Genomic DNA, 55,514 nt, shown 5'->3' with positions numbered 1-55,514 from the left:
GAGCTTGAAATCGGTTGGTTTTCACCTGCTGAAAAAATAGGCCTTAAAGGCCTGTGGGTGCATTGGCACCAGATGGCTTTCTATGGGTTTGATGATGGGGTGCCATTCTGATGAATAAACCAATCTGGATGGCAGTAGATCCTGCCGAAAAATCAGGGGATTCGATGCTACATGCAGTGATCTATCGCATCAATGATCGCTGGAAGCTGCACGATTTTTGGGTTGTTAATTTTAAAGCGTTCATCCTTGATGCGCATGTCCGTATCAGCGATTCGGTTATATGTGGCAGTGCCAAAGAGGCATGTAACATCAAGCCGGGAGCAATCATCCAGGTACGTCAGATTACTGACGAACAAGGCGGGGAGCTTCCATTCTGATGACCGCCTACTACAACGAAATCGACCCCTTCGCCGCGCAATGGCTGCGCAACCTGATCGATGCCGGACACATTGCCCCCGGCGTTGTTGACACTCGCTCAATTGAGGAAGTAACCGCAAATGACCTTAAAGGATTCACGCAATGCCACTTCTTTGCCGGGATCGGTGTCTGGTCTTACGCTCTGCGCCGTGCCGGATGGCCAGATGATCGCCCCGTCTGGACAGGTTCATGCCCCTGCCAGCCTTTCAGCGCCTGCGGAAAGCGGCAAGGAAAAGACGATGAGCGCCACCTCTTCCCCACATGGTTTCGTCTTATATCGGAGTGCCGCCCTGACGTTATCTTTGGCGAACAGGTTGCAAGCAAAGACGGCCTCGGTTGGCTCGACGATGTACGCGATCAAATGGAAAGATCGGAGTATGCCTTCGCAGGCTTCGATCTCTGCGCTGCGGGCTTCGGTGCTCCGCACATCCGGCAACGCCTCTTCTGGGTGGCCGACGCCGAACGCGAGCAATGTCAAAAACGCTTATCAGGATCCCCAGAAGGTCATAGCCAGAATGCTGGCGGGGCGGCAATCGAACCTTCAGGACTTTGCCTGCCTGGCGGGCTGGAACACTCCGACAGCAACGGATGGGAAGGGCGGATATGTGGGCGGAAGGATCAGGAACGGGAAGATTTCAACGGATCGGTTGGATGTGACGGCACAGCTTGCGGGTTGGGCGACTCCAACGGCAGCAATGAAAATTCGTTCACCGGATCGGTTGCAGGGACGAACGCCAGCACCACACGAAGTGGAGATACTGCCAGCGCGGTTAACGGTTTCTGGCGAGATGCTGACTGGCTCTTTTGCCGCGATGGAAAGTGGAGGCCAGTTAAACCCGGACTTAAGCCGCTGGTTAATGGGCTTGCCGGACGCGTGGGCCAGTTGCGTGCCTACGGAAACGCCATCGTTGCGCCGGTCGCAGAAGCGTTCATAGCTGCATATCTGGAAAGTTTGCAATGACCACGGCAACCCGTGGCCGTCGCGCCCCTTCTCCACCTCCACCGTATCCGGGTAGCACTGACAATGCTATCCCTTACGCTTATGGCGGGAACAAACCATACCAGCCGATTGGCGTTGATGTAGCACCGGGGCTGGATGGTTTCGACTATCTCACGCCGGACGGCGCGCGTAAGCATATTGCGTTTAGTGAACTGGTAGCGGAAGACGAAAAACCGGATCGCAGCAAGTGGCTTCGCCGCCGCCTGGCTTCTCTTCCACAGTATGTCCGCCGCTACTTCGCCGCGAAGCTGGATGAAATGGACGTGGAAGACCGTAAAGCGGCAGATCACTGGCTGGTTAATACCTTTGAGCGCCACGTATTAACTCGTATTGATAACGTAAACAGCATTTACCAGCCTGACAGCGTGATGCCCGGTATTCTGCTGCCTATCCGCGATCAGCTTTTCCGTATTCTCTGGGCGGGAAAAAAAGAGTTAAAAAGACTGGCTTATACGCTTGCCGATATCTTTACGAGCGAGTTTATACGCGAGTCCGATCACCAGTTGGCGCACACCGGCGATCCAGAGTTTGCGGCGCTTTCTGGCTATGGTCGTATTGCGTCGCTGGCGGTGCATCTGAAAACGCCGATTCCCGGCTGGACAGCGTATTGCAATGAAGAACTTGAAGCGGAGGACGCGTTACGCGCGGTTCTTCGTCTTGAGTCACCGCAGTGGTGGTTAAACCGCCTGCGTCGTATCCATGCCCGCTGGCGCGAGCATTTGATGATCGCTACGGGATACGTACAGGTGAAAGCCTCTCCGTACAGTAGTGCACCGTGTCTTACGGAATGGCTTGCCCAGAAAAAAGCTAACCGTGAATACCTCAAGGCTATGGAACTGGAAGATCAGGACACGGGCGAACGCATTTCACTGATCGATAAAGTCGCCGGCAGTGTTGCCAATCCGGCCAATCGCCGCCGCGAACTCATGACGAGAATGCGCGGATTTGAAGAACTGGCGAAGCTGGAAGGGCTGGCCGGTGACTTCTACACGCTGACAGCGCCTTCCCGTTATCACTCTATGCAGCACAATGGCCTTCGCAATGATAAATACCGTGGTGCGTCGCCGCGCGAAACGCAGCAGTATCTTTGCAAAGTCTGGGCGAGAACCCGCGCCGCGTGGAAGAGAAAAGGTATCCGGGTCTTTGGCTTTCGTGTGGTGGAACCGCACCACGATGCAACGCCGCACTGGCATTTGCTTCTTTTTATGCGCCCGGAATGCGTTGAGCAGGCGCGTGAAATCTTCCGTAAACATGCCCTGAAAGAAGACGGCAACGAACCGGGAGCGCAGGAAAACCGCTTTCAGGTTGTGCCGATCGATGAAGCCCACGGCAGCGCTACCGGCTATATAGCCAAATACATTTCGAAGAATATCGACGGCTTCGCGCTGGATGGCGAGAAGGACGACGAAACTGGGGAAGATCTGAAAGAAATGTCTCTCCGCGTTAGCGCGTGGGCGTCGCGCTGGTCTATTCGCCAATTTCAGCAGATCGGCGGTGCGCCGGTCACGGTATATCGCGAGCTTCGCCGCCTGGGCGATCGTGAACTGGTGTTACACCCTGAACTGGAAACCGCCCGGCAGGCTGCTAATGAGGGTGAGTGGGATAACTACGTGTTAGCCCAGGGTGGCCCGTTGGTTGAGCGCGATAAGCTGCGCATTCGTCTGAACTATGAAACCACCGAAAACGGCAACGCTTACGGCGATGACGTCCAGCGCATCACCGGTATCTATTGCCCGATAACGGGCAATGATTCTTTGATCTTTACTCGCACCACTCAATACAAAATCGTGCCGAAGCGCCAGAGCGCTGACGGTGTGGCCGTTGACGTTGGTTTTTCTGGCGGCAACGCCGCCCCTCGGAGTTCTGTCAATAACTGTACGCGGGATCCCGCGGCAGGTGCTGACGGTGTTGAACATGCCGCCAGCGAAGCTGCAGGACAGTCGGAAATGACTGTGCCAGCTGAGGGCGTGACGGTGAATTTTGATGCGCTTTCACGGCAGGAAAAGCGAGAACTGGCGCAGCGGCTTAGTGACGATGTGCGGAGTAAGCGTAAAAAACGGCCACCAGAACGGGAAGAAGGGGCAGGGCTATCTCTGAAAGAGCAGCAGATCAGTGAACTGCTGGCGCTGCGTGGGATTGATGCCAGCGCCGGAATGGTCAGATCGCTGATGGCCGGTGCGTCAGTGGCGTGCGGCGATCTTGTTATGACCGTGCAGGACGGGCGGTTGGTATCCCGCAGCCGTGCCGCATCGGAAAAAATGCCGTCGCAGGTGATGGCGGCGAAGAAAAAGACAAGCGACCTCGTGAGCAGGATGAAGGCTGCGTTTTCGGGGCGGAAGTAGGATGCCGATCGGCATGGTCGGCTTTGACAGTGTGGTATCGAAATACCGCAATGGCCGGAACGGTCAGCTTTGACGGTGTGGTACCGGATTCCGGCAAATACAGCCATTTCCGGCAGTGTTGGCCGTACATCGAGAACCGTCATTTTTAACAGTGCTGCAGGTGGTTAAAAATGACGGTGCCAGCTGAGGACGAAAGAGTATGAGCTATCTGGGAAGTAAAGCGGCGAGCGGGGTTTATCAGAAGATTATTGCTGAAATGCCCCCGCATGATACCTACATTGAAACGCACCTGGGCAGTGGCGCAGTAATGTTTCACAAGCCACTTGCAGCTAGGACGATTGGAATTGATGTCGATGAAAATGCTTTTAAATTAACGCGGGAGCGCTGGTCTGATATGGGGGAAACTCCGCCCCGGTTGCATCTTTATCACGGTGATGCTGTAGGTTTTCTGGAAAGAGAAGACTTTACTCAACATGGCTGCGTGCTGGTTTATTCCGATCCTCCCTATCTGCCAGAAACGCGCACCAGTCGCGCCCGCTATCGTCATGAATATACGGTTGCCGATCATGAGCGCCTGTTAGCCTGCCTCATAAGCCTGCCGGAAAACGTCAACGTGATCCTGTCTGGCTATCCGTCGCGGCTCTATGACGAAACGTTAGCGGGCTGGCGCAGTGAGGAGTTTCAGGCCATGACACGCGGAGGCGTGCGAACAGAAAAAATCTGGATGAACTACCCGGAAGGGCGCGCGTATTCCCACGCGTTTGCCGGGAAAAATTACAACGATCGGCACCGTATTAAGCGCAAAGTTGAGCGCTGGCGCGCGAAATATGCCGCGCTTCCGCCTGCTGAACGGCTGGCGATCATGGTGGCATTAAATGAAGTAGACGGGGGTAATCATGGATGAATATCAGGTGTTTAGTGATTCTGCTTGTGTACTGACGGCTGAAGAACAGAAGGTAGCCCAGCTTTTAGGTGATGCGTGGAATCTCTACCTTGCATTGCCTGTTGAGCATCCAATGGGGCTGGATGAATTTTGCCGTGCTATTCACCACTGTCAAAACATGGTGTTGGCACGTCCGGCGATCAGGGCGCTGGCAGATAAAGGGCAGGGATATAAGAGGCCAATATCTGAATGACTTCATGGTTTGACTTCATGATTAATGTGCGTAATAATGACTTCATAAAGTGACTTCGTGAGGCAGGGAATGAAAGAGCAGGTTTCATCACTACGGAAGAAGCAAAAAAGCACGCTTGAGCAGATATTTAAAACGCCTGTTCAGTCGGGCATTAAATGGGCTGATATCGAGTCACTGATCAGGGCGCTGGGAGGGGAAGTAAAAGAGGGGCGCGGTTCCCGCTGTAAGTTTATCCTTAATGGCAGCATCGCTAACTTTCATCGTCCCCACCCTTCACCAGATACGGACAAAGGCGCAGTAGTTAACCTGCGCGACTGGCTTGAAAGCACAGGAGTTAAGCCATGAGCAAACCATCAACACCGAATACCATTGATATCGCCGGACAACCAGCCATTATCAACTACGTGCCGGAGCTTGGCGCGTTTCGCGGTAAGTTTCTGGGGCTGACCGGCTATTGTGATTTTGTATCGGACAGTATCCAGGGGCTGAAAAACGAAGGTGAGATTTCACTGCGTGAATATCTGGAGGATTGCAGTGCAGCGGGCATTGAGCCATACGTGCGCCAGGAAAAAGTTAAAACATTCACGCTACGCTACCCGGAATCGTTTGGGGAGCGCCTTAACCAGGCCGCTGCTGAGCACGAAACTTCTGTTAATACTTTCATTATTGAAACGCTAAACGAGCGCATGAAACACGCGTAACGGTGGCTATTTCTGCTCAGTATTTAATGTTTGTCTATACCGATTGAGGGGCTTTAAATGAAAATGTTAATAAAACGCTATGATAGTTATGACATGACTCTTTTATCGGATGCCTTGTCTTGCATTGCTGCCAACATTGAGGACGCATACATAACTAGCGGGGCCGTTGCTGAAAAGCACTATACCTACAACGATCTAATGACTCTTGCGCTGAAATACGTTTCCGAAAGTGCACATGGTAAAACTTTTCATGCAGATACAACGACAATTGGTAGTTAAGTTAAATGTCTCAGGAGCGGATTATTTAACATTTTGAAATTCCCTCCAATCCTATCGAAAGCGTCATTAAATGGCGCTTTTTTGTTTTGCACAATAGTGCACAAATTTGCACAATTTTTTTGAAGCTATTTATACCCTTTCCGCCCTGTGTCGGCGCGGTCTGCCCCCGGATCGGCAAATGCACAAAAAACGAAGCAAATGTCGCGCGCAGGTGACGGGGGAACAGCCCACGCGACGGAGGGTCGGGAGGTGATGCCTTTAATTGCCATTCTCCGGCCTTTTTCGCCTTCTCCGCGCGTTTTCTCACTTCTGGATATGTGCGGGGTAAAATGCAGATTGCGCCTGCCAGAATGGCGCTCATGCGCTCTGAGTGAGGGGGGGGGTTAAAGGTTGTGCTGAGTGGTGCTCAGGTGGTGGCCGGTCATACGGGAATTGAAAATAACTGAAGGAGAACCGCCGCAGGATGTGCGGCGGGTGGGTCGGGTCACTCGTCTTTGAGTAGAGCGTAGGGATTAAAGCGGATCACTTCCTGACCGAGCCAGTCATTGACGCCCTTCATGGCTTCCATCACGGGCAACATTTCGTTGATGGCGAAGACACGCGCGGCCTTCTCAACATCACCGAGCGATCCGTTGCCTTCCGGCATTGCGCCCATCAGTTGCGGCGGGATGCGGTGCGCGTCGCGCAAATCGTTGCGCGTTGCTGATTTGATGTTAAGAAACTCATCCTTTGCCGATATCTGGCTGAACGGCAACAGTTGCACGCCGTCTTTGCCGCCACCCGGCGCGTGGATCAGCACGTTTTTGAAGGAGCCTTTCCCTCTGGCCTGTGACAGCGTTTTTTGAACCACCTTTATGCTTTCCTGATCCACCTTCTCCGAACCGACATAGAGAATACATCCGGCATGGGAGCCGTTGTCGTAATAGAGTTTGCGGAACTTATCAGCAGAATGCGACAGGCTGGCGGACAGCAGCGCCCCCATATATTCAGGCATACCGTAGATTTCCTGATGAATGTCCGGGTTCATGATGTGGCAGACCTCGCCCGCCCTGAACTCGTATTCATCTTTCCACTGCCGGATAAACCAGTAGGTATCAAGATCGCTTCCCCGTCGCGTGTTCAGTGCCGGAACATGCTTAAGTTTTAGAGGCTCTCCCAGGCGATTAGACCGACGCTCAAGATAGGCATTGCCGAAGACAAACCAGTCCAGCGCAAACGCAGAGAAGGCCTGACGTGAGAGTAACGGGTGGGGGATATAGCACCCGGTCAGCACATTACGCTTGAAGTAAAGCGCCGACTGATGCAGCGGGGACTGTGCGAACGCACGGGTTAACCCTTTCCAGTCTATTGGCGTCTCGTAGTACCGGCCATTATCGACGCAGCACATGCTGTCCAGCAGATCATAGCCGTCTGTTACTGAATATGGCCCGTCAAACGTGAAGGCGCTGAGCGCCGGATCGCTTCTGAGCGCCTCGGAAATATCAGGCTGTCCGGCACTGCCACTGCTGGCAGTGTGTTTGTTTTTGTAGGTGCGCTTCTTCATCAGAACTCCATAGCAAACCCGCCGCTGCCACTCTCTTGGCCCAACGGTTCGTTAATAATGGCGAGCATATTCGCCCAGGCTAAATCCCCGTGGCTGACGCCGCGCGAGCGGTCAGTGTCATAGGTGATGAATCCGCCCGGCGTCTTTACCTTGCGAACAGAGTTAAAGGCGTTGATCAGGGCGCGCTCGCTGCGGTCATATTCCCATCGCCCGGCGCGGATCAGCTGTAGCATTTTCAGCACTAGGGCGCGCTTTGACGTCATTGACATGGTGTAGGGCATCGCCATCGGGAAAAACTTCTTCACTATCTGGTAAACGGCTTCACCATTACCGCCCGTCACGTCGATGCCGACATGCTGAACGTTGTATTTGAAGGTGAAGTTTTCGATAACTTTCGCCTGCTCTTCAAATTCAAGGCCGCGCACCTGTTCCGTTTCCACCGTGCGGAATTTACCGCCCGGCACCAGTGGCGGAACCACAACGCAAATCGCGCCGCTGTCACCGTTGCCGCTGCTGCCGTTGGCGTCATATCCAATCCAGACCGGGCGATTACCCATCGGCCTGGACGCGAAAGGCTTCCAGTCCGGCCATTCGTCATAACCATCTGCCCCGCAGCCAATCAGTGCGTTAAGGTTGAAGGCTGACTCGCCATCGCGAACGAACTCGCACATGTACAGGTTGCGGAATTCATCCTCGCTGTTTTCATCCTGAATCTCTTCAAGGTCGGTATATTCCCAGCCGTGGTCTATCACATCTTTCAGGGTGACAATCTGACGCCAGGTTTTATCCGGGCATAACAGCCCGCTGTTCAGCGTTTTCCAGCCCACATCAAACGCTTTGCGCTGTGCCTTCGGGCGTTTCTCATTCCAGCGATCGCCCGTCCAGAACGGGTAGGCCTCATGGGTCTCGCCTGACGGCGTGGAAAAGTAGGTACGCGTCAGCCCCTTCAGCGTTGCCATCGCACCTGCAACCTTTCGCAGGTTGGTGAAGTTGCTGACCCAGAAGAATTCGTCAAACTTCAGGTTGCCCGTATATGACTGCGCAGTTGCAGCGGACGTGCCGAGGAAATGCAGTTCTGCGCCGTTACTCAGTACGATTTTGTCACCGCCCTTAAGCTCAACGTCCACCTCTTCCGCCATCTTCTGAATGAATCCCCTGAACTGGTGTGCCTGACGGCGGGATGCAGACAGAAATATCTGGTTGCGCTGGTACGGGTATTTCACATCATCGCGCAGCGCATCAAGCAACGCCTCGCGTGCAAAGTACCAGGTTGCGCCAATCTGGCGGGACTTCAGTATCATGCGGTTTCGGTGGTGGCGTTGCTCATACCAGCCGCGTTGATGCCACGAAAGCGAATCAAGTATTTTCTCCCGCAGCGCGACGATCTGTTCTTCGGTGAAGTGGTTTTTCAGCTTGCGCTTGCGCGGCTTTTTCCCCGCGCCAGCCCCTGCCGGTTGTCCGTCAGACAGCTTTTTCAGTTGCCGGGTCAGCAGATCAATCTCCTTGAAGTCTCCCCCGGTCTTGTCTTTCTTGTCCGTAAGCTGAATGAGGCGGGCATCCATAGACTGGCTAACGCGCTGGACGGGGGGCGTCTCATCCCATTCATCACGTTTCTTCCAGGCGTAAATTGTGTTCTGATTAATCCCCATCAGGCGCGCGATCTCCGCTGGCGGGTAGCCCTGCCAGTAAAGTTGTTTTGCTCTCTGACGTACAAAAGCGTCCTGTATCATCTGCCCTCCACCGTTTATGGAGTGAAGATTACCCCGCGCGCGATCCCGCTATCGCCCCCTTTATGGTCTGACCTTCCTCCGACAACAAAACCTCGTTGAGACAGCAAGTTACGCTCTGCCATCATGGCCGTACAGAAACCACTCAACAGGATTATCGACATGGCTAGCGCAGCTAAACCAGCCCGTAAGAAATTCCGCGTTGCTGTCTCCGGTGCCACCGTTGACGGGCGTGAGATTCGCCCTGAGCACCTTCGTGATGCAGCAGCAAACTACAGCCCGGACGTGTACGGCGCACGCGTCAACGTGGAGCACTATCTTTCGCCGTTCCCCGGCAGTGATTTCGGCGCGATGGGGGATGTGACGGCGCTGAGTGCTGAAGATATCAGCGAAGGCCCGCTCGCCGGGCGCACCGCGCTTTACGCCGAGATCGAACCTTCTGAGCGCATGAAGAAGCTGACGGAAGAAGGTAAGAAAATTTACTCCAGCATTGAACTTCATCCGCAGTTTGCGCTTAACGGCAAGGCGTATGTCATGGGGCTGGCGATGACCGATACCCCGGCCAGCCTCGGCACCGAGCGCCTGAAATTTGCCGCGCAGCAGCGTCAGCAGGTTATGTCCTTCAACAATCAGCAAGGTGAAGCCCCGCTGTTCACCGATGCCATTGAGGCAGAAATCATCGAACTGGCCGAGCAGCGCAGCGATGAAGGTAAGCAGTGGTTCGGGCGCGTCATGGGGATTATCGGCAAAGGCCGTAAATCTGACGGTGAGCAGTTCAGCCAGGTGCGTGACGCCGTGGAGAACGTCGCCCAGTCCCATGCCGATCTGCTGGACAGTTTTAATGACCTGAGCCGCGCCCGCGAGCAGGACAGCCAGGCCATCCAGAAGCTGACCTCCGATCTTGCCGCGCTGACCAGCAAGCTGGGAAGCACAGACGCCAATTTCAGCCAGCGGGAACCCGCGAGCGGTGGCGCTAACGCGCAACTGGCTGATTACTGATATTCACAAAGAGAGCAGAGAACATGGATAACAATACCCGCCAGCTATTTGATCAGTACATCGCCCGGCAGGCACAGCTTAACGGCGTATCAACCGCCGCTATTGCTGCAAAATTCGCTGTAGACCCGACGCGTCAGCAGCGCCTGGAGCAGGCCGCACAGGAAAATGATTCCTTCCTGAGCAAAATTAACGTGTTTGGCGTCAACCAGCAGATCGGCCAGAAAGTCCTGATCGGCAGTAAAGGCCCGATGGCTGGCGTAAACAACAGCGTCACCAGTCGTCGCAACCCTGGCTCTAATCATTCAATGGAGCCGTTCGACTACATGTGCCGCAAGGTCAACTATGACTACGGCATCAGCTATGAACAGCTTGATGCGTGGGCGCACATGCCGGAGTTCCAGCCGCTGATCAGCAAGGCAATGGCCCGCCAGATGTCGCTTGACCGCATCATGATTGGTTTTAACGGCGTTAAGTATAGTGACCCGTCTGACCGTGCCGCTAATCCGCTGTTGCAGGACTGTGGCATTGGCTGGTTGGAAAAAATCCGCCAGGAAGCGCCGCACCGCGTCATTTCCAATGTGACGATCACCTCGCGTGATGAAGATAACAAGGTTGTGGCAAAAGGCACCTACGGCAACATTGGTGCTGCGGCGTACGACGCCAAAAACAGCCTGATGGATGAATGGCACAAACGTAACCCGGATAACGTGGTGATTCTGGCGGGCGACCTGCTGACGAGCAGCAATTTCTCGGCTATCAACGCTTTAAGCCAGACCAACCCGAATACCGAAATGCTGGCCGGTCAGCTGATTGTCGCGCAGGAGCGCGTAGGCAATATGCCGACCTTTATCGCGCCTTACTTCCCGGTAAATGGCGTACTGATCACGCCGTTCAAAAACCTGTCGATCTACTACCAGCGCGGCGGTCTGCGCCGGACGATCAAAGAAGAGCCGGAATACAACCGTGTCGCAACGTATCAGTCTTCGAATGATGACTTCGTCATTGAAGACTACGGCAATGTTGCGTTCATTGACGGCATTCAGTTCGCCCAGGCCGAATAGGCAGGCGAGTGACAGAAGCGGCGGGGCATTGCCCCGCCATGACGGGGAGAAGTGACGATGTTAACACCAGCACAACGACATTTTCAGCAGCTCATGGCAGAACGCCGGGGCCAGGCGGATGAAGAATCCGATATCCAGCGCACCGCGCATGAGCAAATTCTGCATCGCCTGCGTATGGACTTGTCCCGCCTCAGCGGCGTGCAGTCCGAAGAAACCAAAGCCGAAATGAAAAAATCCATGCTGCCTGAATACGAAGGATGGATTGAAGGCACGCTCGACGGCGACAGCGGGCGGCAGGATGAAGTCATTACCAGGCTGATGGTCTGGGCGATTGACTGTCGTGACTATGCGCTTGCGTTGAGGCTGGGGCGCTATGTGGTGCGCCACGGGCTGACGCTGCCGGATAATTTCAACCGCACGGCAGCAACATTCCTGACCGAAGAAATGAGCAAACCGGTGCTGACGCTTGCCGCTGCTGATACTGATGCTGATTTATCGGCCAGTACCGCAGTGCTTGATGAAGTGGCGGAGATTGTCGCCGACAGTGATATGCCGGATGTGGTACGCGCCAAGTTGTGCAAGGCCCGTGCGCTTGCCCGCCGTGGCGCGACTGATATCACGACCAAAGCGGAAGCGCTGGCGCTGTTCCGTGAGGCGCTGACGCGCAACCCTAATGCCGGTGTGAAAAAAGAGATTGCCACGCTTGCCCGTGAGGTTAAGAAGCTGTCTGCGGATGGCGGCACGGGTGAAGGCGACGCGGCCAGCACCGACAAAACTGACGGTACTGCAGGGCCTGTTCCTGAAAAGACCACCACCGCCAGCGCAGCAGGTAAAGCGACGGCGCGTAAAACCACGACTAAGACGGCAACAGGCAAAGCGACAAAGCGCAAGCCTGCCAGCCAGAAAAAGAATTAACGACTTCGGCCCCGTCCGACAGGCGGCGCGGGTGGATATCTGCCCGTTTACGGTCTTTTAACCACCCGCCCACCGCCTGATTTATGGGAGATAAGTGCATGAGCAGCCTTGTGGCAAATAAGCGCGTGTTGCCTGCCGACAGTGATACCCCCGATGTTGATGATGGCGATACCACCGTCAGTGCCGGGGACTTCTGGCCGGTGATTAAACTAGCCGATCTCCGCCTGGCCGCGCGCATCACAGGTGGTATCACCACGTCCAGGCTGATGCACGTCACCACGGAAGCGGTAGCCCATGTCACCGCACAGTTGCTGGACTGGCGCGCCGGTCAGGTCAGCGCAGGCTTTCACTCGCTGGAAGATGTGCCTTCCGTCCTGCCGTCAGGTGAGACGGAAAAGCTGGTTATCAACGGTGAAAACGTGAAGGTGTACCGCTTCCGCCGCGCAGTCTATTCGATTGCCAGGGCGCTGGTACTTGAAGGCTATCGCGACGTTGATACCACGGCGAAAGGCGACAAAGACGCCGCTGCACTTGACCTGCAACGGGATGATCTCTGGCGGGATGCCCGCTGGAGTATCGCCGACATTCGCGACACGCCGCGACTCTATGCGGAGCTTTGCTGATGAAAGTGAAGGCATTGCAGGGGGATACGGTGGATTTGCTTTGCTGGCGTCACTACGGCACCACGCAGGGCGTGACCGAAAAGGTGTTATCTGCCAATCCCGGACTGAGCCAGCAGGTTTTTCTTGATGCCGGTCAGGAGATTGAACTGCCAGAAATCGCGAGCAAAGCGCAGCGGGAGATGGTGCAGCTTTGGGATTGAGAGGTTGCCATGAGCGACGTACCTACGGGGATGCTGGAACAAACAATGAAATGGATTGCTACATATCTGCCGACGCTCTACGCGGCAGGTGCAGCGTTGAGCATATCGGCGCTGATGAGTCTGTATGACGGCCAGTCAATGCTGAAAACCGCCACCGGTTCACTGGTCTGCGGGATTGTCACGCTGGCGGTTGCCGGATCGCTTGAATATCTGGGCCTGCCATCCAATGCCGTCACCTTCGTGGGGGCGTCAATCGGATTCATGGGGGCTGACAAGGTACGCAACAAAGTGACCGGCTTTATTGAAACCCGTATCGGAGGGGCGAAAAGTGGAAATGAGTAAAAACGGACTGGCCCTGCTGAAAAGCTTTGAGGGCTGTGAGCTAACCGCCTATCAGGATGCAGTAGGTGTCTGGACTATCGGCTATGGCTGGACGCAACCCGTTAACGGCGTGCCGGTCGGTAAAGGGATGACCATCACACAGGCAACCGCCGATAGCCTGTTGAGCAGCGGCGTGGTGCAGTATGAAAAAGGTGTTACAGGTCTGGTGAAGGTAGCCGTTAATCAAAACCAGTTTGATGCTCTCGTTGATTTTGCCTACAACCTGGGCGTTAACGCTCTGGCGGGGTCAACACTGCTGAAAAAACTGAATGCCGGGGATTTTGCGGGCGCAGGGGATGAGTTTCCGAAGTGGAACAAAGCAGGCGGCAGAATTCTTAACGGTCTGGTTAAACGCCGTGCCGCTGAGCGGTCACTGTTCCTGTCATGAGCTGGTTATTGTCTTACTGGAAACCCGCACTGATCGCTGTGCTCTGCGGTCTGGTTGTCTGGTGGTTCAGCCATCAACGCTATACCGCTGGATACAGTAAGGCTAACGCAGAGTGGGCACTCAAATGGAAACAGCGGGATGCCGATGATGCTACCGCGCTGGCTAAGCGGCAGGCTGAGGCCAGGGCAGAAGAACAACGCCGACAAGGTGAAATTGATGCGATCAGAAAACAAGCCAGCCAGCAGCTTGCTGGCGTGCAGGCTGATGCCGATCGTGCCCGTGCTGCTTCTCGTGGGCTGCACGACAGGGCCGACAAACTCGCCAGGCAACTGGCAGACCGTGAACGCGCCTGCGGTGCCGGAACTCCCGGCAGAAGCGAGGCAGAAACCAGCGGCGCCGTACTGCTCGCCGACTTGTTCCGCCGCGCTGACGATCGAGCGGGAGAACTGGCAAGAGAGGCTGATGAGGCAAGAGCCAGAGGGCTGGCCTGTGAAGCCGCATACGGTTCAATAGCGACTACGCCTAAGAGATAGCGCCATGTTAAAAGCTGATTCACTACGCGAGACCCTGACCCGCGCAAACAAATGGTGCAGGGCCAATCCTGAAGCCTTCACCGTTTTTGTGGAAGAAGGGAACATTGAGACGACCGGCGAAACACCGTCATTTATGTACCGCTATACCCTGGTGCTGTTTGTGATGAATTTTGCCGGTGATATTGATGATTTCACGTTGCCGTTAATGGCATGGCTCTGGCACAACCAGCCCGATCTGCTGCTGAACCCAGAGAAGAACAGGAACATTAAATTTACGACCCTTATCAACAACGACGACACCGCCGACATTCTTTTTGAAATGCCGATGCGCGAGCGCGTGAAGGTCACTCTGGATGCAAACGGTATTCCTCGCGCGAAGCATTTGCCGGAACCGAAACCGCGTATCCCGTCAGCGGACGGCGACTGGAGCGTCATCTTTGAGGATGTGACGTGGGAGGCAGACGCGCATGAGTAACGATCTCTTCCGTGAGCTGGATCAGGTATTCAGCGACATACTGGCGGGCACCTCGCAGGCCGGACGTGTTCGCACCGCCCGCGCTGTTGGTCAGGCACTGCGAAAGAGCCAGCAACAGCGCATTAAAGCCCAGCAAAACCCGGAAGGTTCGCCATATCCTGCCCGCCGTCGCCGGGTGCTGCGTTCTCAACAGGGCATTGTGTTTGTCTGGCAGGGGGAGATCCGCCGCCTCAAAAACTGGCACGGTGGCCGGGGAAAATACGGGCGAACCATTACCGGCTTTGACGAAGAGCGCAACGATATTCGCACGTTTTACCGCAGCGATATTGAGCGTTACATCGAGATCAATACGCGCTCAGTGCGCCGCAGCACTGCGAAGAAGGTGCCGATGTTTCAGCGGTTGCGCAGTTATCGCTTTCTCAAAATGCGCGCTGATGCAGGCGGTACAACCGTGGGCTATGACGGCGTGGCCGCACGCATTGCGCGTGTGCACCAGTACGGCCAGCACGATCAGGTCGGGCCGGGTGCCTTTGCTAAATATCCTGTGCGTGAGCTGCTGGGCTTTACCGCTGGCGATGAACAGATGATTACAGAACAGGTAGTTAACAGCCTGGGGAGTGCCGCACGATGAGCGCTGAACTGATCCGCCTGCTGGAAAATATCCTCCGCGTCGGTGTCGTTATTGCCGTTGATGAAGAGAGCTGGCGCGTGCGCGTGCAAAGCGGCGAGCTTCAGACCGACTGGCTGCGCTGGAACACCACACGCGCCGGGGCATTCAGTATCTGGGTGCCGCCTTCCGTGGGTGAGCAGGTCTGGCTGGGCTGTATCGGTGGCAACCCTGAAACGGCGGTCATTATCGGCAGTCTCTACAGCAGTGACCACCCTGCGCCGGGCAGCAGCCTGAAAGAGATTGTGCTGACAGCGCCGGACGGTGCCTCTTTCCGCTATGACGCAGAGGCCAGCGCGCTGGAAGCGCAGGGCATGAAGACCGCACATATCAAAGCCTCTGCCAGCGTCACGCTTGAAACGCCGATCGTAGAATGCACCGACCATCTGAAAGCGCGGACGTTCGAACTGTCGGAGGGCGGCACGATGAAGGGCAATGTTACCCATTCTGGCGGATCGCTTTCGTCTAACGGGGTGACGGTTCATTCGCACGTGCATGGTGGTGTGCAGGGTGGCAGCAGCAACACCGGGGGGCCGAAATGACAGTCCGCTATACCGGGATGAACCCGGACGGCACGGGCCAGCTAACAGACACCGATCAGCTGTGGAATTCAGTACGCGACATACTGACCACGCCGCTGGCAAGCCGGGTGATGCGGCGGGATTACGGCAGCATGATCCCCGATCTGCTGGATGAACCGCAAAACGAAGTGACGCGCCTGCAATGTATGAGTGCGGCAGTGATCGCCCTGACGATGTGGGAGCCGCGTATTGCCCTGAACGGCATCAGTATCAGTTATTCAAAGGATGGCGCTGTTACCGCTGAACTGGTCGGCATTATCACCGAAACCATGCAGACGGCAGGCAGTGCGCTGACGCTCAGGAGTGGCAGCAATGGCAACAGTTGATTTATCGCAGCTACCGCAGCCGCAAATTATCGAAGTGCTGGATTTTGAAGTCATTCTCAGCGAGGTCAAAGCCGTCTTGCTGGCGGCATTCCCGCAGGAACAGCAGGCGTCTGTTGCCGCCGCGCTGGATCTGGAATCCGAACCGCTGAACGTGATCGCCCAGGTGGTTGCCTACCGTGAAATGATGCTCAGGCAGCGGATTAATGACGGTGCGGCTGCATGTATGTTGAGCCATGCCGTATCGTCCGATCTTGATAACCTCGCGGGCAACCTGAACACCGAGCGTCTGATCATCACCCCGGAGACGGCAACCACTGACGCGGTAACGGAAAGTGATACCGCACTGCGTTTGCGGGCGCAGGCTGCGTTTGAAGGGCTAAGCGTGGCGGGGCCAACTGGCGCATATGAATATTTTGCCAAAAGTGCCAGCGGCAAAGTGGCGGACGCCAAAGCGATCAGCCCGTCGCCTGCCGTGGTGGTGGTCTCTGTGCTGTCCACCGAAGGCGACGGCACTGCCAGCGCGGAACTGCTGGCGACGGTGGATAAGGCGCTGTCTGCTGGCGATAAGCGCCCCGTTGCCGATCGTCTGACCGTTCAGGCCGCAGAGATCGTGAATTATCAGATTAATGCGCTGCTGTATTTCTACCCCGGCCCTGAGTCTGAACCTATCCATACCGCCGCGCAGGACGCGCTTCAGTCCTGGCTGAATCAACAGGGCAAAATTGGGCGTGACGTTGCCCGCTCAGCCATTATGGCGGCGCTGCATGTTCAGGGCGTGCAGAGGGTGGAGCTGCTGGAGCCTGCCAGCGATATTGTGATCGCTGATACGCAGGCCGCGCGGTGTGAATCCTTCACGATCGAGACCGGGGGCACCGATGAATAAAAACATGCTGCCGCCTTCGGTCAGCGGCTTTATGCGCAGCACAGAGAAGGTGACGGAGCGGCTAACCGATATTCCTGTGGACCTGCGCAAGCTGTGGAACCCGGACGAATGTCCGGCTGATCTTCTGCCTTATCTCGCCTGGGCGTTGTCTGTTGACCGATGGGATAAGAACTGGTCAGAACAAACCAAACGGCAGGTAATTAAAGCCTCCTGGCTGGTTCACCGTCAGAAGGGCACTATTTCCGCTTTGCGCCGCGTGGTTGAACCGTTCGGCTTTCTGCTGCGTGTGATCGAGTGGTGGCAGAGCGGCGAAGAGCCGGGAACCTTCAGGCTTGAAATCGGTATTCAGGACCAGGGGATTACGGAGGAAACCTATCTTGAGCTTGAGCGCCTTATTGACGATGCCAAGCCGAGAAGTCGCCACCTGACTGGCCTGTCCCTTTCACTTCAGTCGCAGGGCTATATCGAAGCCGGGGCGGGATGTTATATCGGCGATACGCTGACCGTTTACCCCTATTTTCCTGAAACCATATCCGTGGGCGGTGGTGACTACACCGGCGCGGCAGTCCATTTAATTGATACCGTGGAGATCGCAAGTGGCGACTAAATATTTTGCTCTGTTGACCAATATCGGGGCGGCAAAACTGGCAAACGCCACGGCATTGGGTGCGCAGGTTGAGATCACCCAGATGGCCGTAGGCGATGGTAACGGTGTACTGCCGACACCGAACCCGGCACAAACAGCGCTGGTTCATGAGCAGCGTCGCAAGCCGCTTAATAGCCTGAGCGTTGACCCGAATAACGATAGCCAGATTATTGCCGAGCAGGTGATCCCTGAAAATGAGGGCGGGTGGTGGATCCGTGAAATCGGTTTGTTTGATAAAGATGGCGATATGATTGCCGTCGCCAACTGTGCGGAAACCTATAAGCCGCAGCTACAGGAGGGAAGCGGGCGCGTGCAGGTCGTGCGCATGATCCTGATTGTTAGCAGCACTGAGGCTGTGACGCTGAAAATTGACCCTTCGGTAGTGCTGGCAACCCGCCAGTATGTTGATGATCAGATAATCCAGGTGAAAGCCTATGCTGATCAGCAACTGGCGGCGCATGTTGCTGCGGCTGATCCACATACGCAATATTTGCTGGAGTCGGATATTGATAAATATATCCCTGTGGGTTTCCCACTTCCGTGGCCGCAGGCAACGCCGCCAGGTGGTTGGCTTAAGTGCAATGGTGCAACGTTCGATAAGGTGAAGTATCCGAAGCTGGCGACGGCTTACCCTTCTGGCGTATTACCAGATCTGCGTGGGGAGTTTTTGCGAGGCTGGGATGATGGGCGCGGGGTTGATGTGGAAAGGGCTTTGTTAAGTGTGCAAGGGGATGCAATTAGAAATATTACGGGTGCCGTGAATGAAGTTAAAGGTGTCATTGATACAGCTACATTCAGGCTACAGACTGGTAATGGTGTCTTTGCCTTAGCTTCTCAGTCGAACAGAAATATCTATGATAATTCTGGAACTTACACGACTAAGAATAACCCTTGCACGGGGTTTAATTTTGATGCTTCTCGGCAGGTACCCACAGCAAGCGAGAATCGTCCGCGCAACGTCGTATTTAACTACATCGTGAGGGCTGCATAATGACGCAGGCAAAACTAAATAGCGAACGTATTGCCACTGTGGCGGGTGATATCACGGTGTTTAACTACGATGGCGAGACGCGCGAATACCTGTCTACATCCGTGGAATATCTGGCTGTTGGCGTTGGCCTGCCAGCCAACTCCTGCACTGACGAGCCGGGAGAAAGCAAAGAAAATTTCGCCATTTGCCGGACAGCAGACTTTACCGCCTGGGAATACGTCGCTGATCACCGTGGTGAAACGGTGTACAGCACTGATACAGGGGAATCGGTGATCATTTCTGCACCAGGTGATTACCCGGAGGGCACCACCACGCTGGAGCCGTCCACGCCTTACGATACGTGGAACGGTAGCGAGTGGGTGACGGATAACGAAGCACAGCACAAGGCGGACGTGGAGGCAGCAGAACAACAGAAAGCTGCGTTACTTACAGAGGCACAAACGACGATCAGCCTGTGGCAGACGGAATTACAGTTAGGCATTATCAGCGATGAAGATAAAGCCAGCCTGATCGCCTGGATGAACTACATCAAGGCAGTGCAGGGGGGGGACACCTCGAAAGCGCCGGGTATCACCTGGCCGGATAAACCGGAATAAGGCCACGTTCCGGCACGCACTGCCAGTTTTAACCGTGCTGGCCATGTGTATCGAGTACAGTCATTTTTAACGGTGCTGCAGCACTGTCAGTTATGGCGGTGTGTTCAGGAAGGGGAAGCGGGCAAATGCCCGCTTTAGTTTTATGTGGATGCCGTCAGAACAGGCCCGACAGCGTATTACTGGCAGAGTTGTAGGCAGACGTGGCTTTATCCTTCAGCCCTGAAAGCAGATCGCCAACGGACGATGCTTGCAAGCGTTCGCGCAGGTCTTCATCGCAGCGCTGGAAGCTGATCGAAAACTCTATTTTTTTCGCCTTTCCGTAACGGTCAAATTCCGTATGCGTGGCCTGTAGCCCTGTCAGCACATACATCCCGTAAATCTGCCCTGCGCCGCTGATTAAAGGCCACGGACGCCCGGTGTATGCCTGCGTTGCCAGAACAGTAAGAGACACGTCACCGCCTGTAATTTCAGGGTAAAGCACTCCGTCTAGGTTGATCTGTGTCTCCCCCGCGCCGATGTACTGCCATTTTGCCGATCGGTTGATACGGTCATTTTTCACATGCCGCCAGTTCAGCGAGTGGCGCAGCTGCTGGTAAGGCAACGTTTTCAGTTCAAAAACGAACATCCCGTATATCATCATCATAATGTTGCTTCCCCTTAATCTCTGTCTTTGAAGCTGCCACGGTTGAGGCGTTCACGGCGGGCCAGTTCGGCACTTACGGCGTCGGCGGCAATCCGGCCAATTTCGCGCGCGTCCTGCCGGTCAACGCCGTGCAGATGTACGTGGATTTCGCCCGTAAAGCCTCCAGTGGAAACCGGTATATTGCTGGCGTTGCGGCTGACTGGCAGAAGTTCCGCTTGTTTAACGGGAAGCGATGCCGCCACCACTGCGGGGCGTGCGCTTAACCCGTTGTTCCTGACCGTGCTGGCCAGTTGCGATTCTTTCCATTCCCCACGAACAGCCAGAGCACGCGGCAGGTTTTTAAACACGATATCGCCGGGGCCGATCTTCTTCGTGTTGTCGGCTGTCGCTTTGGTGTTGCTGTCGATATTCTGCAATCGGCGCATTGTGCCGTTATCGCCGGTCAGAGGTGATGTGGGTTGTGGTGTGCCTGGTGGAACGTTTTTCACCTCAACTTTTTTCGGTGCAACCTTAGCAATATCACCCTGAAGAAAAGCTATTTTGTCCTGAAGAACGGCCATACGCTGCGCGTCTTCGATCTTCTTCCTGGCTTTTTCGGCTTCATCAGGCAGAACGCCGAGTTTTTTGAGTATCCATGCCAGCGTATCCAGCAGCATTTTCGCAGGCGTAAGAACAAGCTGGAGCGCACCACCCAGAACGTTGCCGAACACCTCACCGGCGCTGGCGCATTTATCCAGCGTTTCCTTGCTGGACTCCATTGGGGAAAGCAGAGATTTGAACCAGTTAAAGACCTGGCTTATACCGTTGCTCATTGCATCAAAGATGGGGCTGAACTGCGCGAAGGTCTCGCGTAATGGTGCGAGTCTTTCCATGATGCCGGTGAATATACCTGCAAAAAATGCTTTAAGAGGCTCCCAATACCGCCAGATAAGTACTCCGGCAGCAATAAACGCCGCTACTAACAGGCCAATCGGACTAAACAGCAGTGACAGCGCTGTACCCAGCATAGACACCGCAGTAGTGATCATGCTCCATATGGCCGGTAAACCTGTCAGGCGAAGGGCGAGCATTCCGAGGTTTTTAGTCAGTGCTCCCAGCGCGGCACCAGGGGCAAGAAATACCCCCATAAGTGCGCCACGCATCGTGGGGATGATGGTTGAAACTCCCCGCATTTTCCCTGCTAACGAGCCGAGAACTGGCCCCCATCCGCGCGCGCTAGCCATTGCCGGGCCGGAAGCCGTGCCGAGCGTTCGCAGAGCGGCAACCGTTCCGGTTATGCCCCTGCCTCCTGTCAGCAGGGTAAAACCTAGCTGGAGTTTAGCCAGCGGCCCCATCAGCAGGCCGATCGCCAGCGATGTGCCGCCAATGGCGGCGGTCAGTGCCAGAACGCTACCACCGACAACCAGCAGGGATTGGGCGAGCTTCGGATTCTTCTTCGCCCACTCCGTCATATTTCCCACAACGTCACTCAGTCCCTGAGTCAGGCCGCGAAGCTGATTGTTGACGAGATCGTTAATCTGGATACGGAAGCCTTCCCAGGCGCTGTCCAGATTTTTGAGATCGCCATCAAGGTTATCCGCCATTATTTTTGCGGCTTTCTGTGCTTCACCTTTGGCGTTTTTCAGTTCACCCAGCAGCTTCTGAAGTTCGCCGCTCCCGGCCGACATAACCAGAGCCTGGAATGACTTTGATGCCTCTTCACCGGCAATATCTTTGAAGAATGAGAGCTTATCGGTATCCCCGTACTTGCTGATCTTTTTATAGAGATCGGTTAGAACCACTTCAGCAGGGCGCATTTTCCCCGTTGCGTCAGCGACTTCTACGCCCAATTCTTTAAGCGCGGTTTTTGCCCTGCCGGTTGGCGCGGCAAGGCGTGAAAATGTGGCCTGCAAACCTGTACCGGCGATACTCCCGCGCAGACCCACGTTCGCCATTACGCCGATCATGGCTGTTGTCTGTTCAACACTGACGCCAAGATTGGAAAGACCTGTCCCGGCGTACTTCATCGCCTCACCGATATTTTGCAGATCGGTGTTGGTGCGGGTGAACGCCCCCGTTAGTACGTCACTGACGCGATCCATTTCTTTGGGATCGAGGCGGAACTGAGACAGAATATTTGAGCTGATATCGGCGCTTTCGCCTAAATCCATACCACCGGCCAGCGCCATATTGAGTACGCCGGGCAGTGCGGCCTGAATGGCCTGCGGAGTGAAACCTGCCATAGCGAGAAACGCCTGCCCGCTGGCGGCGTCAGTCGTGGTGAACTGCGTTTCAGCGCCCAGCTTTTTGGCCTGCTCACGCAGTGCGGAAAAGTCAACGGAGCTTTTATCTATGCGGGTCAGCGCCTGCACGCGGGACATTTCACGGTCAAACCCAACAGCCGGGGATAAGAAGCGTCCCGCTGCGTAACCGGCAGCAGTGGCCCCGGCAACGGCCATCGTGCCACCGCCGCGAAGTTTACCCGCCGTTTGCTGCATCTGGTCGTAGCGCGCACGTGCCTGCGTGACAGCGGCAAGCTGTCGCCGTTCCCGCTCAAGAGTCCGGTTGTACTGTTCGGTTCGGCGTATGGCGCTCTGAATGGTGCGATCGCTGCCGACAAGTGAAACGCCGTGGCTGCGCAGCGCCTGTGAGGCAGCGCGCAGCTTAACCATTTCCTGCGTGCGTGCAGAGTTAAGGCGCTCCAGCTTTGCGGCCAGTGCTGCCATATGTGCTTTTTGCTTGTCTGTAAGCTGTGTACCTTCCCGCTGCGCCTGATTCAGCCCTTCAAGCGTCCGGCTGGCTTCGTCAATTTTGCGGGAGGTCTTTTGCACGCTGTCGCGCAGACGGTTGAACGTGCGGGACTGACTGTCCAGATCTTTAATGCGGGACTGCGTTTTTTTGAGGGATTCAGACAAACCGCCCGCACTCTGGCGGGCGGCATTGACCGGGCGGGTAAGTTTATCGATCGCGCTGAACGCGACGCGGATATTAAGGCTTTTCACTGTCACTGGCTCCACTTCGGACAGCCGCCCGCTCACGCCAGGCTATGACTTCGCCCAGTTCCATCGTGAAGACTTCAGAGGGCGGCCAGTTGAAAACAACCGCGATATCAGCGACCAGATCGTCGATCAGGTCGAACCGCAGGAGTGTTACTGATTCTCCGTCTCCGCCTCGTTCGATGCTCCAGACCCCGCAGGCGTCAAAAAAGGGACGAGCGCTTCTGAGAGGCTGACGAAATCGCGGGTATCCATTTCGTTGATTTCGGTCTGCTTGAGGCGCGGTGACGTGACGCGGGTCAGCAATATCGCCACTGAATCCACATCCATATTCATCACGTTAACCAGCTTCAGTCCGCGCAGGGAACCAGCCTGTTTGATATCATCAGTGATCGTTACCTGAGTAATTTTCTCATCGCCGCGAACAACGGGTTTTGCCAGCGTAATGGCGTTATCGTTTTTTTTGCTCATTGTTGAATACTCCGAGCGGCACTGGTGTGCCGCCACTTATCAGGTTAATCAGTTACCCATTCCCAGCGCAGACGTAATGCGGTCAGGGTAGATATTCTTGCCGTCTTTCTTGTAGATGAAGTTCAGCAGATCAAACTCAAACAACGGCTTATCGTCGATGGTGAGCTTGTAATAGGTGTTCTTCATCGTGTAGCTGACGGAGGTGTCTTCTCCCTGCTTGCTTTCACCGCCGTCCATTTCGGTGATGCGGCCACGCAGTTCGACCTCAACCAGCAGGCTTTCACCATCGGTGTAATACTCGCCGGCGAAGCGGAAGCGGGTCTCGTCGATATCGCCGCAGTAGTTCAGCAGAAGCGACTGAACCAGACCGCCAACCACCATCGTGGTATCCAGCGCGCCACTGTCCAGACCGAGATCCACCGCAGCGGATCCAATCATCCCGCCGCCCTGAAAATCTTCCGTTTTACGTGTCAGCTTTGGCAGCGTCACGGAAGAGACTTTGCCGATGCAATTGCTGCCGTTCACAAAGCAGGTGAACAGGCGCAGTTTGTGAGGAGCCGCCATTTATGCACCTCCCAGAGAAGAGAACGCCGATTCAAAGTATTCATCGGTGAAAGTCTGGTACATCGTCAGATCCTCCATCGGCGGAACCGGCGTATATTTATAGCGAATGCGCACCTGACCCTGACGGAGACCGGTTGTCGGGTTATCCAGGATATCGAACCAGCATTCAGCGCCGATTAGCCGTCCCTGCGTCACCAGCGAGCTGAGTTTCCCGCTGATACCGCTGACCACGTCCTTGACGTTGGCAGGGGTAAGCGGCTCGTCAATGGCCTCAAACTGCGCTTCTGCGATGCTATCAGCCAGGATCTGGGCGGTACGGGTATAAACCTCAAAGATGTAATCTTTGGTATCCGTGACGCGGTTTCCCCAGAACCGGAAACCGTTACGCTTGATGAGCGTCGTGATCTCTTTGTTGTTCAGTTCGTTCGCGTCGCTGTCTTCAGCCTGAAGCGACCAGAAAACATCCTGCGAAATACCCAGCACGTTGTTGACCGACACGTTGGAAAGCGATTTATGCCAGCCCTGATTGTTGTCAATCAGCGCACGCAGGCCGCAGGCATACGCCGGGGCCGGGAAGGTTTCGTTTTCTCCAGTCAGCGGGTTATAGGCGATGAAATCAGGCCAGATAAGCATAAGTTCGCGGTAGGCGAAGGTTGCGCGATAGGTGATGGCTTCCGCCATCGTCTTACAGCCGTAACAACTGGCATAGACAAACGCGCGCAGGTTTTGCGCAATGACGCACAACGCGGAGGTCACTTCTTCCGTGTCGTATCCCGGCACAGCCAGAATGCGCGGACGATAGCCGACCTTCTGTTCTGCCGTCAGAAATGCGTACATGCCGGTATAGCTGCCGTCTTCTGCCGTGCCGCCCATGATAAGCTGTGCCTGCGTTTTACCGCCTTCCTCTTCCGTAGCCGCTGCCACGCGCACAACGATCACCTTCGGGCTGGTCTGGTCAGCGATGGCTTTAAGCGTTTTGTACAGGGAGCCGGTTTTACCCGCCTTACCCAGCACGTTGTTAACCCGCGTCACTAACACGGGGGTATTCAGGGGAAAGGCTTCCGCATCGGCATCATCCGCCACGGCGACGACCCCAATGACATTCGATTCAATGTCATTGATAGCCGCCACAAGGTCGGTATTCTCCCGGATGCGGGCACCATGAAAGCGATCTTCCGCCATAGTTTCCACCATTACGTTATTGAGTTCGCAGTGATAATCCCCCATGTTTGACCGTCGCTCACGCTATTGCGGGTCTGGCCGGACGGTGACAACAAAAACCGATTTGGTCTCTCCCGCGCGCGTGGGATCCTTCGCCGGAAGAAGGGGGAAAGCATGGCACTTACAGACCTGACCAAATCACTTAACGACGCCGTCAGCAGTTATAACGATTCACTTACCGAGGCGGTAAAAAGTCCGGGATTCAGCATTACGATGGGCGGCAAGGTGCTGACGCAGCTTGATGATCGGATCATGTCGTTGTCACTGACGGACAACAGGGGCTTTGATGCTGATCAGCTATCTATTTCCATTGATGACAGTGACGGTATGGTTGCACTGCCGCCGCGCGGGGCTGAGCTTGCCGTATCATTTGGCTGGCTGGGTGAACCGCTGATTTACAAGGGGCTGTACACGGTTGACGAGGTATCCCACGAAGGCCCGGCAGATACCATTGGCGTTACTGCCCGCAGCGCTGATTTTCGTGAAGAGTTCAACGTAAAGCGCGAAGTCTCATGGCATGACGTGACCGTAGAGCGTGTTGTGTCGGCAATAGCGCACCGCTACGGACTGAAGGCGCAGATCAGTGAAATGCTCATAGATATTGAGATTGATCACGCCGACCAGACGCAGGAAAGCGATATGTCTTTCCTTACCCGCATGGCGGACATGCTGGGTGCAATTGCCACCATCAAGAACGGCAGTCTGCTGTTTATCCTGCCGGGTGGTGGTGTGACCGCTGACGGGAAGGCGCTCCCCTCTGCCAGTATTGACCGCACAAGTGGCGATCGGCATCGCTTTCGTATTGCCGATCGGGATGCCTATACCGGTGTCCGGGCTTACTGGCTGGATCTAAATTTTGGCAAAAAGAAAAAGGTCAGCGTTAAGCGCCGCAAACCTGCAAAGCCCAAAAAAGAGAAGAGCAGCAGCCGTGAGGGCGATTACATGGAGGGCGCAGACGGTAACGTCTATGTGCTGCGCAAAACCTACCAGAATGAAGAGGCAGCGAAACGTGCGGCGGCAGCAAAGTGGCAACAGCTTCAGCGTGGCGCAGCAGAGTTTTCGATCACCCTGGCGCGTGGCCGCGCTGAGCTTTACCCCGAAATGCACGTCACGGTTAGCGGTTTTAAGGATGAAATAGATAATCAGGACTGGATCATTGCGCGTGCTGAGCACGTCATAGACGACAGCGGTTTCACCACCCGGCTGGAGCTGGAAGCAAAAATACCTGACTGGATAGCGGAAACTGAATAAAATGAAATGGAGTTCAACTCCCACAGGGGAGCCATCATTATGTTCAGATGTCCATTTTGCGGCGCTATGGCCCGCACCCGTACCAGCCGTAAAATAACTGATATGACTATCCGGCAATATCACCAGTGCCAGAATCTGGAATGTAGCCGGTCATTCACCACTCTAAACAGCGTGGAAAGGGAAGTGACAAAACGCGCAGGTGTTGCACCGCTACCGCCTGACTTCATCCCTCGCGATGCCTTCCCTGCGTCCCACTATGGAAGGGATCAGTTAAATCTTGCGTTATAAAAGAACCCCGCGATTATCGCGGGGTTTTGTTCATCGTAAGTATTCGACAATATGACCAGTCTTCAGATCGATTTTAGCGGATAACTGATTTTTCACCGTTGCGCCATAACTATTGGCACCTTGATAAGTGGTTGTCGCAATGGCGTAAGGTGCTGCACCATCCAGGATAAACCGATACTTAGTTTCCAAATGTTTGAATGAAGACGGATCATTCATGTCGTCTTTTATTGCAGCAATAAGCGGTTGGTATGAGCTATCAAACAATCTGACATTACTTTTGAAAACGTCAAAATCTACCATCTTGGCTAAAGAAGACGGATCCTTTTGATAATCTTGCTTACACCAATCAAGTGCCTCGGAAGCCTTGATATCATCATTTTTCGTATATGAGTGCTGGCTAATACATTTGTAAAAATCGCTTGATGCGCTTAGAGGTAAGCCAGCTTGAGATAAATAGCTTTCAATGATTTTAGAGCGTTCATCTTTATCTAAGCTTCGCCATTGCTTGAGTGAGGTGTTTTTGTAGTTAGACGATGTATCATTTGGTGCCTCTGGTATATAAGAGCACGCCTTTGGAATCACCCCCAAAACTACTATGAGAACAGCCAGGGCAGCTAAAGGGTGCCACCATCGATCCCCTGGTTTTTTAACATCACAATACGGGCATTTTTTTTCTTTACGATCGACTTCACTCCCGCACTTCCTGCATGTAGTCATTGTCATCTATGGCACTCCTTTAGTTTGTGCAAATTCACACCAGTAAAAAAGTCGTCACCATCAAATCAAGGAAAGCCCTGCATTGCAAATACAGGGCTTTTTGTCGAAGCGTAGTCAAAATGTAGACGAAGATTGAAATAAATCCTTTTATTCCATTGTGTTACTGGCCGAATTCCTTCACCATCCCTGTCTTCCCCCACATGATGTGGGGGTTTTTTTTATCAGGCAATTCATTCTGCTCTAATGGCAAATTGTTGTGTTCAAGTGTACACCTGATAACCGTATTGCGATTCAATAAGACATTTGAGTGCTTAATCCGCAATGGTTTTCTCTGCTTCAATCTTTAGCTCTGTCGTTACAACCTATCTATCGCCGGTTTTACGCAATCTATAAAAGTTTAGTAGACACGCTAATGATTCAGTGAGTATCCCTGCAAACAATATGATTTTTGGTTAAAATGAGACCTTTCATTCCTATCTTGAGAAAGCTTACCCCTATCTGATTTAGAAGAATCGTATTAAGGGGGTATTAATGCGGGAATACGTCAGAGAGCTTACCGCATTATGTAGACAAAAACGTAATAGCTTCTCGCTACGAGCACCCCTTTGCGATACGAAGAATATTTCATATTAATTTTGATACATTGCAATGGTTTATAGCATCGAAAATATGAAGCCATTGATAAGTCAGTAAAGCCTTTTGAAGATAAGCCGATATTTTTTGCAAAATGTCATGAGGTTTGATTAGGGTCAGTATGCTCCTCTCTTTTTATATCCTTTACCAAATGCACCTTTGTCACTGAGATTAATGCTCGTGACTTAGAAGGGGTTGGTTATACTGTCGCGGTATTAGCAGAGAGGCGTTTTATGGAACAGCAATATGGTCGACTGGTAAGCCGCGCGGCTATCGCTGCCACGGTAATGGCGTCATCGTTACTGGCAATTAAAATCTTTGCGTGGTGGTATACCGGTTCAGTCAGTATTCTCGCAGCATTGGTCGATTCATTAGTGGATATTGGTGCCTCATTAACCAATTTGCTGGTTGTTCGTTATTCGCTGCAACCGGCCGATGAAAAACATACCTTTGGCCACGGTAAAGCGGAGTCGCTCTCGGCACTGGCGCAAAGTATGTTTATTTCCGGATCGGCATTATTTTTATTTCTGACAGGATTACAGCATTTAGCCCAGCCAGGGCGTCTTAATCAACCAGGCGTCGGTATTATCGTCACGTTAATTGCTTTAGTCAGTACGCTGGCATTAGTTACTTTTCAGCGCTGGGTGGTACGTAAGACTCATAGCCAGGCTGTACGGGCAGATATGCTTCATTACCAGTCGGATGTTTTGATGAATGGTGCAATTCTTGTCGCGCTGGTTTTATCGGGATTAGGCTGGCATCGTGCGGACTCGCTATTTGCTCTGGCGATAGGCGTCTATATTTTATATAGCGCGCTCCGCATGGCCTATGAGGCTATTCAGTCCTTGCTTGACAGGGCGTTACCGGAGGACGAGCAAAAAATAATCGTTGAGATTGCGACGAACTGGCCTGGGGTGCATGGCGCACACGATTTTCGTACGCGGTTATCTGGCCCGACCAGGTTTATCCAACTTCATCTTGAGATGGAAGACGACTTACCGCTAGTGCAGGCTCATGAGATAGCCGAGCAGGTTGAGCAGGAGATCCTTCGCCGTTTCCCGGGTTCAGATGTCATCATTCATCAGGATCCTTGCTCGGTTGTGCCAGCCCAATATTTACCAATCCTCGATAGTAAAACAGATGAAAAAAGTGAGGCAGTCCCACATTTTTAGTATAAATAACCGCCGTGGCGACTGACCTGAATCAATTCAGCAAAGAAATATTGATATACTATTTTCACTATGCTTTTCATTCCGGAACTTTTACGGCGGTTTCCGGCAGCGGGATTAATTTTGCATTCTAAGTTCAGAGGTAGTCATGATTAAGAAAATCGGGGTGTTGACGAGCGGTGGCGATGCGCCAGGGATGAACGCGGCAATTCGCGGGGTGGTACGTGCCGCATTGACGGAAGGTTTGGAAGTCTTTGGCATCTATGATGGTTACCTGGGGCTATACGAAGATCGCATGATCAATCTAGACCGCTATAGCGTTTCTGACATGATCAATCGCGGCGGTACTTTCCTGGGGTCCGCGCGCTTTCCTGAGTTTCGTGAAGAGCATGTGCGCGCTGTCGCAATCGAAAATATGAAAAAACGCGGCCTTGATGCGCTGGTCGTAATTGGCGGTGATGGCTCCTATATGGGAGCAAAACGCCTGACAGAAATGGGTTTTCCCTGCATTGGTTTACCGGGCACTATCGATAACGATGTCGCCGGTACTGATTACACCATTGGTTTTTTCACCGCGTTGAGTACCGTGGTAGAGGCCATTGACCGCCTGCGTGATACCTCATCTTCACATCAGCGTATTTCTATTGTTGAGGTGATGGGCCGCTACTGTGGCGATCTGACGCTTGCTGCCGCCATTGCTGGTGGGTGTGAATTCCTTGTTCTTCCTGAAGTAGAATTTAAACGCGAAGATTTGGTTGAGGAAATTAAGGCCGGGATTGCAAAAGGCAAAAAGCACGCCATCGTTGCGATTACTGAGCACATTTGCGATATCGATGAACTGGCAAAATACATCGAGACAGAAACTAAACGTGAAACGCGCGCGACGGTTCTGGGGCATATTCAGCGCGGTGGCTCGCCCGTGCCATACGATCGTATTCTCGCTTCACGAATGGGCGCTTACTCGATTGAATTACTGCTACAGGGCTATGGCGGGCGCTGTGTCGGTATTCAGAATGAAAAGCTGGTGCACCATGATATCGTTGATGCCATTGAAAATATGAAGCGTCCGTTCAAAGGCGACTGGCTGGACTGCGCGAAAAAACTCTACTGATTTATTCGCTCGCAGACCTTTTCCAGCGCATAACGCAGTGTTCTACCCGGTATCGGACACTAAACGGTGTTCGCTGCCGGTGATTAACCCGCCGGTTTATGCGTCTGGCATTGCGCTATCACACTGACGCAGCGAGTTTATTGGCGCTTGGTTTTGCCGTTGGCGCCCAATTCTTTGTTCATCTTATTCAGCGTTATTCACTCCGGCAGAATACTATATTTTCGGAGGCCAGCCCCTGTCACGAATATCGCGTTAGCGGTAATCAGAATTAAATACTGCGGTGAATTTCTGTGTCACGAAACATAACGCACGGGTGACTTCAGTATGGTTATTCCTTTTATTTATAAATGTACTTTTTTTATTCTTTATTAAGTATTACCCGTTTCTGGCAGGCTGAGCCTCATTGAAAGGCTAATTGATGCAAGAGAGAATGCCATGAAAAAATGGGGTATCGGCGCGGCGTTGTTATTTCTGTCGGCGGGTGCGCTGGCGAAAGATGTCCAGCTACTGAATGTCTCCTACGATCCTACGCGCGAACTTTATGAACAATACAATAAGGCGTTTCGCGTTTGGTGGAAGCAGCAAACGGGGGATAATGTCACGATCCGTCAATCGCACGGAGGATCGGGGAAACAGGCGACTGCTGTTATCAATGGCATGGAGGCTGATATAGTAACGCTGGCGCTGGCCTATGATATCGACGCCATTGCGCAACGCGGGCGTATTAATCAAAACTGGCAGCAGCGCCTGCCGGATAATGCGTCTCCCTACGTTTCCACTATTGTGTTTCTGGTGCGTAAAGGGAACCCCAAAAAGATCCGTGATTGGTCCGATTTAACCAAACCAGGCGTTTCGATTATCACGCCAAATCCTAAAAGCTCAGGCGGCGCGCGCTGGAACTATCTTGCAGCCTGGGGCTACGCATTGCACCATAGTCATAATAACCCTGCTAAAGCGCAGGCGTTTGTGCAGGCGCTATATAAAAATGTCGAAGTCATGGATTCCGGGGCGCGTGGTGCAACGAATACCTTCGTAGAAAGAGGCATTGGCGATGTTTTAATCGCATGGGAAAACGAAGCGCTTCTTGCTACGCGGAAGTTAGGAAGCGGTCAGTTTGAAATAGTGACGCCATCGGAATCTATCCTGGCAGAGCCGCCGGTAGCGGTAGTGGATAAAGTAGTAGATAAAAAAGAGACCCGAGCGGTAGCGCAAGCCTATTTAAAGCACCTTTATTCTCCGGAAGGGCAGAAAATCGCGGCGGAAAACTATTACCGGCCCCGGGATCGTGGGGTGGCGACAAAATATGGCGCTCAGTTTCCTAAGTTAACGCTATTTACCGTAGACGATATTGCCGGTGGCTGGAATAAGGCGCAGAAAACCCACTTTGCCAGCGGCGGTATTTTCGATCAAATCAGCAGACGGTAGTTGCTACTTCACCCACATCTTCCCCTGCGCTACGCTACTAAAAAACCATGCGGGCGCGGGAAATAATGAAAACTTCGGGATGGCAATGGATTGCGCTGCTTATCGGGCTATTGGCCGTGGGCGCAGGCGTAAAGCTGGCTGGTACCGGTAATGCTGATGCACTGCGACGTATTGTTTTAGAACGGTGTGTGCCTCACCAAAAGTATGAAGGAACGCCGGCGCCCTGCCTGCGCGTAGATTTATCCGATGGCTATGTATTATTTAAGGATAAGCGGGGCGCGTTACAATATTTGCTGATGCCGACCATGCGTATTAACGGTGTGGAAAGTCCGCTGCTGCTTGCGGCAAGCGCGCCTAATTATTTCTGGCAAGCCTGGCAGTCCCGAAATGTAATGGGAATAAAGCGCGGTGCACCGATTCCTGATGCCGCCATTGCATTAACCTTAAACTCCCGGTTTGGGCGCACCCAGAATCATCTGCATATTCATATCTCCTGCCTGCGTCGTGATACGCGAGCGGTAATCGATAGATATGCAGAAAGCATCAATACGCTCTGGCGGCCTTTTCCTGAGCGGTTGGACGGGATCCATTATTTAGCCCGACGCGCAACATCACATGAGCTGGCGCAGCGCGGCCCTTTTATCTCTTTGGCTAATGAGGTTCCCGATGCGCGTTCGCATATGGGGCGCTATGGCATCGCCCTGGCGCAGCTTTCAGGTGGGGATTTTATCTTACTGGCGACCGAGCGTAATCTACTGACTTTTAACAGAGGTTCGGCCGAAACCCTTCAAGACCATGATTGCCTGATTTTGGATGAACCACGGTTTAATTATCGGCGATAGACGTCAGCAAATGTATTGTAAAAAGCGGAGCGGAGGCTTATTGAGTTAGCAGGCGGAAATCCAGGTCTGGTAACCGCCTGCTGAATCACAGCGGCGCGCGCAGGCGTCGCTAGAGTGATTAGGCCTGCTTAGCGGCCGCTGCGGCTTTAACGATAGTGGCGAAGGCATCTGCTTTCAGAGAAGCACCGCCAACTAATGCACCGTCAATATCCGGCTGCCCAAATAGTTCTGCGGCGTTAGCGGCATTTACGGAACCGCCGTACTGAATAATAACCTGTTCGGCGATAGCGGCATCGGCCTTGGCGATATGAGCGCGAATAAACTTATGAACAGCCTGTGCCTGTGCCGGAGTTGCGGATTTACCGGTACCAATCGCCCAAACTGGCTCATAGGCAATAACGGTGTCTTTAAAAGCTTCTGCACCCTGGGTTTTCAGGACGGCGTCAATCTGGCGCGCGCATACTTCTTCCGTTTTGCCCGCTTCATTTTCCGCTTCAGTCTCGCCGATGCAGAGTACCGGCGTTAATCCTTGCTCTTTTAGAACGGCGAATTTCTTGGCGATCAGTTCATCAGATTCTTTATGGTAAGTACGGCGCTCTGAGTGTCCAATAATGATGTATTGGGCACCGATATCTTTTAGCATTTCTGCCGACGTTTCACCGGTGAAAGCGCCGGACAGATTCAGATCGACATTTTGCGCGCCGAGGAGGATATGGCTGCCGCCTGTGGCCTGTTTGGCAAGGCTCAGATAGACTTCCGGCGGAGCAATCGCGACATCACAGTCTGCGACGCCAGCGAGTTCATGGCGCAGGTTATTGATAAGCTCGTTAACCATATGACGGCTGCCGTTCAGTTTCCAGTTACCCATCACTAAAGGATGTCTCATGTTACGTCTCCACGCGGTAAAGATAAAACAGCGCTGCCGATAAGCAGCGGGATGGTGAAACAGTATAGAGATTATGCGAAGCAAAGGCTTTGCTTTTTATCACGAATGCGTATCGCTATTTTCAGATAGCGTAAGCTTAACCGGTTCAATAGCGAGAGTTAGCCCTTTTTCGCCGTTATCCGCAACAACATAGCGTATGGCACCCTCATTCCAGGCGTAATAACCACTTCGCTTACCTTCTCGCAGTAAACGTTTCAGGCGGTTCTGGCTCTGCTCCTTCGTCAAACCGGGTGTAAATACGCGCATTAGCGCTGCCATCCAATTCCAGGCCGTGTCCTGTGCGGCTTTTTTATCCGGCCCAGGGATAGGCAGCCAGGTAATTTGCATACTTTTTATTTTAAGCGTGCCACGTTCCAGCGCCGTTGAAGCATAAAGGTTTTCGTTGATTTTACTGGCCGCGCGCATTAGGTTCGCTTTATCCTGCACGTGGCCGATAGCGCGAAACTCCGTAAGTTTAAGCGTAGGATTATCATGATTAAATTTCTCTCGAAATTGGGAAATCGAGAGATCGAAAGTTGGCGCGCCGGGTAACAAATAAGTCGCCTGGGGCGCAGGGTCGCCGCTCGTGGTTGTTTGCATCGCTGCATGCCCTGCCGTTAGCGGCAGCGTAGAGAGCAGAAAAGTAAAAAACCGGATTTTCATTGCTGTGTTCTCTTTATTATTGCTGTCTGCGATTAAATCGATACGCGATGCGCTTGTCAAAATTTGAGCCGAAGGCGCACATTATTTTACCCTGGTAAATTATAAGGAAATCGTGGTGACGATACAGCAATGGTTATTTTCCGCAAAAGGACGTTTGGGCCGCCGCGATTTCTGGCTGTGGTTAGCGCTTTGGGCTGCGGCGATATGCCTTCTGTTTACCCTGGCGGAGTCTGTAGTGACACTTCAGACCGCCGCGTTTATGCTGGTATGCCTGCTTTGGCCGACGGCAACGGTCGTAATAAAGCGGCTGCACGATCGCAATTTATCCGGTGCCTGGGCGCTGTTATTGATAGCCGCATGGATGCTGGTCGTGGGAGATTGGCGTGTCGCTGGCGCGACTGGGGTCTGGGTCTTGGGGCGTATACTTCCCGCATTGATTTGGATGTGGGCACTACTGGAACTGGGCGTTCGTGCAGGAACGCCAGGGTTAAACCGCTATGGAAAAAAGCGCCAAATGATATGGCGCGGCGATTACCAATAATGCTCAGCGGTAATATGCCCGGGCCGACGGCGTAAATGCTTCGTCATTCCCCGCTGAGTCTTCAGAAGTTGGGTCGTATCGCGGACCATTTGAGGATTACCGCACAGCATCATATGGCTGGTTTCAGCGTTTATTGGCAACCCGATACTTTCTTCCAGCTCGCCGCTTTCAATAAGTGCGGGCAAACGCCCATGCAACGATCCTGGCTGAGTTTCACGGCTAACGACCGTTTGAATGCGTAATTTTCCCTGATAACGCGTCTGTAATGCCTGCATTTGCGGCAGATAGCTTAGATCGTTGGCGTAGCGTGCGGCATGTACCAATACGAGATTATCAAAGCGCTCCAGTGAGATGCCCTGCTGCAGGATTGATAAATAAGGCCCAATAGCGGTGCCCGTCGCCAGCATCCAGAGCGTATTGCTGGTAGGAACCTCATCCAGCACGAAGAAGCCTGCGGCTTCATTTACTACCTGGACTTCATCCCCGGGTTTCATCGCATGGAGCCGGGGGCTAAGCTGCCCTTCAGGCACATTGACCAGATAAAACTCTAAATCGGGGTTGTTCGGTGCGTTAACGTAGGAATAGGCGCGCTGCACACGCTCTCCGTTAATCTCCAGCCCAAGTTTGGTAAATTGTCCTGCGGTGAATGGCGCAACGGGGGCGCGGATTGTCAGACTAAAGAGTGCGTCAGTCCAGTGTTGTACGTGGGTAATTTTGCCGGTAACCCATTCCGCCATGGTGGTACTCCTGTTGGATTTAATGCCGTATCTATCATGGCAGGAATCGCCCGCGCTTTTCCAGCCCAATAAGGCGGCAAGGCTCCATCTGACAAATGGCGCCTTGCCAACTGCTACAGTATATGTTGCTGGATATCCGGATCTTTTCGATCCAGATAGTGAATAGATTGTATGCGGCGAATTGTTCGGGATTTTCCGCGAATCAGTAGCGTTTCTGTGGTGGCAATATTGCCTTTACGGGTAATACCCTCTAGCAGATCGCCTTTAGTAATGCCGGTTGCAGAGAAAATGACATTATCGCTGCGCGCCATATCGCCCAGGCATAAGCGCTCGCCGGGAGTTAGGCCCATTATCAGGCAGCGGGCAATTTCCCGTTCACCGATTAGCCGGTTTTCCGGCGTATCGCCTTTAACCTGATGGCGGGCGAGAAGGCGACCCTGCATATCGCCATCAAGTGCGCGGATTACCGCAGCGGAAACCACACCTTCCGGCGCGCCGCCGATACCGTACAGCACATCAACTTCACTATCAGGCATACAGGTCAGTATTGACGCGGCGACATCGCCGTCCGGAATTGCGAAAATACGGATACCAAGCCGCTGCAGCTCCGCGATGACAGCATCGTGGCGCGGTTTTGCCAGAATAGTCACCGTTAATTCCGTTAACGGTTTTTGCAATGCGCTGGCGATACGCAGCAGGTTTTCCCGTAGAGGAAGCGTCAAATCAATAGCGCCTTTTGCACCTGGGCCAACGATAAGCTTTTCCATATACATATCTGGCGCATTCAGAAAGCAGCCGCGATCGCCCACGGCCAGCACGGCCAGGGCATTGGCTTGGCCCATTGCCGTCATGCGCGTGCCCTCGATGGGGTCGACGGCAATATCTACGGCATCGCCCTTACCGCCGATATTGGCTTGCCCATAAACTTCGGACGATTTGCGCACCTGCGGCAGTATGGTTCGCGGGATATCCAGCGCTTCCAGCAAACGGTCATCCCAGTCGAGATCGTGGATGTTGAACAGCATGGTGCGCGAAGCGTTGGTATAGTCGGTGACGTGAACCCGCCCCTGTGTCATTTTCCAGATAAGCCAGGTATCGACGGTGCCGAAAAGAAGTTCGCCACGCTTCGCCCGTTCACGGGCACCTTCCACGTGATCAAGAATCCATTTTACTTTTGTGCCTGAAAAATAGGGGTCGATAATTAGCCCGGTACTGCGGCGCACGTATTCTTCCATGCCGTTGTGTTTAAGCTCTTCGCAGATTTCTGCGGTGCGTCGACACTGCCAGACAATAGCGTTATAGATGGGCTTTCCGGTTTCCCGATCCCAGATAATGGCCGTCTCACGCTGGTTGGTAATTCCGATAGCAGCAATCTGATCGGAGCGAATATCCGCCTTGGCCAGCACTTCAGTTAAGGTTGAGCTTTGCGTAGCCCAAATTTCCATGGGGTCGTGTTCCACCCAGCCGGCTTTAGGATAAATTTGTTCAAACTCGCGCTGAGATACGCTGATGATATTGGCATCATGATCCAGTACGACAGCGCGCGAGCTGGTGGTTCCCTGATCGAGAGCGACGATGTATTTCTTTTCTGATGTCGTAGTCATAGTGTGTTCCTGAAAATGGGATTATCCCAATATCGGTGTAAGGCCGGCTTTTACTGTGTCAAGCCAGAAGTCATGGCCGTTAGAGGCGTTAATTTACGGTATCTTCGGAGGTTGCCCGAATGTCGGCAGTATTCTTTGCCTCGGCGGTATGGGGTAAGTAGCAGGCAACCAGCTTGCCATAGCTGTATGCGCCCAGCATCGCGCCGATGACGGGCGCGCACAGCGGTACCAGAAAGTACGGAATATCTCCTCCACCGGTAAAAGCTGTGGTTCCCCAGCCTGCGAGCCAGGCCAGGGTTTTAGGGCCAAGATCGCGCGCCGGGTTCATGGCGAAGCCGGTCAGTGGCCCCATTGATGCGCCGATGACGGCAATTAATAATCCGATGAGTAGCGGCGCCATAGGGCCGCGCGGCAGCCCGTTGTTATCGTCCGTGAGCGCCATAATCAGCCCCATTAATACTGCAGTAATGACGGTTTCGACGGCGAAGGCCTGCATGAAGTTCAGGTGGGGATTAGGATACGTAGAAAAAATACCGGCCAGTTCCAGGCTTTGAACGCTGCCGCGCACCATATGATGCGTTTGCTCGTAATCAAAGAACAAGTTGTAGTAGAGACCGTACACCAGCGCGGCGGCGCTAAAAGCGCCAAGGAACTGGGCGATGATATAGGGAATAACCCGTCTTTTATCGAACCCGCCAAAAGCGCACAGGGCTAGCGTTACCGCCGGATTTAAATGTGCGCCGGAAACGCCCGCGCTTAAATAAATCGCCAGAGCAACGCCAATCCCCCATATGATACTAATTTCCCATTGCCCGAAGCTGGCGCCAGCCACTTTCAACGCGGCAACGCAGCCGACGCCAAAAAAGATAAGCAGCCCTGTCCCCAGGAACTCGGCGATGCACTGGCCTTTTAGTGATGATAGTTGACTCATAATCAGGCTCCTGAAGGGAATAATATGGATAAAAACACTGTCGGCAATCTGCCTGCGGGTGTTAATTTATCGTTAACGAGCGAAAGTGAAAAATTACGAACTCAAAATGTGCGTGTCAGGTCAAAAAAATGCGCGATTTCGCGCTGACGAATACGATAAAACGGTGCGTTGATGTAGCAAAAATGCCGTTATCGTCTAGCGATTATTAACATTTTATCTACAATGGCGGTTATGAACTTTCGGCATAGACTGAAAAGTGTTGCAAAGCGCAAACAGCGCGGCGCATTGCTGGACACTGAAGAGCGCGCTCCATACAATCAGGCTTATCATCAGTGCGCGCATGTTAATGTTGAAGCATTCGCCGGAAATTAGGTTGAGATATACCTTATGTTGGCTGAGTTATACGGAAGATGCCCGTGCAATGATTCGGGCTGATGCAAAATATTCCCCGGAATAGCGTATAACTTTAGCCAGAGGGGATCCGCGCCTTGCAAATTCAGGAGAGGTACCACGATGTCATTTGAAGTATTTGAAAAACTGGAAGCTAAGGTTCAGCAGGCGATTGATACCATTACGCTGTTACAGATGGAAATTGAAGAGCTGAAAGAAAAGAATAACCAACTGGCGCAGGAAGCGCAGCAAGCGCACGGTAATCGTGAAGCGCTGGAGCGCGAGAACGCGCAGCTGCGCGAGCAGCAAAGCGCCTGGCATGAGCGCCTACAAACGCTGCTGGGTAAAATGGACGAGGTCAACTAAGCTCGTTGAAGGCATGCAAAAGGCACCCTTTCAGGTGCCTTTTCTTTTATCATTGTACGCTCAGCAATAGCGGTTATTCGATATCCAGCGGATCTTCGGACAGAATAATACCGGTATTGTCGGCATAAAGATGATCGCCGGAAAAGAATGTTACGCCGCCAAAATTGACGCGCACATCGCTTTCGCCCACGCCTTCCCCTGCGGAGCCAACGGGAATGGCGGCGATAGCCTGGATACCTAAATCCAGTTCTTCAAGATCGTCAACGTGACGGACGGCGCCGTAGCACACAATCCCTTCCCATTCATTTTGCACGGCCAGACGCGCCAGGTCGGCATCGATTAGCGCTCTACGCATAGAGCCGCCGCCGTCAACGAGTAAAACGCGGCCACGCCCGTTTTCCTCTAGCATTTCATACAGCAACCCGTTGTCCTCAAAACATTTTACTGTGATGATTTGCCCACCAAATGAAGACCGTCCCCCAAAGTTGGAGAACAGCGGTTCCACCACGTTGACATCCTCCTGGTAGATGTCGCAAAGCTCGGAAGTATCATATTTCATAGGCTTAACATTCAGTTGCTGCTGGAATAGTCAGTATATCTCTTAACGCTGACTGTTGGCAAAATCATCAATGTTAATTGATATGTGTCAGTTAAAAATGCAGTTGGCTGAGAATAAGGCCAATACAAAACAGCAAGTTAGTTAGCAGAGCGACTTTCACTGTTCGTTCCAGCATTGGGCGCATTGCCAGTGGCTCATGTTCGCGCATCACATAGCGTATCTGCTTGAATAATAGCGGTGCTGCCAGCAGGAATAGCCAACCCCACAAATCCTGCAGCCAAATGAGATTAAACAGCGCCAGGCAGATTAACGATCCTAATAGCAGGCAGGCGTGATAGCGGCGGGCCATCACCGGGCCAAGGCGAACCGCCAGAGTATTTTTGCCGTTTTCTTTATCGCTGTTGATATCTCTTAAATTATTAATATTGAGAACGGCGGTCGCCAGCAGCCCGCAGGCCGTTGCCGGCAGAAAAATAGAAAACACCAGCATGTGCGCCTGAAGGTACCAACTCCCAACCACGCTCAGCCAGCCAAAGAAAATCAAAACAGAAATATCCCCGAGCCCCATGTAGCCATAAGGGCGGGTACCAACGGTATAAGTGATGGCGGCGATAATAGATAGCAGGCCAAGCAGCAGAAAACCTAATACGTCTGTCAGGCTATGGCAAGCCAGGGCTACCAGTGCAAGACCAGACAAACAGATTAGCGCAACGGTAATCATGAGTGCGATTTTCATTTGGCGCTGAGTAATCACACCTTTTTGCATGCCGCGCAGCGGGCCAATACGATCGGGTTTATCGCTGCCTTTCACGGCATCACCGTAATCATTAGCCAGGTTGGAGAGAATTTGTAGCAGCCCGGCGGTGAGTAACGCTAATAGCGCTACCGCCGGATCGAAAAACCCCTGCCACCACGCGAGGGCGATACCGACAATAATTGAAGAAAAAGCCAGGGGCAGCGTACGGGGTCGTAGGCTTTCCAGCCAGGCGCGGGTGCGACTTGTGGGTTGTGGTTCAGTCATGAGATCTCGTTGACAATAAATAATGGGGGCCTGACTCTCATATTCTCAGGCGCTATAGATTGGTGCGCAATGGGCGCGTCGCCCTCGCTCAATCTTCACCTGAAATATGGCGAGTCGGAACCCCCACCAGTGCGATGAAAATACGTTAAGCCGAATTATAGGATAAAACGACTTAGATCTTCATCTGCCACGAGTTCATCGAGGTGTTTGCTAACGTACTGCGCGTCAATCGTCACCGTTTCTCCGTTCAGATCGCTTGCGTCATAGGAGATATCCTCCATGAGGCGCTCCAGCACGGTGTGCAGGCGGCGGGCGCCGATATTTTCGGTGCTTTCATTCACCTGCCACGCAGCCTGGGCAATGCGATCGATGCCGTCTTCCGTAAACTCAATATTCACCCCTTCAGTCGCCATCAGCGCTTTATACTGTACGGTGACCGACGCGCTTGGCTCAGTCAGGATGCGTTTGAAATCTTCGGTAGTCAGTGCCTGCAGCTCGACGCGAATAGGAAGGCGCCCCTGCAGTTCCGGAATTAAATCGGAGGGGCTTGCGACCTGGAATGCGCCGGAGGCAATAAACAAAATATGGTCCGTGCGTACCATGCCGTGTTTGGTTGATACCGTGCAGCCTTCTACCAGCGGCAATAAATCACGCTGAACGCCTTCGCGGGAAACATCGGGCCCGGAAGTATTGCCGCCGCGCTTACAAATTTTGTCGATTTCATCAATGAACACGATCCCGTGCTGCTCCACGGCTTCAATCGCCTGTTCTTTCAGCTCCTCGGGATTGACCAGTTTTGCCGCCTCTTCTTCGATGAGCAATTTCATGGCGTCTTTAATTTTCATCTTGCGCGGCTTTTGCTTTTGGCCACCCAGATTCTGAAACATGGATTGTAACTGGCTGGTCATTTCTTCCATGCCGGGAGGCGCCATTATCTCAACGCCCACCGGTGCGGCGGCGAGATTGATTTCTATCTCTTTCTCATCCAGCTCGCCTTCGCGCAGCTTTTTACGAAATGCCTGGCGCGCAGCGGACGGTTCCTGAGCGGATTCAGCCTGGCCCCAGTTATTTTTTGCCGGCGGGATTAGTGCATCGAGAATGCGTTCTTCAGCCATTTCCTCAGCGCGATAGCGGTTTTTCTCTATCGACTGCATGCGCACCATTTTTACCGCGGAGTCTGTCAGATCGCGAATAATAGAATCCACTTCTTTACCGACATAGCCCACTTCTGTGAATTTAGTGGCCTCAACTTTAATAAACGGTGCGTTTGCAAGGCGGGCAAGGCGGCGAGCGATTTCGGTTTTACCTACGCCGGTTGGGCCTATCATTAAAATATTCTTTGGCGTCACTTCATGGCGCAGCTCTTCATCAAGCTGCATCCGGCGCCAGCGGTTGCGCAGCGCGATGGCGACAGAGCGCTTAGCAGCGTCCTGGCCAATAATGTGTTTATTCAGTTCGCTGACGATTTCGCGGGGAGTCATTTCAGACATTAGGAGAGTCCTCAGGCTTTAGACGGGAGTTCTTCGATGGTATGGAAGTGGTTGGTGTAAATGCAAATATCTCCAGCGATACCCAACGACTTCTCCACGATATCACGGGCGTTTAGCTCCGTGTTTTCCAGCAGCGCGCGCGCCGCTGACTGCGCATAAGGCCCGCCGGAGCCAATTGCGATAAGATCATTTTCCGGCTGAATCACATCGCCATTACCGGAGATGATAAGCGAGGCGTTTTCATCTGCAACCGCCAGCAGTGCTTCGAGCCGACGCAGCATACGGTCAGTGCGCCAGTCTTTTGCCAGTTCAACCGCCGCTTTGACCAGGTGGCCCTGATGCATCTCTAGCTTGCGCTCAAAAAGTTCAAATAGCGTAAAGGCATCTGCGGTGCCGCCGGCGAAGCCTGCTATGACCCGATCGTTATAGAGGCGGCGTACTTTTTTGACGTTACCCTTCATGACCGTATTACCCAGCGTGGCCTGGCCATCGCCTCCAATCACGACTTGTCCGTTGCGGCGTACGCTTACTATTGTTGTCACGAGCAGACCCCTTTTTTACTAGCGGAATAGGGAGCCCCGCGCGTAAGCTCGGGGCAGAATGACATTATAGATGGGGGAGAATTTGAGGGTTTCAACCCCCGGCAGCAACTCGAATGCAGTTAGCATGACCTGAGGATTGCAGACGTTTAAGCATTGCGTCAGTGCTATTTTTACCGGTCAGCGGCCCGATCATCACTCTGTTCCAGCCATTATTAGTGGTCACGTGCGAATCAAACCCCTCAAACGCAAGCTGAGCCCGCACTTTTTCAGCCGGCTCGCTGCCTTTGAATGAACCGCACTGGATCATCCAGCGGCGGGCGTCTTTTGGCTCCGCCGCTGCTGTGTTTGCAGGCACTACTTCTTTCTCTGTCGATGCCGGTTTCTGCGCCTGAGTTTGTGCAGGAGCAGGAGCCTGACGGGTTGCGTTAGCGGGTTTATCGGCACGAATGCCCGGCGACGGTGAGTCTGCAGGCGCGCGCTGTACCTGCTGTTTCGCAGTCTGAGCCTGGCGCTCCTGCTCCATCCGGCGTAGCTGTTGCTGACGTTCAAGCGCCATCTGGCGCAATTGCTGTTGCCGCTCCTGGTCTATTTGACGCTGCTGCTGCTGGCGCTGTTGATCGACCTGGCGCTGCTGGGCTTCAAACTGCTGTCGTTGGGTATCCATTTGTCGCTGCCGCTGCAGAGTTTGTTGGCGCTGCGCGGGCGTTTGTTCATTCCAGGGCACTTCATTTAACGGCGTAGGCTGTTGGCGCATATCCGCCTGCATTTGCTCAAGAAGCTGGCGCTGCTCGTCGGTGAGTTGGTCCTGATGGATATTTTCACCGCCCGAAGAAGGCTCGGTCGGTTTGGTTATACCGGGCTGGCGGCTTTCCAGTTCTTTAATGTAGCGCCAGCGTTCCTCAGGCTTTGGTGGAAGCCCGTTACCGGTAGCCTTATGGCCCGGGAGATTGTCTGCTTCTTCCTTTTTGTGATGGGTGATAAACCACAGGCCGCCAATGAAAGCGACCAGCACGGCAGCAGCGATGGCGACCATGGTTGGGGAAACAGCACTACGTTGCTTTTTGCGAGAGTTGCTTTTTTTGCGTCGGGCGGGGGATGGGCGCCCGCGGCTGACATAATCTTTTTGTGCCACTATTGTTTCGCTGTATCCATTCGAGAAGAAGAGATCATGTTACTTAAGGGTTACTGCTTTGACCAGATTGTCTGTCTGAAATCACAACACTTTATTCTGGAAAGATAGGGCGGTCTGCAGGCAAAATGAGCGCTTCGCAGTTAGTTACTTGATTTAAAAATAATTGTTAGTGATTGCCTGCGTATAAACTTATCACATCGTGGCGATATGACTTATTCACCCGCTTTGTGTCGCCGACGCTGCCTTTATCTGACCAATGACAAACACTCGCTGCGACTCATTTATGAGACCTGGAGTATAAGTTTATATCAGACTTTATAGAAGGCGGTTGGGCCGGGCTATAGCAGCACTATACCGCGTGATTGAACAGCACGTGGTTGAACAATATACGATTACTGCCGGTCGCAGAAGGCGAACAGCGTCAATCTGAGAAATGATTTAACGTCTACTGTGCGCAGGCTGGCGCTAATTGATGGTGAAGCTGTGGAATCGCCGTTGCTGCCGGTGAAGGGCGCTTTGCGCGGCGAAACCAGAGGATAAGTCTTGGTACCGCGTTCAAAGAGTGGCACCCACTATCCAGGCAACCTGCATTGTACTGAATCCCGAATTATTAGATTACATTCCAGCAGACGGGAGCCGCTGGTTACCGTGCGGCCTTGCATATGATCGAGCAGCAGCAGCATCGCCTGGCGCCCAATTTCAAAGCGCGGCTGTGCCATAGTGGTGAGCGGTGGATCGCAAAATTGCGATAAGGCGATGTCGTCAAATCCCATTAACGAAACATCATGTGGAACGCGTAAACCGCGTTTTTTAGCCTGAGATAACGCGCCGAGTGCGATAATGTCGCTATGACAAAAAAGTGCGTCAGGTGGCTCGGGAAGCGCCATGAAACTCTCCAGCGCCTGAGCACCGGTCTCAAGGCTAAAATTACCGCGCGTAATATACTGGGGGGTAACAGGCAGTCCGTGTCGGCGCAGCGCCTGAATATAGCCCTGCATGCGATAGTGACATAAGGGCATTTCTTGCGGCCCGCCGACGCAGGCAATGCGTCGATGTCCCTGCTCGTACAAATAAGTAACGGCATTAAATGCCGCGGTTAAATTATCGATGTGTACCGTGGGGAGTTCCAGTTCTGGTGCGAACTCATTGGCCATCACCATCGGCGGCAAATGACGCTGCTCTGCCTTGCCCGCATCAAACGGCAGCCGGGAGCCAAGCAATAGCAGGCCATCAATTTGACGGGTGACAATTAAGTCCAGGAATGTTTTTTCCTGCTGATTTTGATGCGCACAGTCACCGATTAATACCAAATATCCCTGTGCGGCAGCGGTTGTTTCAATGCCTCTGAGCATTTCGCCGAAGAAGGGATCGCAAATATCAGGCACAATAACCAACAGCGTGCGAGAATCGCCGCGTTTGAGGGCGCGCCCTGCCGCCAAAGGCAAATACCCAATGTCTATAGCGGCCTGCTCAACGCGCGTTCGCGTATTTTGAGAAACCTTTTCGGGATTCATTAGCGCTCGTGAGACGGTGGCCGTGGAAACCTGCGCTCTTTCGGCGACGTCTTTCATGGTAGCGCCAGATATTTGCTTCCTGGTCTTCAACGTTCTGCACCTCATACGCTGGCAGCGAAAGCCTTCTGCTGAGCATCTGCTGTCTAAGCCGGTAACCCCCTGTAGGCTGGCCGGGATAAAGAGAGAAGAGTGCGGAAAGCTTTTGAAAATCAGCGGATCGTCTTTTTAGTCAGTTATGATAGTGTCCACATACTTAACAGATCCGCCGTGCAAAGAGTTACAGAATTTTCATTGGAAATGTGACTTCAGGTGAGATTCTGGATCTGGTTCGCAGATCCCAGTGCGTGTACGCGATGGCCGATTAGCTGTCAATCGGATCGACATCCACTCCCCATTTGAGACGTCTGGCTTCCACAAGCTCATTAATTTGCGGCAATACGGATTGCAGCAGCCGCTGCATGATGGGACGAGAAGTGTGCTGCAGCAGCAATTGCCAGCGATATCGTCCTCCGCGCTTGGGCTGCAGGGCTGGTACGGGGCCGATAATCCACAGCTGTGCGTCTGCCAGCGGGCTGGCTTCTAACCGCTGGCGAAATTGCTGTAAAAAGCGGGCAGCCTGCTGATTGTCCTGGTCATCGGCTCTAATCAACACATGATGGCTCCAGGGGGGCAGCATGACACTTTGCCGCTCTGCAAGCGCCCGATCGGCAAACGCACCGTATCCCTTATACAGTAATGTTTGCAGCAAAGGGTGTTCCGGATGATGCGTTTGTAATACGACCTCACCCTGTTTATCCGCGCGCCCCGCGCGCCCGGAAACCTGAGTGTAGAGTTGGGCAAAGCGCTCGGCCGCCCTGAAATCGGCTGAAAACAGCGCGCTATCGACATCTAATAGTGCCACCAGTGTAACGTCAGGAAAGTGATGGCCTTTAGCCAGCATTTGTGTGCCAATCAAAATTCGCGCTCCACCCTGCTGCACTTCAGAAAGCTGGCGCTCAAGCGCACCTTTACGGCTGGTGGTATCACGGTCGATACGGGTAAGCGGAATGCCGGGAAATAGAGGGGAGAGCGCTTGCTCCAGTTGTTCAGTACCAATCCCGGCGGTGACTAAATGCGTTGAGCCGCACTGGGGGCACTGCGGGGGCAGCGGGCGCTGGCTGTCGCAATGGTGGCAGCGTAAATGGCGCTGCATTTGGTGCACCGTGTAATACCGATCGCAGCGCGGGCACTCAGCTATCCAGCCGCAATCGTGGCACAGCAGCGCCGGCGCGAAACCGCGGCGATTGAGAAATAAAATAATCTGATTACCGTCGCGTAAATGCTGGCGCATGCGCCCGATCAGCGCTGGCGCAAGGCCTGCCTGCAGCGGCTGGCTTTTCAGATCCAATAAATGCTGCTGCGGAGGGCGGGCGTTACCGGCGCGCCGCGTGAGCGTGAGCTGGCGATATTTACCGAGGCGGACATTGTGCAGCGTTTCAAGCGAAGGCGTGGCAGAGCCGAGGATAATAGGAATATTTTCTGCATGCGCGCGCCATACCGCCAAATCGCGGCCATTATAGCGCCAGCCTTCCTGTTGTTTATAGGAGCCGTCGTGTTCTTCATCGACAATAATGATGCCGAGATGGTTAAACGGCGTAAATAGCGCCGAACGCGTGCCGATGACAATCGCTGCCTCACCGTCGCGCGCTTTTAACCAGGCGTCGAGGCGTTCACTGTCATTCAGGCCAGAGTGGACAACCACGACCGGTGCTTTGAAACGCTCGCGAAAGCGGGCAATTGTTTGCGGCGTCAACCCTATTTCAGGCACTAACACCAGCGCCTGTTTCCCGCGAGCCAGGACATTTTCCAGCGCGCTCAGATAAACTTCGGTTTTTCCTGAGCCGGTAATGCCTGCGAGCAGCCAGGGAGAAAATTGATCCGCATCACCATGAATCGCGCCGACGGCGGTTGCCTGTTCAGTATTCAGGCGCAGGCGCTCTCCCTGGGTCGCGTAGTGCTGCTGCCAGCGTTCGATTTTAGGGCGCTGATGATGCAATTCACACAGCGCTTTCTTCCGCAATGCCTGTAACGCCGCCTCGTTGATATCCAGTTCCGTGACCTGATGCCGCCAGATATCGCGCTGGCGTAGCGCGGCGAGTGCCTGTTGCTGTTTAGGGGCGCGTTTTAAGCTGTTTAAATCAAGAGACTGGCCTTCAGCGCTGGCACGCCAGTACCAGAGCGGCGCCGCCTGCGCGGGTTTCCCCAGACGCAGCGGAGCCGGGAGCGTATGAAATAAAACGTCACCGATAGGGTGATGGTAATAGGCAGCAGCCCGCAAAAGCAGGCGCCAGAGCGTCTCGGAAAACAGCGGTGTTTCATCAATCACATCAATGAGCGGTTTCAGGTTCTCCGGCGCCAGTTCACTGGATTCGCTGACTCCGAACACAATACCCACCATGTTGCGTCGCCCAAATGGAACATTTACCCGTAGACCAGCCTCCACCCGCATCCCCTGCGGAATAGAATAATCAAAGGTGCGGGCCAGCGGGACTGGCAGGGCAATTTGGGCTACGGGCATGTAATGGGAGTCCGGGTCATATCATCGCGTTAGGTTAGAAAGACCTATGGTGCGGGCAGGCGACGGTTTTAACAAGATGCATGACGGAGTAATTCCACAAATAGCCGTATTAGAAACCGCGTGTTTTGCCATATCAAGACATTACCGGCGCCTGTACCCGGCTTCGGGAATCGGGCATGTTCACGAATTTGTGTACGCGTTGGTGATATTGCAAGGCGCGTATCCAGCGGATTCGCCACTATTGTTTCTGGCCGACAGCAGCCGATCGCGCGATGCGTGGCTCTGTTAATGTTAATGGGCGCTGGAACATTGGCGAAGTACATAAGCGCAGCGCACGGCTATAAAGAAAGCTCTTCCTGTTAATTTTCAGCGTAAGAACATGAGGTTATGATTGTTCGTCTTTTGGGCCTAAAAAATAAAACCCGAAGGGTAAAGATCCGATAACGGTAAATATCAGCGTATAGATAAATACCCAAAGCCCCTGCATGATGAAAAGCGAGAGCGGCCATTGCTGCATCGGCATATTATATTCGTCGACAACGCCCTGGAATGTCGCGATGCCAATCGTCGTAGCGGCAATCAGAAACACAATCGTGGCGGCAATAAGAAATTTTTTCCCTTCAGCGGTGCGAAGTATTTTTAACATTGCAGCATCCTTGTAGTTGTACGGCGCGGTTCGGTTGTTATTGCGTGATTCGGACGCGCTGCCAGCAGGCATATTTAGTCTAATTCTGGCCACGCCACGCACGGCGAATGAGCTAAAGCGACGCTGTTGCGGGGAGTAACAGGAATATATTCTCTGATTGCGCAACCCGATGCAGCACGCCGGATATTATCACAGGCTAATTTATCCAGGGAAAGCGTACTGTATTTGCGGTGTCGGCGGCTATCCGCCGCCCTGGAATTTGCATCCGCTCATAAATCCCTGTATGATTCGCCGCCTTCGATGCGCTTTTCTGCCATCAAGAAACCTGAATTATTCATATTCACATCGCGTGGTGTCTGGCGTAGGGGCCGGAAGAGCGACGCGGCCTTATACAGAGGTTTTCCCATGAAAAAAGGTATTCACCCGAACTATTCCGAAATTACCGTGACTTGTTCTTGCGGTAATGTCATCAAAACTCGCTCCACCGTGGGCCACGATCTGAGCCTGGACGTATGTGGTAAATGCCACCCGTTCTATACTGGCAAACAGCGTGTCGTTGATACCGGTGGTCGCGTTGAGCGCTTCAACAAGCGTTTCAGCATTCCGGGCAGCAAATAAGTCGTTGTTCGAAGAAAAGGCGCCGCAGGGCGCCTTTTTTACATCTATAGAAAACCTTGAGGTTTGCGCGGCGGTGAGTCGGGGTTTATTTATCATTGCCAGCGCAGGTGTCAGCTTTAAAGGCAAACCATGGCGGAAAACACACAAAAGCCTGTTTTCGCCAGGGCTGGCGTCCCGACCGAAGCTGGACGCCGTGAAATTAATAATCCCAGGTATCAGGATCGATTCCCAGTTCACGCATGAGCGCTTTTGCCGCCTGTGGAATCTCATCATTTCTGTCTTTGCGTAAATCTTCATCATTGGGCAAAGGCTGCCCGGTAAAAGCGTGCAAAAAAGCTTCGCACAGTAATTCGCTATTAGTGGCATGACGCAGGTTATTCACCTGGCGACGAGTGCGCTCATCGGTGAGGATTTTCAGTACCTTGAGGGGAATGGATACCGTAATTTTTTTTACCTGCTCGCTTTTCTTGCCGTGTTCAGCGTAAGGGCTGATATATTCGCCGCTCCATTCAGCCATGGGATACCTTTAGTCCTCTCAATTCAGTGTGCATTTATCCGCGCGTTACTATCACGTCAGGCGTCGGATTGTCTCAAAATAACGGGGCGCCGCGGGCACAATATCAGCGTTGGTAAAATCCGCTGCCGTTTATGCCGGTGAATATACCGCGCTTCAGGGTAGAATGCTGTGCCAGTTATCTAAAACACATAATTTTAGCGGCTATTGCGGCTTTGCTCAATCTATACGCAAAGAAGTTTAGATGTCCAGATGTATTGACGTCTATTATTGTAATGATTACTCTGATGCCTGATCTTCCCTCAAGCCAGGACCGATTCTATGACGCGCAAGCAGGCCACTATTGCCGTACGCAGCGGTTTAAATGACGATGAGCAGTACGGCTGTGTCGTTCCGCCGATACATCTATCCAGCACGTATAATTTTACCGAATTTGGTCAACCCAGAGCGCACGATTACTCGCGCCGGGGGAACCCGACGCGCGATGTTGTGCAGCGCGCGCTAGCTGAACTGGAGGGTGGAGCGGGTGCGGTATTAACGAATACCGGTATGTCGGCTATCCATTTAGTGACCACGGTATTCTTAAAGCCGGGGGATTTACTGGTGGCACCGCATGATTGCTATGGCGGAAGTTATCGTTTATTTGAAAGCCTGGCGAAGCGCGGCTGCTATCGGGTGCTATTTGTCGATCAGGGCAATGAGCGGGAATTGGCGGCGGCGCTGGATGAGAAACCGGCGCTGGTATTAATTGAAAGCCCAAGTAATCCATTGTTACGCGTCGTGGATATTGAGAAAATTTGCGGGCTGGCGCGCGCGGTAGGGGCGGTGAGCGTCGTGGATAATACTTTTCTCAGCCCGGCGCTGCAGAACCCGCTGGCGCTGGGAGCGGATTTGGTTATTCACTCCTGCACGAAATACCTCAACGGTCATTCGGATGTAGTAGCAGGCGTGGTGATAGCAAAGTATCCTGATGTCGTGACTGAACTGGCGTGGTGGGCGAATAATATTGGCGTCACCGGCAGCGCATTCGACAGCTATTTACTTCTGCGAGGCTTACGCACGCTCGCGCCGCGTATGGAAACCGCTCAGCGAAACGCGCAGGCGCTGGTGGCTTATCTGCAAACGCAGCCGCTGGTCAGGCGCCTCTATCATCCGTCTCTTCCTGAGCATCCGGGTCATGACATCGCTGCTCGCCAGCAAAAAGGGTTTGGCGCGATGCTCAGTTTTGAACTTGAGGGCGATGAGAGTACGCTGCGCCGCTTCCTGGGCGCTTTGTCGCTGTTTACGCTGGCGGAATCTTTAGGGGGCGTGGAGAGTTTGATTTCACATGCAGGAACGATGACGCATGCGGGGATGTCTGCGCAGGCGCGCGCCGCTGCGGGCATTTCTGACATGCTGCTGCGCGTGTCTACTGGTATTGAAGATAGTGAAGATTTAATTGCCGATCTGGATAATGCATTCCGTATCGTCGCCGAGGGGTAAAGATGAGTATTTCTGCGCAGAGTGGGGCGAAAAACCGCCAACTGCATAAATTTGGCGGCAGTAGTCTGGCCGACGTGAAGTGTTACCTGCGCGTGGCGGGCATCATGGAAGCCTACTCTCAGCCTGAAGATATGATGGTAGTTTCTGCGGCAGGCAGTACCACCAATCAGTTGATTTCATGGCTGACGCTCAGCCAGCGCGATCGCCTGGCGGCGCATCAGGTTCAACAGGCGCTGCGGCGCTATCAGTGCGACTTAATCACCGGTTTACTCCCTGCGCAGCAGGCGGACGGCATGATAGCGGCGTTCATCCAGGATCTGGAGCGGCTAGCGGGCCTAATGGAGAACGGCATTTCTGACGCGAGTTATGCGGAAATTGTCGGGCACGGTGAGCTTTGGTCGGCGCGGCTAATGGCCGCCGTATTGAATCAGCAGGGGCTGGACGCCGTGTGGCTGGATGCACGGTCTTTTCTGCGGGCGGAGCGCGCAGCGCAGCCGCAGGTCGATGAAGGTCTTTCTTTTCCGCTGCTGCAGCAACTTTTGGCGCAGCATCCAGGTAAGCGGCTGGTTGTTACTGGCTTCATCGCCCGCAATCTCGCGGGTGAGACGGTACTGCTCGGGCGTAATGGCTCTGACTATTCTGCGACGCAAATCGGCGCGCTGGCGGGCGCCGGGCGCGTTACTATCTGGAGCGACGTGGCGGGTGTTTACAGCGCAGACCCACGCAAGGTAAAGGATGCCTGCCTGCTGCCGCTGCTGCGGCTTGATGAAGCCAGCGAACTGGCGCGCCTGGCGGCGCCCGTGCTGCATGCCCGCACGCTTCAGCCGGTTTCCGGTAGTGATATCGATCTGCAATTACGCTGTAGCTATAACCCGGAACAAGGCTCGACGCGTATCGAACGCGTACTGGCATCCGGTACCGGCGCCCGGATTGTCACCAGTCATGATGATGTCTGTCTGATTGAGATCCGCACGCTTGCGGAACACGACTTTCACCAGGTGCGCCAGCAGCTCGATGCCCTGCTTAAGCGCGCGCAGCTTCGTCCACTGGCGACGGGAGTCCACCCGGACAGAAATTTACTTCAGTTATGCTATACCCGGGAAGTGGTGACGAGCGCGTTTAGTCTTCTGGAAGATGCGTCTCTGCCCGGGGAAATACGCCTGCGCGAGTCGCTGGCACTGGTGGCAATGGTGGGCGCCGGCGTATGCCGTAACCCACTCCACAGCCACCGCTTCTGGCAGCAGCTCAACGATCAGCCGGTGGAGTTTATTTGGCAGTCTGAGGATGAGATAAGCCTGGTTGCCGTACTGCGCGTGGGGCCAACGGAAAGTTTAGTGCGGGGGCTTCATCAGTCGCTGTTCCGGGCGGAAAAACGCATTGGCCTGATTTTATTTGGTAAAGGCAATATTGGTTCACGATGGCTGGAGCTGTTCGCCCGGGAGCAGAAGACGCTATCAGCGCGCACCGGTTTTGAATTTGTGCTGGCAGGGGTTGTCGACAGTCGCCGTAGTTTGCTGAGTTATGAAGGGCTGGACGCCAGCCGCGCGCTCGCTTTTTTTAACGATGAAGCTAAAGATATGGAAGAGGAGTCGCTCTTTCTCTGGATGCGCGCCCATCCTTGGGATGATTTAGTGGTGCTGGATGTGACGGCGAGCGAGCGCCTGGCAGAACAATATCTGGATTTTGCCAGCCACGGTTTTCATGTTATCAGCGCTAATAAACTGGCTGGCGCCAGCGATAGCGATCGCTATCGCCAGATCCGGGATGCATTTGCCAAAACCGGTCGTCACTGGCTGTACAATGCCACGGTTGGCGCCGGGTTGCCGATAAATCATACCGTGCGCGATTTACGTGAAAGCGGCGACGTTATTCTGTCTATCAGCGGGATTTTCTCTGGTACGCTCTCTTGGCTATTTTTGCAATTTGACGGCAGCGTCTCCTTCACGGAACTCGTCGATCAAGCCTGGCAGCAGGGACTAACGGAACCGGATCCGCGCGTCGATCTCTCCGGCAAGGATGTTATGCGCAAGCTGGTTATTCTGGCGCGTGAAGCCGGGTATGATATTGAACCGAGTCAGGTACGCGTGGAATCACTGGTGCCATCCGGCTGTGAAACCGGCAGTATCGACCATTTCTTTGAACAGAGTGAGACGCTAAACGCCCAAATGATTCAGCGCTTTGAGGCTGCTCAGGAAATGGGATTAGTACTACGCTACGTTGCGCGTTTTGATGCGAACGGTAGAGCGAGAGTGGGGGTGGAGGCGGTGCGCCCGGAGCATCCTTTAGCGGCACTCCTGCCGTGCGATAACGTTTTTGCTATCGAAAGCCGCTGGTATCGCGACAATCCGCTCGTGATTCGCGGACCTGGTGCCGGGCGCGACGTCACGGCCGGTGCAATCCAGTCGGATATTAATCGGTTGGCGCAGTTATTGTAATTTGAGACCGGTCAGGCGGCGTCCCGCACTCAGCGGGCCGCTGCTTAAAGCAGCGGGCAGTTGAAGTGAGACAGCCCGCCGGCAATTAATTCGCGGCCATGGGTGCGACGTCACGGCCGGGGCAATCCAGCCGGATATTAATCGGTTAGCGCAGTTATTGTAATTTGAGATCGGTCAGGCGGCGTCCCGCACTCACCGGGCCGCTGCTTAAAGCAGCGGGCAGTTGAGGTGAGACAGTCCGCCGGCAATTAATTCGCGGCCCTGGGCGCGACGTCACGGCCGGGGCAATCCAGCCGGATATTAATCGGTTAGCGCAGTTATCGTAATTTGAGACCGGTCAGGCGGCGTCCCGCACTCAGCGGGCCGCTGCTTAAAGCAGCGGGCAGTTGAAGTGAGACAGCCCGCCGGCAATTAATTCGCGGCCATGGGCGCGACGTCACGGCCGGTGCAATCCAGTCGGAGAGTAGCCGAATGGTAGCGTTTTCTGTCCGATGCCAGCGCGGCCTGCGCGTAGCGTTGCAGGATGGAAGCACCTATCCCCCTGCACATCCTGTATGAAATTTTCTCATATCCGCTGAAGATTCTTCTCCAGCACCGTCGATTTTCCTGTTGACGGTAACGTTATTTTCCGTCATTTTGGCATCTGGACGTCTAAACGTATAGAAGTAAGAATAGCTTTCACCATACGATTGAAGAGGTAAGGTATGAGTTTTTTTCACGCCAGCCAGCGGGATGCCCTGAACCAGAGCCTGGCGGAATTGAACGGGCAAATTAACGTTTCCTTTGAATTCTTCCCGCCCCGCACTCCAGAAATGGAGCAAACGCTCTGGAGCTCTATCGATCGTTTGAGCAGCCTAAGGCCAAAGTTTGTTTCCGTTACCTATGGCGCTAATTCCGGCGAACGCGATCGCACACATAGCATTATTAAAGGTATTAAAGAACAGACGGGGCTTGAAGCAGCGCCGCATTTAACCTGTGTCGATGCAACCTGCGATGAACTGCGCACTATTGCGCGGGATTACTGGGACAATGGCATTCGCCACATCGTGGCGCTGCGCGGAGATTTACCTGCGGGTAGCGGTAAGCCTGCGATGTACGGTGCCGATCTGGTTGCGTTATTAAAAGAAGTAGCAGATTTCGATATTTCAGTAGCCGCTTATCCGGAAGGTCATCCGGAAGCGAAAAGCGCACAGGCCGACTTGATTAACCTGAAAAAAAAGATTGATGCCGGGGCCAATCGTGCGATTACTCAATTCTTCTTTGATGTTGAAAGTTATCTGCGTTTCCGCGATCGCTGCGTGGCCACGGGAATTGATGTAGAGATTGTTCCAGGTATCTTGCCGGTAAGTAATTATCGGCAGCTACAAAGATTCGCTACACTGACTAATGTGCGGGTACCCACGTGGATGGATCGCATGTTTGAAGGTTTGGACGACGATCCTGAAACGCGCAGAATGGTTGGCGCGAATATTGCGATGGATATGGTGAAAATTTTAAGCCGCGAGGGAGTGAAAGATTTTCACTTCTATACTCTTAATCGCGCGGAAATGAGTTATGCCATTTGCCATACGCTGGGTGTGCGCCCGCTGGCCGCCTGAGCATTGAATAAAGAGCAATGAGTGCGGGTTGGGTGCTAGCCGGCAAGAGCAGCACATTGGTTAAGGGAAGTAGGACGCTTTCGGCGCGAGCGCCGAAAGCGTGTCAATCTTACATCAGGCCGCCGCCGTTTGCCGTGCTGCCCGGACCAAATTTTGAACGATAATCGGCGGCTAAATCGCTTACGGTTTTCTCATCATACATTGCCCCAACCACGAATCCGTATGCGCCGCCCATAATGGTAGGCACGATAAGGCCGACGAGCTGTGAAATTGCACCAAAGCCCCAGCCGCCCGCGCCGCCCCACTTACCCCCAATCGACATACCGGATGCCATGCCTTCAAAAAGACCATAAATAGCGCCGTTGACGGTGGCTCCGCTTGTAGCAGTGATTTCAGTAGATGTTAAAGTTCTCATGATATTATCCTTGTCTATTTTGTTTCCTAAAGTCATAACCATGCATTATGTAGGATGCATGGTGAGACATATTAAAATATAGTATTGATATAAGATGAATCATAAAATTCAGTA

Annotated in this window: 61 protein-coding genes and 3 pseudogenes (1 of these 64 only partly in view); 38 read left to right on the top strand and 26 right to left on the bottom strand. The window is 53.5% G+C overall.

Annotated elements, in window-relative coordinates; translation table 11 throughout:
• The 9 genes from SFA31_RS02720 to SFA31_RS02680 form a co-directional block, all read left to right on the top strand.
• Positions 1–111, top strand: the 3' portion of a protein-coding gene (locus SFA31_RS02720; protein ID WP_322836589.1) for a hypothetical protein. Its footprint begins 90 nt before the window's first position; 111 of the gene's 201 nt are visible here — the last part of the coding sequence; its start codon lies beyond the left edge, outside the window; it ends in the stop codon at positions 109–111.
• The gene (locus SFA31_RS02715; protein ID WP_322836588.1) at positions 111–377 is read left to right on the top strand and encodes a hypothetical protein; all 267 of its coding nucleotides are present in this window, start codon (positions 111–113) and stop codon (positions 375–377) included. The genes SFA31_RS02720 and SFA31_RS02715 overlap by 1 nt, the downstream gene beginning before the upstream one ends.
• Positions 377–1,378, top strand: a complete 1,002-nt coding sequence (locus SFA31_RS02710) for a DNA cytosine methyltransferase (protein WP_322836587.1) — start codon at positions 377–379, stop codon at positions 1,376–1,378. Before SFA31_RS02715 ends, SFA31_RS02710 begins: the two co-directional genes overlap by 1 nt.
• Positions 1,375–3,759 carry a replication endonuclease gene (locus SFA31_RS02705; protein WP_322836586.1) on the top strand — a complete coding sequence of 795 codons (2,385 nt, stop codon included), beginning with the start codon at positions 1,375–1,377 and terminating at the stop codon, positions 3,757–3,759. The genes SFA31_RS02710 and SFA31_RS02705 overlap by 4 nt, the downstream gene beginning before the upstream one ends.
• A 199-nt stretch (positions 3,760–3,958) precedes the next feature.
• A complete protein-coding gene (locus SFA31_RS02700) occupies positions 3,959–4,663 on the top strand; it encodes a DNA adenine methylase (RefSeq protein WP_322836585.1) in 705 nt (234 codons plus the stop codon).
• Complete coding sequence (locus SFA31_RS02695) at positions 4,656–4,895, top strand: hypothetical protein (RefSeq protein WP_322836584.1); 240 nt, start codon at positions 4,656–4,658, stop codon at positions 4,893–4,895. Before SFA31_RS02700 ends, SFA31_RS02695 begins: the two co-directional genes overlap by 8 nt.
• 69 nt (positions 4,896–4,964) lie before the next feature.
• Entirely contained in the window at positions 4,965–5,240 is a 276-nt protein-coding gene (locus SFA31_RS02690) for a type II toxin-antitoxin system HicA family toxin (protein ID WP_090137114.1), read from the top strand.
• Positions 5,237–5,596: a type II toxin-antitoxin system HicB family antitoxin gene (locus tag SFA31_RS02685; RefSeq protein ID WP_090137115.1), complete on the top strand. Its 360-nt coding sequence runs from the start codon at positions 5,237–5,239 to the stop codon at positions 5,594–5,596. Before SFA31_RS02690 ends, SFA31_RS02685 begins: the two co-directional genes overlap by 4 nt.
• 57 nt (positions 5,597–5,653) lie before the next feature.
• Positions 5,654–5,875, top strand: a complete 222-nt coding sequence (locus SFA31_RS02680; protein ID WP_090137116.1) for a hypothetical protein — start codon at positions 5,654–5,656, stop codon at positions 5,873–5,875.
• Between the two features lie 25 nt (positions 5,876–5,900).
• Here the strand turns inward: SFA31_RS02680 and SFA31_RS02675 are convergent, their stop codons facing one another.
• The 3 genes from SFA31_RS02675 to SFA31_RS02665 form a co-directional block, all read right to left on the bottom strand.
• Complete coding sequence (locus SFA31_RS02675; RefSeq protein ID WP_322836583.1) at positions 5,901–6,236, bottom strand: hypothetical protein; 336 nt, start codon at positions 6,234–6,236, stop codon at positions 5,901–5,903.
• 123 nt (positions 6,237–6,359) lie between these two features.
• Positions 6,360–7,418, bottom strand: coding sequence for a phage portal protein (locus tag SFA31_RS02670; protein WP_322836582.1), 1,059 nt, complete (start codon positions 7,416–7,418; stop codon positions 6,360–6,362).
• On the bottom strand, positions 7,418–9,148 hold the full coding sequence (locus SFA31_RS02665; protein WP_006117884.1) for a terminase large subunit domain-containing protein: 1,731 nt from the start codon (positions 9,146–9,148) through the stop codon (positions 7,418–7,420). The genes SFA31_RS02670 and SFA31_RS02665 overlap by 1 nt, the downstream gene beginning before the upstream one ends.
• Before the next feature lie 159 nt (positions 9,149–9,307).
• Here SFA31_RS02665 and SFA31_RS02660 point away from each other — a divergent pair, with 159 nt between their 5' ends.
• The 16 genes from SFA31_RS02660 (at position 9,308) to SFA31_RS02585 (ending at position 19,410) form a co-directional block, all read left to right on the top strand.
• On the top strand, positions 9,308–10,144 hold the full coding sequence (locus tag SFA31_RS02660; RefSeq protein WP_058687129.1) for a GPO family capsid scaffolding protein: 837 nt from the start codon (positions 9,308–9,310) through the stop codon (positions 10,142–10,144).
• 23 nt (positions 10,145–10,167) lie between these two features.
• Positions 10,168–11,205: a phage major capsid protein, P2 family gene (locus tag SFA31_RS02655; protein ID WP_322836581.1), complete on the top strand. Its 1,038-nt coding sequence runs from the start codon at positions 10,168–10,170 to the stop codon at positions 11,203–11,205.
• A 57-nt stretch (positions 11,206–11,262) separates the two neighbouring features.
• On the top strand, positions 11,263–12,120 hold the full coding sequence (gene gpM / locus SFA31_RS02650) for a phage terminase small subunit (protein WP_322836580.1): 858 nt from the start codon (positions 11,263–11,265) through the stop codon (positions 12,118–12,120).
• A gap of 98 nt (positions 12,121–12,218) precedes the next feature.
• Positions 12,219–12,743, top strand: coding sequence for a head completion/stabilization protein (locus tag SFA31_RS02645; RefSeq protein ID WP_322836579.1), 525 nt, complete (start codon positions 12,219–12,221; stop codon positions 12,741–12,743).
• The gene (locus tag SFA31_RS02640; protein ID WP_058651652.1) at positions 12,743–12,943 is read left to right on the top strand and encodes a tail protein X; all 201 of its coding nucleotides are present in this window, start codon (positions 12,743–12,745) and stop codon (positions 12,941–12,943) included. Before SFA31_RS02645 ends, SFA31_RS02640 begins: the two co-directional genes overlap by 1 nt.
• A 9-nt stretch (positions 12,944–12,952) precedes the next feature.
• Positions 12,953–13,285 (top strand): phage holin, lambda family, encoded by a 333-nt coding sequence (locus SFA31_RS02635; RefSeq protein WP_063147938.1) that lies wholly within the window; start codon positions 12,953–12,955, stop codon positions 13,283–13,285.
• Positions 13,272–13,712, top strand: coding sequence for a lysozyme (locus tag SFA31_RS02630; RefSeq protein WP_149618015.1), 441 nt, complete (start codon positions 13,272–13,274; stop codon positions 13,710–13,712). Before SFA31_RS02635 ends, SFA31_RS02630 begins: the two co-directional genes overlap by 14 nt.
• Complete coding sequence (locus tag SFA31_RS02625) at positions 13,709–14,245, top strand: DUF2514 family protein (RefSeq protein WP_322836578.1); 537 nt, start codon at positions 13,709–13,711, stop codon at positions 14,243–14,245. The genes SFA31_RS02630 and SFA31_RS02625 overlap by 4 nt, the downstream gene beginning before the upstream one ends.
• A gap of 4 nt (positions 14,246–14,249) precedes the next feature.
• Entirely contained in the window at positions 14,250–14,720 is a 471-nt protein-coding gene (locus SFA31_RS02620) for a phage tail protein (protein WP_322836577.1), read from the top strand.
• Positions 14,713–15,351: a phage virion morphogenesis protein gene (locus SFA31_RS02615; RefSeq protein WP_322836576.1), complete on the top strand. Its 639-nt coding sequence runs from the start codon at positions 14,713–14,715 to the stop codon at positions 15,349–15,351. The genes SFA31_RS02620 and SFA31_RS02615 overlap by 8 nt, the downstream gene beginning before the upstream one ends.
• Positions 15,348–15,929, top strand: coding sequence for a phage baseplate assembly protein V (locus SFA31_RS02610; protein WP_253380559.1), 582 nt, complete (start codon positions 15,348–15,350; stop codon positions 15,927–15,929). The genes SFA31_RS02615 and SFA31_RS02610 overlap by 4 nt, the downstream gene beginning before the upstream one ends.
• Positions 15,926–16,294 carry a GPW/gp25 family protein gene (locus SFA31_RS02605; RefSeq protein WP_322836575.1) on the top strand — a complete coding sequence of 123 codons (369 nt, stop codon included), beginning with the start codon at positions 15,926–15,928 and terminating at the stop codon, positions 16,292–16,294. Before SFA31_RS02610 ends, SFA31_RS02605 begins: the two co-directional genes overlap by 4 nt.
• Positions 16,281–17,177, top strand: a complete 897-nt coding sequence (locus tag SFA31_RS02600; protein WP_322836574.1) for a baseplate assembly protein — start codon at positions 16,281–16,283, stop codon at positions 17,175–17,177. The genes SFA31_RS02605 and SFA31_RS02600 overlap by 14 nt, the downstream gene beginning before the upstream one ends.
• On the top strand, positions 17,170–17,784 hold the full coding sequence (locus SFA31_RS02595; RefSeq protein ID WP_322836573.1) for a phage tail protein I: 615 nt from the start codon (positions 17,170–17,172) through the stop codon (positions 17,782–17,784). Before SFA31_RS02600 ends, SFA31_RS02595 begins: the two co-directional genes overlap by 8 nt.
• A complete protein-coding gene (locus SFA31_RS02590; protein WP_322836572.1) occupies positions 17,774–18,814 on the top strand; it encodes a phage tail protein in 1,041 nt (346 codons plus the stop codon). Before SFA31_RS02595 ends, SFA31_RS02590 begins: the two co-directional genes overlap by 11 nt.
• Positions 18,814–19,410 carry a tail fiber assembly protein gene (locus SFA31_RS02585; RefSeq protein WP_322836571.1) on the top strand — a complete coding sequence of 199 codons (597 nt, stop codon included), beginning with the start codon at positions 18,814–18,816 and terminating at the stop codon, positions 19,408–19,410. The genes SFA31_RS02590 and SFA31_RS02585 overlap by 1 nt, the downstream gene beginning before the upstream one ends.
• Positions 19,411–19,564: 154 nt before the next feature.
• On the opposite strand, the gene SFA31_RS02580 is transcribed toward SFA31_RS02585, so the two are convergent.
• From SFA31_RS02580 to SFA31_RS02555, 6 genes are read right to left on the bottom strand one after another with little or no spacing between them, the layout of a single operon-like run.
• Positions 19,565–20,053, bottom strand: coding sequence for a phage tail protein (locus SFA31_RS02580; protein ID WP_006117901.1), 489 nt, complete (start codon positions 20,051–20,053; stop codon positions 19,565–19,567).
• A gap of 14 nt (positions 20,054–20,067) precedes the next feature.
• Positions 20,068–23,034 (bottom strand): phage tail tape measure protein, encoded by a 2,967-nt coding sequence (locus SFA31_RS02575; protein WP_322836570.1) that lies wholly within the window; start codon positions 23,032–23,034, stop codon positions 20,068–20,070.
• Entirely contained in the window at positions 23,021–23,176 is a 156-nt protein-coding gene (locus tag SFA31_RS02570) for a GpE family phage tail protein (protein WP_032424037.1), read from the bottom strand. The genes SFA31_RS02575 and SFA31_RS02570 overlap by 14 nt, the downstream gene beginning before the upstream one ends.
• Positions 23,177–23,181: 5 nt before the next feature.
• A complete protein-coding gene (locus SFA31_RS02565) occupies positions 23,182–23,499 on the bottom strand; it encodes a phage tail assembly protein (protein ID WP_322836569.1) in 318 nt (105 codons plus the stop codon).
• Positions 23,500–23,547: 48 nt separating this feature from the next.
• Entirely contained in the window at positions 23,548–24,063 is a 516-nt protein-coding gene (locus SFA31_RS02560; RefSeq protein WP_322836568.1) for a phage major tail tube protein, read from the bottom strand.
• Positions 24,064–25,245: a phage tail sheath family protein gene (locus SFA31_RS02555; protein WP_135495450.1), complete on the bottom strand. Its 1,182-nt coding sequence runs from the start codon at positions 25,243–25,245 to the stop codon at positions 24,064–24,066. It lies immediately after the preceding gene.
• A 153-nt stretch (positions 25,246–25,398) separates the two neighbouring features.
• Here SFA31_RS02555 and SFA31_RS02550 point away from each other — a divergent pair, with 153 nt between their 5' ends.
• Both SFA31_RS02550 and SFA31_RS02545 read left to right on the top strand, forming a co-directional pair.
• Complete coding sequence (locus tag SFA31_RS02550; RefSeq protein ID WP_322836567.1) at positions 25,399–26,535, top strand: contractile injection system protein, VgrG/Pvc8 family; 1,137 nt, start codon at positions 25,399–25,401, stop codon at positions 26,533–26,535.
• A gap of 39 nt (positions 26,536–26,574) precedes the next feature.
• Positions 26,575–26,823 (top strand): ogr/Delta-like zinc finger family protein, encoded by a 249-nt coding sequence (locus SFA31_RS02545; RefSeq protein WP_078002107.1) that lies wholly within the window; start codon positions 26,575–26,577, stop codon positions 26,821–26,823.
• Positions 26,824–26,853: 30 nt separating this feature from the next.
• Here SFA31_RS02545 and SFA31_RS02540 read toward each other — a convergent pair whose 3' ends face one another.
• Entirely contained in the window at positions 26,854–27,546 is a 693-nt protein-coding gene (locus SFA31_RS02540; protein ID WP_322836566.1) for a hypothetical protein, read from the bottom strand.
• Positions 27,547–28,406: 860 nt separating this feature from the next.
• Between SFA31_RS02540 and fieF the strand changes: the two genes are divergently transcribed.
• The 4 genes from fieF to SFA31_RS02520 all read left to right on the top strand — a co-directional run bounded on the left by fieF (position 28,407) and on the right by SFA31_RS02520 (position 32,720).
• A complete protein-coding gene (gene fieF, locus SFA31_RS02535) occupies positions 28,407–29,345 on the top strand; it encodes a CDF family cation-efflux transporter FieF (RefSeq protein WP_322836565.1) in 939 nt (312 codons plus the stop codon).
• A gap of 145 nt (positions 29,346–29,490) precedes the next feature.
• Positions 29,491–30,453, top strand: a complete 963-nt coding sequence (pfkA, locus tag SFA31_RS02530; RefSeq protein ID WP_322836564.1) for a 6-phosphofructokinase — start codon at positions 29,491–29,493, stop codon at positions 30,451–30,453.
• Between the two features lie 435 nt (positions 30,454–30,888).
• Positions 30,889–31,878 (top strand): sulfate ABC transporter substrate-binding protein, encoded by a 990-nt coding sequence (locus SFA31_RS02525; RefSeq protein WP_322836563.1) that lies wholly within the window; start codon positions 30,889–30,891, stop codon positions 31,876–31,878.
• A 65-nt stretch (positions 31,879–31,943) separates the two neighbouring features.
• Positions 31,944–32,720: a CDP-diacylglycerol diphosphatase gene (locus SFA31_RS02520; protein WP_322836562.1), complete on the top strand. Its 777-nt coding sequence runs from the start codon at positions 31,944–31,946 to the stop codon at positions 32,718–32,720.
• A gap of 118 nt (positions 32,721–32,838) precedes the next feature.
• Here SFA31_RS02520 and tpiA read toward each other — a convergent pair whose 3' ends face one another.
• Positions 32,839–33,606 carry a triose-phosphate isomerase gene (gene tpiA / locus SFA31_RS02515; protein ID WP_322836561.1) on the bottom strand — a complete coding sequence of 256 codons (768 nt, stop codon included), beginning with the start codon at positions 33,604–33,606 and terminating at the stop codon, positions 32,839–32,841.
• A gap of 99 nt (positions 33,607–33,705) precedes the next feature.
• Positions 33,706–34,308 (bottom strand): DUF1454 family protein, encoded by a 603-nt coding sequence (locus tag SFA31_RS02510; protein WP_322836560.1) that lies wholly within the window; start codon positions 34,306–34,308, stop codon positions 33,706–33,708.
• 115 nt (positions 34,309–34,423) lie between these two features.
• On the opposite strand from SFA31_RS02510, the gene SFA31_RS02505 reads away from it, so the two are divergent.
• Complete coding sequence (locus SFA31_RS02505) at positions 34,424–34,849, top strand: DUF805 domain-containing protein (protein ID WP_322836559.1); 426 nt, start codon at positions 34,424–34,426, stop codon at positions 34,847–34,849.
• On the opposite strand, the gene fpr is transcribed toward SFA31_RS02505, so the two are convergent.
• From fpr to SFA31_RS02490, 4 genes and pseudogenes are all read right to left on the bottom strand, one after another.
• Positions 34,840–35,586, bottom strand: coding sequence for a ferredoxin--NADP(+) reductase (fpr, locus tag SFA31_RS02500; RefSeq protein ID WP_322836558.1), 747 nt, complete (start codon positions 35,584–35,586; stop codon positions 34,840–34,842). The genes SFA31_RS02505 and fpr overlap by 10 nt on opposite strands.
• A gap of 113 nt (positions 35,587–35,699) precedes the next feature.
• Positions 35,700–36,491 (bottom strand): annotated as a pseudogene (gene glpX / locus SFA31_RS19030) (class II fructose-bisphosphatase); the annotation flags it as partial.
• A gap of 57 nt (positions 36,492–36,548) precedes the next feature.
• Positions 36,549–37,190, bottom strand: a pseudogene (locus SFA31_RS19025) (FGGY family carbohydrate kinase); the annotation flags it as partial.
• Between the two features lie 88 nt (positions 37,191–37,278).
• Complete coding sequence (locus SFA31_RS02490; protein WP_322836556.1) at positions 37,279–38,121, bottom strand: MIP/aquaporin family protein; 843 nt, start codon at positions 38,119–38,121, stop codon at positions 37,279–37,281.
• A gap of 513 nt (positions 38,122–38,634) precedes the next feature.
• Here SFA31_RS02490 and zapB point away from each other — a divergent pair.
• Positions 38,635–38,877 carry a septal ring assembly protein ZapB gene (gene zapB, locus SFA31_RS02485; protein WP_322836555.1) on the top strand — a complete coding sequence of 81 codons (243 nt, stop codon included), beginning with the start codon at positions 38,635–38,637 and terminating at the stop codon, positions 38,875–38,877.
• A gap of 73 nt (positions 38,878–38,950) precedes the next feature.
• Here zapB and rraA read toward each other — a convergent pair whose 3' ends face one another.
• The 8 genes from rraA to SFA31_RS02445 form a co-directional block, all read right to left on the bottom strand.
• Positions 38,951–39,436 (bottom strand): ribonuclease E activity regulator RraA, encoded by a 486-nt coding sequence (rraA, locus tag SFA31_RS02480; RefSeq protein WP_322836554.1) that lies wholly within the window; start codon positions 39,434–39,436, stop codon positions 38,951–38,953.
• Positions 39,437–39,527: 91 nt separating this feature from the next.
• Positions 39,528–40,457 (bottom strand): 1,4-dihydroxy-2-naphthoate polyprenyltransferase, encoded by a 930-nt coding sequence (menA, locus tag SFA31_RS02475; protein ID WP_322836553.1) that lies wholly within the window; start codon positions 40,455–40,457, stop codon positions 39,528–39,530.
• Between the two features lie 155 nt (positions 40,458–40,612).
• A complete protein-coding gene (gene hslU, locus SFA31_RS02470; RefSeq protein WP_322836552.1) occupies positions 40,613–41,947 on the bottom strand; it encodes an HslU--HslV peptidase ATPase subunit in 1,335 nt (444 codons plus the stop codon).
• Positions 41,948–41,958: 11 nt separating this feature from the next.
• Entirely contained in the window at positions 41,959–42,489 is a 531-nt protein-coding gene (gene hslV / locus SFA31_RS02465; RefSeq protein ID WP_322836551.1) for an ATP-dependent protease subunit HslV, read from the bottom strand.
• A 91-nt stretch (positions 42,490–42,580) separates the two neighbouring features.
• Positions 42,581–43,621 carry a cell division protein FtsN gene (gene ftsN, locus SFA31_RS02460; protein ID WP_322836550.1) on the bottom strand — a complete coding sequence of 347 codons (1,041 nt, stop codon included), beginning with the start codon at positions 43,619–43,621 and terminating at the stop codon, positions 42,581–42,583.
• 572 nt (positions 43,622–44,193) lie between these two features.
• Complete coding sequence (cytR, locus tag SFA31_RS02455; protein ID WP_322836549.1) at positions 44,194–45,225, bottom strand: DNA-binding transcriptional regulator CytR; 1,032 nt, start codon at positions 45,223–45,225, stop codon at positions 44,194–44,196.
• Between the two features lie 271 nt (positions 45,226–45,496).
• Entirely contained in the window at positions 45,497–47,692 is a 2,196-nt protein-coding gene (priA, locus tag SFA31_RS02450; RefSeq protein ID WP_322836548.1) for a primosomal protein N', read from the bottom strand.
• Between the two features lie 385 nt (positions 47,693–48,077).
• A complete protein-coding gene (locus SFA31_RS02445; protein WP_322836547.1) occupies positions 48,078–48,338 on the bottom strand; it encodes a DUF2534 family protein in 261 nt (86 codons plus the stop codon).
• Between the two features lie 405 nt (positions 48,339–48,743).
• Here SFA31_RS02445 and rpmE point away from each other — a divergent pair, with 405 nt between their 5' ends.
• Entirely contained in the window at positions 48,744–48,956 is a 213-nt protein-coding gene (gene rpmE, locus SFA31_RS02440) for a 50S ribosomal protein L31 (RefSeq protein ID WP_322836546.1), read from the top strand.
• A 199-nt stretch (positions 48,957–49,155) separates the two neighbouring features.
• On the opposite strand, the gene metJ is transcribed toward rpmE, so the two are convergent.
• On the bottom strand, positions 49,156–49,473 hold the full coding sequence (gene metJ / locus SFA31_RS02435; RefSeq protein WP_322836545.1) for a met regulon transcriptional regulator MetJ: 318 nt from the start codon (positions 49,471–49,473) through the stop codon (positions 49,156–49,158).
• 318 nt (positions 49,474–49,791) lie between these two features.
• Here metJ and metB point away from each other — a divergent pair, with 318 nt between their 5' ends.
• From metB to metF, 4 genes and pseudogenes are all read left to right on the top strand, one after another.
• Positions 49,792–50,952 carry a cystathionine gamma-synthase gene (gene metB / locus SFA31_RS02430; protein ID WP_322836544.1) on the top strand — a complete coding sequence of 387 codons (1,161 nt, stop codon included), beginning with the start codon at positions 49,792–49,794 and terminating at the stop codon, positions 50,950–50,952.
• A gap of 2 nt (positions 50,953–50,954) precedes the next feature.
• Positions 50,955–53,387, top strand: coding sequence for a bifunctional aspartate kinase/homoserine dehydrogenase II (locus tag SFA31_RS02425; RefSeq protein WP_322836543.1), 2,433 nt, complete (start codon positions 50,955–50,957; stop codon positions 53,385–53,387).
• A 248-nt stretch (positions 53,388–53,635) separates the two neighbouring features.
• Positions 53,636–53,713: pseudogene (locus tag SFA31_RS19020) on the top strand (hypothetical protein); the annotation flags it as partial.
• A gap of 378 nt (positions 53,714–54,091) precedes the next feature.
• Positions 54,092–54,985, top strand: coding sequence for a methylenetetrahydrofolate reductase (metF, locus tag SFA31_RS02420; protein ID WP_322836542.1), 894 nt, complete (start codon positions 54,092–54,094; stop codon positions 54,983–54,985).
• Positions 54,986–55,094: 109 nt separating this feature from the next.
• Here metF and SFA31_RS02415 read toward each other — a convergent pair whose 3' ends face one another.
• Positions 55,095–55,400, bottom strand: a complete 306-nt coding sequence (locus tag SFA31_RS02415; protein ID WP_322836541.1) for a hypothetical protein — start codon at positions 55,398–55,400, stop codon at positions 55,095–55,097.
• Between the last annotated feature and the right edge of the window lie 114 nt (positions 55,401–55,514).

The organism is Erwinia sp. HR93, assembly GCF_034555055.1.
Classification (GTDB): domain Bacteria; phylum Pseudomonadota; class Gammaproteobacteria; order Enterobacterales; family Enterobacteriaceae; genus Apirhabdus; species Apirhabdus apintestini.
Note: the sequence above shows the minus strand (reverse complement) of the source record. Positions and strands in the feature narration are given on the sequence as shown.

Coding starts and splice junctions, on each gene's coding strand:
- SFA31_RS02715 (WP_322836588.1), top strand. CDS start 111: ATGAATAAACCAATCTGGATGGCAGTAGATCCTGCCGAAAAATCAGGG.
- SFA31_RS02710 (WP_322836587.1), top strand. CDS start 377: ATGACCGCCTACTACAACGAAATCGACCCCTTCGCCGCGCAATGGCTG.
- SFA31_RS02705 (WP_322836586.1), top strand. CDS start 1,375: ATGACCACGGCAACCCGTGGCCGTCGCGCCCCTTCTCCACCTCCACCG.
- SFA31_RS02700 (WP_322836585.1), top strand. CDS start 3,959: ATGAGCTATCTGGGAAGTAAAGCGGCGAGCGGGGTTTATCAGAAGATT.
- SFA31_RS02695 (WP_322836584.1), top strand. CDS start 4,656: ATGGATGAATATCAGGTGTTTAGTGATTCTGCTTGTGTACTGACGGCT.
- SFA31_RS02690 (WP_090137114.1), top strand. CDS start 4,965: ATGAAAGAGCAGGTTTCATCACTACGGAAGAAGCAAAAAAGCACGCTT.
- SFA31_RS02685 (WP_090137115.1), top strand. CDS start 5,237: ATGAGCAAACCATCAACACCGAATACCATTGATATCGCCGGACAACCA.
- SFA31_RS02680 (WP_090137116.1), top strand. CDS start 5,654: ATGAAAATGTTAATAAAACGCTATGATAGTTATGACATGACTCTTTTA.
- SFA31_RS02675 (WP_322836583.1), bottom strand. CDS start 6,236: ATGAGCGCCATTCTGGCAGGCGCAATCTGCATTTTACCCCGCACATAT.
- SFA31_RS02670 (WP_322836582.1), bottom strand. CDS start 7,418: ATGAAGAAGCGCACCTACAAAAACAAACACACTGCCAGCAGTGGCAGT.
- SFA31_RS02665 (WP_006117884.1), bottom strand. CDS start 9,148: ATGATACAGGACGCTTTTGTACGTCAGAGAGCAAAACAACTTTACTGG.
- SFA31_RS02660 (WP_058687129.1), top strand. CDS start 9,308: ATGGCTAGCGCAGCTAAACCAGCCCGTAAGAAATTCCGCGTTGCTGTC.
- SFA31_RS02655 (WP_322836581.1), top strand. CDS start 10,168: ATGGATAACAATACCCGCCAGCTATTTGATCAGTACATCGCCCGGCAG.
- gpM (WP_322836580.1), top strand. CDS start 11,263: ATGTTAACACCAGCACAACGACATTTTCAGCAGCTCATGGCAGAACGC.
- SFA31_RS02645 (WP_322836579.1), top strand. CDS start 12,219: ATGAGCAGCCTTGTGGCAAATAAGCGCGTGTTGCCTGCCGACAGTGAT.
- SFA31_RS02640 (WP_058651652.1), top strand. CDS start 12,743: ATGAAAGTGAAGGCATTGCAGGGGGATACGGTGGATTTGCTTTGCTGG.
- SFA31_RS02635 (WP_063147938.1), top strand. CDS start 12,953: ATGAGCGACGTACCTACGGGGATGCTGGAACAAACAATGAAATGGATT.
- SFA31_RS02625 (WP_322836578.1), top strand. CDS start 13,709: ATGAGCTGGTTATTGTCTTACTGGAAACCCGCACTGATCGCTGTGCTC.
- SFA31_RS02620 (WP_322836577.1), top strand. CDS start 14,250: ATGTTAAAAGCTGATTCACTACGCGAGACCCTGACCCGCGCAAACAAA.
- SFA31_RS02615 (WP_322836576.1), top strand. CDS start 14,713: ATGAGTAACGATCTCTTCCGTGAGCTGGATCAGGTATTCAGCGACATA.
- SFA31_RS02610 (WP_253380559.1), top strand. CDS start 15,348: ATGAGCGCTGAACTGATCCGCCTGCTGGAAAATATCCTCCGCGTCGGT.
- SFA31_RS02605 (WP_322836575.1), top strand. CDS start 15,926: ATGACAGTCCGCTATACCGGGATGAACCCGGACGGCACGGGCCAGCTA.
- SFA31_RS02600 (WP_322836574.1), top strand. CDS start 16,281: ATGGCAACAGTTGATTTATCGCAGCTACCGCAGCCGCAAATTATCGAA.
- SFA31_RS02595 (WP_322836573.1), top strand. CDS start 17,170: ATGAATAAAAACATGCTGCCGCCTTCGGTCAGCGGCTTTATGCGCAGC.
- SFA31_RS02585 (WP_322836571.1), top strand. CDS start 18,814: ATGACGCAGGCAAAACTAAATAGCGAACGTATTGCCACTGTGGCGGGT.
- SFA31_RS02580 (WP_006117901.1), bottom strand. CDS start 20,053: ATGATGATGATATACGGGATGTTCGTTTTTGAACTGAAAACGTTGCCT.
- SFA31_RS02565 (WP_322836569.1), bottom strand. CDS start 23,499: ATGAGCAAAAAAAACGATAACGCCATTACGCTGGCAAAACCCGTTGTT.
- SFA31_RS02560 (WP_322836568.1), bottom strand. CDS start 24,063: ATGGCGGCTCCTCACAAACTGCGCCTGTTCACCTGCTTTGTGAACGGC.
- SFA31_RS02555 (WP_135495450.1), bottom strand. CDS start 25,245: ATGGCGGAAGATCGCTTTCATGGTGCCCGCATCCGGGAGAATACCGAC.
- SFA31_RS02550 (WP_322836567.1), top strand. CDS start 25,399: ATGGCACTTACAGACCTGACCAAATCACTTAACGACGCCGTCAGCAGT.
- SFA31_RS02545 (WP_078002107.1), top strand. CDS start 26,575: ATGTTCAGATGTCCATTTTGCGGCGCTATGGCCCGCACCCGTACCAGC.
- SFA31_RS02540 (WP_322836566.1), bottom strand. CDS start 27,546: ATGACAATGACTACATGCAGGAAGTGCGGGAGTGAAGTCGATCGTAAA.
- fieF (WP_322836565.1), top strand. CDS start 28,407: ATGGAACAGCAATATGGTCGACTGGTAAGCCGCGCGGCTATCGCTGCC.
- pfkA (WP_322836564.1), top strand. CDS start 29,491: ATGATTAAGAAAATCGGGGTGTTGACGAGCGGTGGCGATGCGCCAGGG.
- SFA31_RS02525 (WP_322836563.1), top strand. CDS start 30,889: ATGAAAAAATGGGGTATCGGCGCGGCGTTGTTATTTCTGTCGGCGGGT.
- SFA31_RS02520 (WP_322836562.1), top strand. CDS start 31,944: ATGAAAACTTCGGGATGGCAATGGATTGCGCTGCTTATCGGGCTATTG.
- tpiA (WP_322836561.1), bottom strand. CDS start 33,606: ATGAGACATCCTTTAGTGATGGGTAACTGGAAACTGAACGGCAGCCGT.
- SFA31_RS02510 (WP_322836560.1), bottom strand. CDS start 34,308: ATGAAAATCCGGTTTTTTACTTTTCTGCTCTCTACGCTGCCGCTAACG.
- fpr (WP_322836558.1), bottom strand. CDS start 35,586: ATGGCGGAATGGGTTACCGGCAAAATTACCCACGTACAACACTGGACT.
- SFA31_RS02490 (WP_322836556.1), bottom strand. CDS start 38,121: ATGAGTCAACTATCATCACTAAAAGGCCAGTGCATCGCCGAGTTCCTG.
- zapB (WP_322836555.1), top strand. CDS start 38,635: ATGTCATTTGAAGTATTTGAAAAACTGGAAGCTAAGGTTCAGCAGGCG.
- rraA (WP_322836554.1), bottom strand. CDS start 39,436: ATGAAATATGATACTTCCGAGCTTTGCGACATCTACCAGGAGGATGTC.
- menA (WP_322836553.1), bottom strand. CDS start 40,457: ATGACTGAACCACAACCCACAAGTCGCACCCGCGCCTGGCTGGAAAGC.
- hslU (WP_322836552.1), bottom strand. CDS start 41,947: ATGTCTGAAATGACTCCCCGCGAAATCGTCAGCGAACTGAATAAACAC.
- priA (WP_322836548.1), bottom strand. CDS start 47,692: ATGCCCGTAGCCCAAATTGCCCTGCCAGTCCCGCTGGCCCGCACCTTT.
- SFA31_RS02445 (WP_322836547.1), bottom strand. CDS start 48,338: ATGTTAAAAATACTTCGCACCGCTGAAGGGAAAAAATTTCTTATTGCC.
- rpmE (WP_322836546.1), top strand. CDS start 48,744: ATGAAAAAAGGTATTCACCCGAACTATTCCGAAATTACCGTGACTTGT.
- metJ (WP_322836545.1), bottom strand. CDS start 49,473: ATGGCTGAATGGAGCGGCGAATATATCAGCCCTTACGCTGAACACGGC.
- metB (WP_322836544.1), top strand. CDS start 49,792: ATGACGCGCAAGCAGGCCACTATTGCCGTACGCAGCGGTTTAAATGAC.
- SFA31_RS02425 (WP_322836543.1), top strand. CDS start 50,955: ATGAGTATTTCTGCGCAGAGTGGGGCGAAAAACCGCCAACTGCATAAA.
- metF (WP_322836542.1), top strand. CDS start 54,092: ATGAGTTTTTTTCACGCCAGCCAGCGGGATGCCCTGAACCAGAGCCTG.
- SFA31_RS02415 (WP_322836541.1), bottom strand. CDS start 55,400: ATGAGAACTTTAACATCTACTGAAATCACTGCTACAAGCGGAGCCACC.